The sequence below is a fragment of the Amycolatopsis sp. NPDC051371 genome, from assembly GCF_040682155.1.
In the GTDB taxonomy this organism is placed as follows: Bacteria; Actinomycetota; Actinomycetes; order Mycobacteriales; family Pseudonocardiaceae; genus Amycolatopsis.
Window position 1 is genome coordinate 10,030 of record NZ_JBFBAG010000054.1, and the last position, 49,953, is coordinate 59,982.

At 71.9% G+C, this 49,953-nt stretch carries 48 protein-coding genes and 1 pseudogene; 28 read left to right on the forward strand and 21 right to left on the reverse strand.

Annotated elements, in window-relative coordinates:
* The 6 genes and pseudogenes from AB0M59_RS44085 to AB0M59_RS44110 form a co-directional block, all read right to left on the reverse strand.
* Nucleotides 1-686: pseudogene (locus AB0M59_RS44085) on the reverse strand (hypothetical protein); the annotation flags it as partial.
* Between the two features lie 115 nt (nt 687-801).
* A complete protein-coding gene (locus AB0M59_RS44090; RefSeq protein ID WP_364627698.1) occupies nt 802-1,683 on the reverse strand; it encodes a 3-methyladenine DNA glycosylase in 882 nt (293 codons plus the stop codon).
* Nucleotides 1,680-2,723, reverse strand: coding sequence for a hemolysin family protein (locus tag AB0M59_RS44095; protein WP_364627699.1), 1,044 nt, complete (start codon nt 2,721-2,723; stop codon nt 1,680-1,682). The genes AB0M59_RS44090 and AB0M59_RS44095 overlap by 4 nt, the downstream gene beginning before the upstream one ends.
* Complete coding sequence (locus AB0M59_RS44100; protein ID WP_364627701.1) at nt 2,720-4,057, reverse strand: hemolysin family protein; 1,338 nt, start codon at nt 4,055-4,057, stop codon at nt 2,720-2,722. Before AB0M59_RS44100 ends, AB0M59_RS44095 begins: the two co-directional genes overlap by 4 nt.
* 215 nt (nt 4,058-4,272) lie before the next feature.
* On the reverse strand, nt 4,273-4,839 hold the full coding sequence (locus tag AB0M59_RS44105; protein WP_364627702.1) for a TIGR03086 family metal-binding protein: 567 nt from the start codon (nt 4,837-4,839) through the stop codon (nt 4,273-4,275).
* Between the two features lie 23 nt (nt 4,840-4,862).
* The gene (locus AB0M59_RS44110) at nt 4,863-5,444 is read right to left on the reverse strand and encodes a helix-turn-helix domain-containing protein (RefSeq protein ID WP_364627703.1); all 582 of its coding nucleotides are present in this window, start codon (nt 5,442-5,444) and stop codon (nt 4,863-4,865) included.
* Nucleotides 5,445-5,630: 186 nt separating this feature from the next.
* Here AB0M59_RS44110 and AB0M59_RS44115 point away from each other — a divergent pair, with 186 nt between their 5' ends.
* The 5 genes from AB0M59_RS44115 to pip all read left to right on the forward strand — a co-directional run bounded on the left by AB0M59_RS44115 (nt 5,631) and on the right by pip (nt 9,814).
* Nucleotides 5,631-6,023, forward strand: coding sequence for a hypothetical protein (locus AB0M59_RS44115; protein WP_364627704.1), 393 nt, complete (start codon nt 5,631-5,633; stop codon nt 6,021-6,023).
* 11 nt (nt 6,024-6,034) lie between these two features.
* Nucleotides 6,035-6,676: a DUF3558 domain-containing protein gene (locus AB0M59_RS44120; RefSeq protein ID WP_364627706.1), complete on the forward strand. Its 642-nt coding sequence runs from the start codon at nt 6,035-6,037 to the stop codon at nt 6,674-6,676.
* Nucleotides 6,677-6,679: 3 nt separating this feature from the next.
* Nucleotides 6,680-8,035 carry a hypothetical protein gene (locus AB0M59_RS44125; RefSeq protein ID WP_364627708.1) on the forward strand — a complete coding sequence of 452 codons (1,356 nt, stop codon included), beginning with the start codon at nt 6,680-6,682 and terminating at the stop codon, nt 8,033-8,035.
* 4 nt (nt 8,036-8,039) lie between these two features.
* Nucleotides 8,040-8,789: an ESX secretion-associated protein EspG gene (locus AB0M59_RS44130; RefSeq protein ID WP_364627710.1), complete on the forward strand. Its 750-nt coding sequence runs from the start codon at nt 8,040-8,042 to the stop codon at nt 8,787-8,789.
* Nucleotides 8,790-8,866: 77 nt separating this feature from the next.
* Nucleotides 8,867-9,814, forward strand: a complete 948-nt coding sequence (gene pip / locus AB0M59_RS44135; RefSeq protein ID WP_364627711.1) for a prolyl aminopeptidase — start codon at nt 8,867-8,869, stop codon at nt 9,812-9,814.
* 65 nt (nt 9,815-9,879) lie between these two features.
* On the opposite strand, the gene AB0M59_RS44140 is transcribed toward pip, so the two are convergent.
* Nucleotides 9,880-11,079: a Glu/Leu/Phe/Val dehydrogenase dimerization domain-containing protein gene (locus tag AB0M59_RS44140; RefSeq protein ID WP_364627712.1), complete on the reverse strand. Its 1,200-nt coding sequence runs from the start codon at nt 11,077-11,079 to the stop codon at nt 9,880-9,882.
* A gap of 122 nt (nt 11,080-11,201) precedes the next feature.
* On the opposite strand from AB0M59_RS44140, the gene AB0M59_RS44145 reads away from it, so the two are divergent.
* The 7 genes from AB0M59_RS44145 to AB0M59_RS44175 all read left to right on the forward strand — a co-directional run bounded on the left by AB0M59_RS44145 (nt 11,202) and on the right by AB0M59_RS44175 (nt 18,827).
* On the forward strand, nt 11,202-12,128 hold the full coding sequence (locus tag AB0M59_RS44145; RefSeq protein ID WP_364627714.1) for a LysR substrate-binding domain-containing protein: 927 nt from the start codon (nt 11,202-11,204) through the stop codon (nt 12,126-12,128).
* Between the two features lie 138 nt (nt 12,129-12,266).
* Nucleotides 12,267-13,526, forward strand: a complete 1,260-nt coding sequence (locus tag AB0M59_RS44150; protein ID WP_364627778.1) for a glutamate-cysteine ligase family protein — start codon at nt 12,267-12,269, stop codon at nt 13,524-13,526.
* Nucleotides 13,523-14,860 (forward strand): ergothioneine biosynthesis protein EgtB, encoded by a 1,338-nt coding sequence (gene egtB / locus AB0M59_RS44155; RefSeq protein WP_364627715.1) that lies wholly within the window; start codon nt 13,523-13,525, stop codon nt 14,858-14,860. The genes AB0M59_RS44150 and egtB overlap by 4 nt, the downstream gene beginning before the upstream one ends.
* Nucleotides 14,861-14,864: 4 nt before the next feature.
* The gene (gene egtC, locus AB0M59_RS44160) at nt 14,865-15,620 is read left to right on the forward strand and encodes an ergothioneine biosynthesis protein EgtC (protein ID WP_364627717.1); all 756 of its coding nucleotides are present in this window, start codon (nt 14,865-14,867) and stop codon (nt 15,618-15,620) included.
* A complete protein-coding gene (gene egtD / locus AB0M59_RS44165; RefSeq protein ID WP_364627719.1) occupies nt 15,617-16,594 on the forward strand; it encodes an L-histidine N(alpha)-methyltransferase in 978 nt (325 codons plus the stop codon). Before egtC ends, egtD begins: the two co-directional genes overlap by 4 nt.
* Before the next feature lie 46 nt (nt 16,595-16,640).
* On the forward strand, nt 16,641-17,063 hold the full coding sequence (locus tag AB0M59_RS44170) for a nitroreductase family deazaflavin-dependent oxidoreductase (RefSeq protein ID WP_364627780.1): 423 nt from the start codon (nt 16,641-16,643) through the stop codon (nt 17,061-17,063).
* A 159-nt stretch (nt 17,064-17,222) separates the two neighbouring features.
* Nucleotides 17,223-18,827 (forward strand): alpha/beta hydrolase, encoded by a 1,605-nt coding sequence (locus AB0M59_RS44175; protein ID WP_364627781.1) that lies wholly within the window; start codon nt 17,223-17,225, stop codon nt 18,825-18,827.
* Between the two features lie 43 nt (nt 18,828-18,870).
* On the opposite strand, the gene AB0M59_RS44180 is transcribed toward AB0M59_RS44175, so the two are convergent.
* On the reverse strand, nt 18,871-19,449 hold the full coding sequence (locus AB0M59_RS44180; protein ID WP_364627721.1) for a TetR/AcrR family transcriptional regulator: 579 nt from the start codon (nt 19,447-19,449) through the stop codon (nt 18,871-18,873).
* An 89-nt stretch (nt 19,450-19,538) separates the two neighbouring features.
* On the opposite strand from AB0M59_RS44180, the gene AB0M59_RS44185 reads away from it, so the two are divergent.
* The 3 genes from AB0M59_RS44185 (at nt 19,539) to AB0M59_RS44195 (ending at nt 21,941) form a co-directional block, all read left to right on the forward strand.
* Nucleotides 19,539-20,393, forward strand: coding sequence for an alpha/beta hydrolase (locus AB0M59_RS44185; RefSeq protein ID WP_364627722.1), 855 nt, complete (start codon nt 19,539-19,541; stop codon nt 20,391-20,393).
* A gap of 203 nt (nt 20,394-20,596) precedes the next feature.
* Nucleotides 20,597-21,301 (forward strand): MgtC/SapB family protein, encoded by a 705-nt coding sequence (locus AB0M59_RS44190; protein ID WP_364627724.1) that lies wholly within the window; start codon nt 20,597-20,599, stop codon nt 21,299-21,301.
* A gap of 91 nt (nt 21,302-21,392) precedes the next feature.
* Complete coding sequence (locus AB0M59_RS44195; protein ID WP_364627725.1) at nt 21,393-21,941, forward strand: hypothetical protein; 549 nt, start codon at nt 21,393-21,395, stop codon at nt 21,939-21,941.
* Between the two features lie 60 nt (nt 21,942-22,001).
* Here the strand turns inward: AB0M59_RS44195 and acnA are convergent, their stop codons facing one another.
* Nucleotides 22,002-24,815 (reverse strand): aconitate hydratase AcnA, encoded by a 2,814-nt coding sequence (acnA, locus tag AB0M59_RS44200; RefSeq protein WP_364627726.1) that lies wholly within the window; start codon nt 24,813-24,815, stop codon nt 22,002-22,004.
* A gap of 383 nt (nt 24,816-25,198) precedes the next feature.
* Here acnA and AB0M59_RS44205 point away from each other — a divergent pair, with 383 nt between their 5' ends.
* Together AB0M59_RS44205 and AB0M59_RS44210 are read left to right on the forward strand one after the other, a co-directional pair.
* A complete protein-coding gene (locus AB0M59_RS44205) occupies nt 25,199-26,509 on the forward strand; it encodes an NlpC/P60 family protein (RefSeq protein WP_364627783.1) in 1,311 nt (436 codons plus the stop codon).
* A gap of 43 nt (nt 26,510-26,552) precedes the next feature.
* Nucleotides 26,553-27,263: a methyltransferase domain-containing protein gene (locus tag AB0M59_RS44210; RefSeq protein ID WP_364627728.1), complete on the forward strand. Its 711-nt coding sequence runs from the start codon at nt 26,553-26,555 to the stop codon at nt 27,261-27,263.
* Nucleotides 27,264-27,265: 2 nt separating this feature from the next.
* Here the strand turns inward: AB0M59_RS44210 and AB0M59_RS44215 are convergent, their stop codons facing one another.
* A complete protein-coding gene (locus AB0M59_RS44215) occupies nt 27,266-27,664 on the reverse strand; it encodes a DUF1801 domain-containing protein (RefSeq protein ID WP_364627729.1) in 399 nt (132 codons plus the stop codon).
* 27 nt (nt 27,665-27,691) lie between these two features.
* On the opposite strand from AB0M59_RS44215, the gene AB0M59_RS44220 reads away from it, so the two are divergent.
* The 4 genes from AB0M59_RS44220 to AB0M59_RS44235 all read left to right on the forward strand — a co-directional run bounded on the left by AB0M59_RS44220 (nt 27,692) and on the right by AB0M59_RS44235 (nt 31,397).
* A complete protein-coding gene (locus tag AB0M59_RS44220) occupies nt 27,692-28,237 on the forward strand; it encodes a molybdenum cofactor guanylyltransferase (RefSeq protein ID WP_364627731.1) in 546 nt (181 codons plus the stop codon).
* 158 nt (nt 28,238-28,395) lie between these two features.
* Nucleotides 28,396-29,469 (forward strand): AAA family ATPase, encoded by a 1,074-nt coding sequence (locus tag AB0M59_RS44225; RefSeq protein WP_364627732.1) that lies wholly within the window; start codon nt 28,396-28,398, stop codon nt 29,467-29,469.
* Between the two features lie 6 nt (nt 29,470-29,475).
* Nucleotides 29,476-30,420 (forward strand): DUF58 domain-containing protein, encoded by a 945-nt coding sequence (locus tag AB0M59_RS44230; protein WP_364627734.1) that lies wholly within the window; start codon nt 29,476-29,478, stop codon nt 30,418-30,420.
* Nucleotides 30,417-31,397 carry a VWA domain-containing protein gene (locus AB0M59_RS44235; protein ID WP_364627736.1) on the forward strand — a complete coding sequence of 327 codons (981 nt, stop codon included), beginning with the start codon at nt 30,417-30,419 and terminating at the stop codon, nt 31,395-31,397. The genes AB0M59_RS44230 and AB0M59_RS44235 overlap by 4 nt, the downstream gene beginning before the upstream one ends.
* Before the next feature lies 1 nt (nt 31,398).
* Here AB0M59_RS44235 and AB0M59_RS44240 read toward each other — a convergent pair whose 3' ends face one another.
* Genes AB0M59_RS44240 through AB0M59_RS44270 form a run of 7 tightly spaced genes read right to left on the reverse strand, consistent with a single transcriptional unit; the run spans nt 31,399 to nt 37,188 of the window.
* Nucleotides 31,399-31,908 carry a hypothetical protein gene (locus AB0M59_RS44240; RefSeq protein ID WP_364627738.1) on the reverse strand — a complete coding sequence of 170 codons (510 nt, stop codon included), beginning with the start codon at nt 31,906-31,908 and terminating at the stop codon, nt 31,399-31,401.
* Nucleotides 31,909-31,931: 23 nt separating this feature from the next.
* On the reverse strand, nt 31,932-32,393 hold the full coding sequence (locus AB0M59_RS44245; RefSeq protein ID WP_364627740.1) for a tRNA (cytidine(34)-2'-O)-methyltransferase: 462 nt from the start codon (nt 32,391-32,393) through the stop codon (nt 31,932-31,934).
* Nucleotides 32,394-32,396: 3 nt separating this feature from the next.
* Entirely contained in the window at nt 32,397-32,819 is a 423-nt protein-coding gene (locus tag AB0M59_RS44250; protein WP_364627741.1) for a thioesterase family protein, read from the reverse strand.
* 16 nt (nt 32,820-32,835) lie between these two features.
* On the reverse strand, nt 32,836-33,780 hold the full coding sequence (locus AB0M59_RS44255) for a TAXI family TRAP transporter solute-binding subunit (protein WP_364627743.1): 945 nt from the start codon (nt 33,778-33,780) through the stop codon (nt 32,836-32,838).
* Nucleotides 33,777-35,168: a HAMP domain-containing sensor histidine kinase gene (locus tag AB0M59_RS44260; protein ID WP_364627745.1), complete on the reverse strand. Its 1,392-nt coding sequence runs from the start codon at nt 35,166-35,168 to the stop codon at nt 33,777-33,779. Before AB0M59_RS44260 ends, AB0M59_RS44255 begins: the two co-directional genes overlap by 4 nt.
* 3 nt (nt 35,169-35,171) lie before the next feature.
* Complete coding sequence (locus AB0M59_RS44265; RefSeq protein WP_364627746.1) at nt 35,172-35,840, reverse strand: response regulator transcription factor; 669 nt, start codon at nt 35,838-35,840, stop codon at nt 35,172-35,174.
* Nucleotides 35,841-35,847: 7 nt separating this feature from the next.
* Nucleotides 35,848-37,188: an MFS transporter gene (locus AB0M59_RS44270; RefSeq protein ID WP_364627748.1), complete on the reverse strand. Its 1,341-nt coding sequence runs from the start codon at nt 37,186-37,188 to the stop codon at nt 35,848-35,850.
* 184 nt (nt 37,189-37,372) lie between these two features.
* Between AB0M59_RS44270 and AB0M59_RS44275 the strand changes: the two genes are divergently transcribed.
* Both AB0M59_RS44275 and fabI read left to right on the forward strand, forming a co-directional pair.
* Complete coding sequence (locus tag AB0M59_RS44275; RefSeq protein ID WP_364627749.1) at nt 37,373-38,077, forward strand: beta-ketoacyl-ACP reductase; 705 nt, start codon at nt 37,373-37,375, stop codon at nt 38,075-38,077.
* A gap of 34 nt (nt 38,078-38,111) precedes the next feature.
* The gene (gene fabI, locus AB0M59_RS44280) at nt 38,112-38,879 is read left to right on the forward strand and encodes an enoyl-ACP reductase FabI (RefSeq protein WP_364627751.1); all 768 of its coding nucleotides are present in this window, start codon (nt 38,112-38,114) and stop codon (nt 38,877-38,879) included.
* A 3-nt stretch (nt 38,880-38,882) separates the two neighbouring features.
* Here the strand turns inward: fabI and AB0M59_RS44285 are convergent, their stop codons facing one another.
* Both AB0M59_RS44285 and AB0M59_RS44290 read right to left on the reverse strand, forming a co-directional pair.
* On the reverse strand, nt 38,883-40,043 hold the full coding sequence (locus AB0M59_RS44285; protein WP_364627752.1) for a Cmx/CmrA family chloramphenicol efflux MFS transporter: 1,161 nt from the start codon (nt 40,041-40,043) through the stop codon (nt 38,883-38,885).
* 68 nt (nt 40,044-40,111) lie between these two features.
* The gene (locus AB0M59_RS44290) at nt 40,112-40,693 is read right to left on the reverse strand and encodes a TetR/AcrR family transcriptional regulator (protein ID WP_364627753.1); all 582 of its coding nucleotides are present in this window, start codon (nt 40,691-40,693) and stop codon (nt 40,112-40,114) included.
* 87 nt (nt 40,694-40,780) lie between these two features.
* Between AB0M59_RS44290 and AB0M59_RS44295 the strand changes: the two genes are divergently transcribed.
* Nucleotides 40,781-41,824, forward strand: coding sequence for a ferrochelatase (locus AB0M59_RS44295; RefSeq protein WP_364627785.1), 1,044 nt, complete (start codon nt 40,781-40,783; stop codon nt 41,822-41,824).
* Between the two features lie 96 nt (nt 41,825-41,920).
* On the opposite strand, the gene AB0M59_RS44300 is transcribed toward AB0M59_RS44295, so the two are convergent.
* Nucleotides 41,921-42,718 (reverse strand): hypothetical protein, encoded by a 798-nt coding sequence (locus AB0M59_RS44300; protein ID WP_364627754.1) that lies wholly within the window; start codon nt 42,716-42,718, stop codon nt 41,921-41,923.
* A gap of 100 nt (nt 42,719-42,818) precedes the next feature.
* Between AB0M59_RS44300 and AB0M59_RS44305 the strand changes: the two genes are divergently transcribed.
* Nucleotides 42,819-44,216, forward strand: coding sequence for an ATP-binding protein (locus tag AB0M59_RS44305; protein WP_364627755.1), 1,398 nt, complete (start codon nt 42,819-42,821; stop codon nt 44,214-44,216).
* Nucleotides 44,213-46,177 carry a VWA domain-containing protein gene (locus tag AB0M59_RS44310; protein WP_364627756.1) on the forward strand — a complete coding sequence of 655 codons (1,965 nt, stop codon included), beginning with the start codon at nt 44,213-44,215 and terminating at the stop codon, nt 46,175-46,177. The genes AB0M59_RS44305 and AB0M59_RS44310 overlap by 4 nt, the downstream gene beginning before the upstream one ends.
* A 156-nt stretch (nt 46,178-46,333) precedes the next feature.
* On the opposite strand, the gene AB0M59_RS44315 is transcribed toward AB0M59_RS44310, so the two are convergent.
* Nucleotides 46,334-47,647 carry a hypothetical protein gene (locus tag AB0M59_RS44315; protein WP_364627757.1) on the reverse strand — a complete coding sequence of 438 codons (1,314 nt, stop codon included), beginning with the start codon at nt 47,645-47,647 and terminating at the stop codon, nt 46,334-46,336.
* A 129-nt stretch (nt 47,648-47,776) separates the two neighbouring features.
* Between AB0M59_RS44315 and AB0M59_RS44320 the strand changes: the two genes are divergently transcribed.
* Together AB0M59_RS44320 and mshC are read left to right on the forward strand one after the other, a co-directional pair.
* Entirely contained in the window at nt 47,777-48,535 is a 759-nt protein-coding gene (locus AB0M59_RS44320; protein WP_364627758.1) for a MerR family transcriptional regulator, read from the forward strand.
* Nucleotides 48,536-48,606: 71 nt separating this feature from the next.
* Nucleotides 48,607-49,845 (forward strand): cysteine--1-D-myo-inosityl 2-amino-2-deoxy-alpha-D-glucopyranoside ligase, encoded by a 1,239-nt coding sequence (gene mshC / locus AB0M59_RS44325; RefSeq protein ID WP_364627759.1) that lies wholly within the window; start codon nt 48,607-48,609, stop codon nt 49,843-49,845.
* Nucleotides 49,846-49,953 lie beyond the last annotated feature (108 nt).

The window sequence follows — 49,953 nt, forward strand, 5'->3', positions numbered from 1 at the left end:
TAAGAACCGGAGGTCTCGCTGCGACGGCCGGCGGGTGCTTCGCCGCGGCCGGCGACGGGGTAGGTGCCGGAAGTCTCACCGCGGCGGGCGGCGGGTGACGATTCTCCGCGGCCGGCGGCCGGGTAGGAACCGGAAGCCTCGCCGCGGGGGGCGGGGTGCGAGCCGGTCGGCTCACCGCGGCCGGCGACGGGGTGGGCGCCGGAAGTCTCACCGCGTGCCGCGACCGGGTAAGAACCGGAGGTCTCGCTGCGACGGCCGGCGGGTGCTTCGCCGCGGCCGGCGACGGGGTAGGTGCCGGAAGTCTCACCGCGGCGGGCGGCGGGCGACGATTCTCCGCGCCCGGCGGCCGGGTAGGAACCGGAAACCTCACCGCGGGCGGCGGGGTGCGAGCCGGTCGGCTCACCGCGGCCGGCGACCGGGTGGGAGCCGGAGGCTTCGCCCCCGGAGACGAAGTAGCCCGACGATTCACCGCGAGGGGCGCCGCGGCCGGCGATCCCGAAGGCGTCCGAGATGGAGCTGCGCTTCGGGGTCTTCGAGCCTTTGCCGGCGACCGGGTACGCGCCAGAAGCCTCACCCCGGCCTGCGGCACGAGGGGCGTCGCCCGGCTGCGGGCGGCGTCCGCCCGGCGTCCCGGCACGGTCCTGAGGGTGCGGCACGGGCTCGTCGTCCCGGGTGTGTCGCCCCATCGTCGTCCTTTCGGCGTCTGCGCATGTCAAGCACGCGCTGCGATGCAATGAAACCGTTATCACCCTAACAGGTGAGTATCGGTGAGAGAATAATCCGACTCACAGTGGCGCGTACTCAGGGTGCTGCGCCGACCAGGCTATGGCAGTGCGCGATCAGGCGAGCACGCACCGGCGCCGCCCGCCGGGCGAAATCACCCTGGGCCCGGGCGTATTCGGCTCTTCCCTCGGCCGTCTCGATCCGCACCGGCGGATAGCCGAGCGCGGCCAGGTCGTACGGGCTGGCCCGCATGTCCAGCGTCCGGATCTCGACGGCCAGCTCGAACCCGTCCGCCACGAGCTCCGCGGGCACGAACGGATCGAGCTTGTAAGCCCATTTGAACAGATCCATGTTCGCGTGCAGGCACCCCGGCTGCTCGAATGCGACCTGCGTCTCCCGGGCCGGCGTCAGCTCGTTGCGCGGCCGGGCGTCGGCGGTGAAGAACCGGAACGCGTCGAAGTGCCCGCACCGGATGTCCAGGGAATCGACGACCTCGTCCGTGCCCGCCGAGCCGAGCCGGAGCGGGACCTGGTTGTGCCGCACCGAGTCGGCGGGCTCGCGGTAGACCATCGCCCACTCGTGCAGCCCGAAGCAGCTCAGCCGCGGTGCGCGGGACGCCGTCGCGGTCAGCAGGCCGAGGACGAACTCGGCCGTCCGCGTCTTGCCCTCGGTGAAGCCCGCCGGGTCGAGGACCACGCCGTCGGCGGTCTCGACGTACCCCTTGCGGTCCAGGAAGCGCCGCGCCGCGGGCCCGGCGAGCGCGACGCCGGGCCCGGGCTGCCACCGCTCGAGGTGCGAGGGCCGGTACGAGTAATAGGTGAACAGGAAGTCCAGCACCGGGTGCTTCTCGCCCCGCGAGCGCCGCTCCTGGTGCGGGACCGTCCACCGCCGCATCCGCTCGACGTGCGCCGCCTCCCGGGCCAGCCAGTCCGGTTCGGCGAGCACGTCGACGGCGGTCACGCGCCCACGTGGGTTCCGTCGCGCACCGTGCCCACGTACTCCTCGACGAGGTCTTCGAGCGCGACGACGCCGACGGCGGCGCCCGCCGTGTCGAGCGCCCGCGCCAGGTGGCTGCCCTCCTTGCGCATGGCCGACAGCGCGACGTCGAGGCGGGCGTCGGCGCGCAACTCGGTGAGCGGGCGGGTCTTGGCGTCGGGCACGATCGTCGCCGGGTCGTGCCCGGCCAGGTCGAGGACGTCCTTGACGTGGATGTAGCCGGTCAGCCGCCCGTCGTCGGTGCACACCGGGAAGCGCGAGAACCCGGTGGAGGACACCGCCCGCTCGACGTCGCCGACGGTCGGCCCGCACGGCAGGGTCGTCAGCTCCGCGGTCGGCACCAGCACGTCGGCCACCGTCTTCTGCACCGACGACAGTGTCTGGGTGAGCCGCCGGTGCTCGGACTGGTCGATCAGGCCTTCCCGCCGCGACTCGCTGAGCAGCTCGGCCAGCTCGTCGGAGGTGTAAGCCGTCTCGAGCTCGTCCTTCGGCTCCACCTTGAACGCGCGCAGCAGCGAGTTGGCGACGAAGTTCAGCAGCCAGATGAACGGGTTGGCGATCTTCACCCACCCGACGTGCACCGGAACCAGCCACAGCGCGAGCCGCTCGGGCTCGGCGATCGCGAGGTTCTTCGGCACCATCTCGCCGATGAGGACGTGCAGCACGGTGATGAACGCCAGCGCGATGGCGAACGAGACCGCGTGCAGCAGCGTCTCGGGCAGGCCCAGCAGGTCGAAGAACGCCGACAGCCGGTGCGCGATCGCGGGTTCGCCGAGGCGGCCGAGCAGCAGCGAGCAGATGGTGATGCCCAGCTGCGCGCCGGCGAGCATCAGCGACACGTGCTTGCTCGCGTTGATCACGATCTTCGCGCGCGTCTTGCCCTGCTCCAGCAGCGCTTCGAGCCTGTCGCGCCGCGAGGAGATCAGGGTGAACTCCGCGCCGACGAAGAAGGCGTTGGTCAGCAGCAGGACCACGACGAGGGCGATGTTCAGCCAGTCGCTCACGAGACCACCTCGGCTTCCGCCACCGTCGGGACCGGGGCCACTTCGACCTCGGCGATCCGGAGCTTGTCCATCGTGGTGACGGTGAGCCGCCAGTCGTCGACCTCCGCGGCGTCGCCCTCGGCGGGGATCTTGCCCAGCCGCTCGAGGATCAGCCCGGCGATGGTCTCGTAGTCGCCGTCGGGCATCCGGAAGCCGGTGACGTCGGTGACCTCGTCGGCGCGCAGCTGCCCGGAGACCAGCCAGCTGTCGGTGCCGACCTGCTGCGACGCGGGGCCCTCGTGGTCGTCGTGCTCGTCGCGGACGTCGCCGATGATCTCCTCGACGACGTCCTCCAGGGTCACGAGCCCGGCCGTGCCGCCGTACTCGTCGACGACGATCGCCAGCTGGAAGCGGGAGTCGCGCAGCCGGTTGAGCAGGTCGTCGCCGGGCAGGGACTCGGGCACGGTCGGCACCGGCCGCATGACCGAGCCGATCGGCACGGCGGCGCGGTCGGCGGCGGGCACCGCGAAGGCCTGCTTGACGTGCACAGCGCCGCGCACGTCGTCGAGGTCCTCGGCGTGCACCGGGAACCGCGAGAACCCGGTGCGGCGCGAGATGTCGATGAGGTCCTCGATGGTGTCGTCGATCGCGAGCGATTCGAGCTGCACGCGCGGGGTCATGAGCTCTTCCGCGGTGCGCTCGCCGAAGCGCAGCGAGCGGTCCAGGAGCTCGGCGGTCGACGTGTCGAGCGTCCCGCTCTCGGCGCTGGAGCGCACGATCGAGCCCAGCTCCTGCGGCGAGCGCGCGGACCGCAGCTCCTCCTGGGGCTCCACGCCGAACTTGCGCACGAGGAAGTTCGCGCTGTTGTTCATGATCGTGATGAGCCAGCGGAACAGCGAGGAGAACCGCGAGTGGTAGCCGGTGACGGCGCGCGCGGTCGGCAGCGGCCGGGCGATGGCGAGGTTCTTCGGCACCATTTCGCCGAGGATCATCGACAGCGAGGTGGCGATGATCAGGGCGAGCACGATCGACGCCCCCGCGGCGAACGCTTCGGGAAGTCCGACGCCGGTCAGCAGCGGCCGGACGAGCTCGCCGATGAGCGGCTCGGCCAGGTACCCGGTGATCAGCGTGGTGAGCGTGATCGCGACCTGGGCGCCGGAGAGCTGGAAGGACAGGGTCCGGTGTGCCTTTTGGACGGTCAGTGACCGGCGGTCGCCGACTTGGCGCACGTTGGCCTCGACGGTGCTGCGCTCGAGCGCGGTCAGCGAGAACTCGGCGGCGACGGCGAGTCCGGTGCCCACGGTCAGCAGCACGAAGACGAGGACGCCGAGCACGGCGAAGAGGACTTGGATCATTCCGCACCCGCCCGGTCGGCGGGGGATGAACCTATCGGACAGCCGGGTCGGTCACCCGGCTCGGTACTGTCACCAGGTGACTGCGCTGCGCGCACGAAACGGTCACTCCTACCAGCAAATCGGCGTGTACTGCGATTATGCGGACAATCTTAACGTGTCCCCGCGCCGGCTCGCGGGGATATCCGTGTGTCGGCGCGCTCACCTCGGCGGGTGAATCACCGCGGTCGGCGTCCGAGCAGGGCCACGAGCCGCGCGACCGGGCCCGCGCCGCGGGGGACCGGGACTGGCGGGTCGAAGATGCCGAGCCCCTGCCACTCGTCCAGCCAGGGCCGGACGACGTCGAGGAGCCGCTCGGCGAGTTCCTCCGTCACCGGGCAGGGGAGACCCAGCGCCGTCGCGAGGTCCCACGCGTGCACGGCGGCGTCGATCGTCATCTGCCAGCCGTACTCGCGGGCGGGGAGCAGCCCGGTCGACACGTGCACCGCGCGTTCCAGCACACCGTCGTCGAGGAAGGCTTCGCGGGCGGCTTCGGCGGCCCTGTCCCAGGCGGACACCGGGTCGCCGCCGAGGACGTCGCCGTCGTAGCGGTCGCCCACGTCGTCCAAAGTGGCGCCGGCCAGGAGGGAAGGCGCCCAGAGCTGCTCGGCGACGAGGTGGTTCACGAGGTCGCGGACCGTCCACTCGGTGCACGGTGTCCGGTGGCCCCAGTCGGTGTCGCCGGCCGCGTGCACCGCGTCGCCGAAGGCCCGCAACGCGTGGCCGTGCGCCTCGAGGAGATCCACGCGGGCCATTTGACCACGACGGATCAGGCGGTGCCCGGCCGGTGCCGCCGCACGGTCTCCTCGACGAGGTCGAGCACCGGCCCGAGGCCGGCGGCCGGCAGGCCCATGGCCAGGTGCGAGACCAGGCCTTCGAGGACGAGCTCCAGGAACGCGGTGAGGACGTCGACGTCGACGTCGTCGCGCAGGATCCCGGCCTCCCGCTGACGCAGCAAGCGCAGGCGGGTGGCGGTGGTCAGCTGCTCGGAGCGCTCGGCCCAGCGGCCGCGGAACTCCGGATCGGTGCGCAGCCGCCGGGAGACCTCGAGGCGGGTGCCGAGCCAGTCGGCCGGGTGGTCGCCGCCGGCGAGGAGGTCGCGCATCACCTGGACCAGGCCCTGCTCGGCGACGACGTCGGCCATCCGGATGGCGTCGTCCTCGGCGAGGGCGAGGAAGAGCGACTCCTTGTCGCGGAAGTGGTGGAAGATCGCGCCCCGGGACAGACCGGTGGCTTCCTCCAGGCGCCGGACTGTGGCACCTTCGTACCCGTAGCGTGCGAAGCACACACGCGAGCCGTCGAGGATCTGGCGCCGTCGTGCGTCGAGGTGATCCTGGCTTACGCGTGGCATCCTGAAATCCTGGCATCGCGGACCGGGACTTCGCAATCCGTACGTACGTACTGTGACCCGGAGTGTCCGGGAACCGGACGGCTCGCCCCTTCGTCGGAACGTTGCGGCGATTCGCTGACACGGCGTGAGACAGTTGGCTAATCTTTGCACCATCACAGTGGGTGAACTGAGGGGAAGGTGCGCGGCGTGATCATCGGTGAGGCCGGGCAGGCGGCACAAGCGCTGTGGGGCGATGTCCTCGACACTCCGGGCCGCGTCTACGGCGGGGGCAAGGGCGGCCAGTTCAAGATGGACCCGGCGGAGCTCAACGCGGTGATCGGCCAGTGGGAGGACGTCCTGGACAAGATCACCGACGACGGCACCAAGATCCAGCACCTCCTCATGGTCAGCGGGGCGGCGCCCGGCAAGGACCCGGTGAGCGGGAGCTACGCCTCGACCAGTTCCGACTCGATCGTCGCGTTGCTCAACCAGAACACGTCCATGCGGCAGTACGCGCAGGACTACATCAAGAAGCTCAAGGAAGCGCAGTCGAAGACCGTGGTCACCGACCAGGACCTGTCCGACACCTTCAAGGCATAGGCGAGCCGAACTTGTTCCGAAGCAAACTGGGTGTCCTGGCTGCTGTCGCGGCGGTTTCCGCGGGACTCGCGACCGCGTGCACCACGACGACCGGCGGCACGGCCTCCCCGTCGACGGCGGAATCCTCGGCGACCGACGCGCCGTCCGCGGATCCCGGCGTGCCGAAGGTCGCCACGCCCCTGGACGCGAGCAAGTACGCCGGCGACACCTGCGCGATCGTCCCGCAGGACATCCTCGCGTCGCTGCGCTTCACCGACCCGGGTCGGTTCGAGGCGCAGAACAACGACTCGGTCTTCACCCAGGCGGGGCCGTCCTGCAGCTGGACGCGGCACGGTGAAGGCATCGGCCTGTCCGTGACGATCGGGACGGGAAACCGCGACCGGGGGACAGGCGGCCTGGCCGGGCTCTACAACGGCTACCAGAACAAGACTTACATCCGGTTCCTCGAGCGCGCTCCGGACGTCGAGGGCTATCCGGCCGTCCACTGGGGCATCGTGGACGAACGGCCGAGGGGTAACTGCGGCATGGACGTCGGCATCGCCGACGACCTCACGTTCGACGTGTACGCCCAGGGGTACCAGGGCCAGGACGACTCCTGCGGGGCGGCCACCCAGGTGGCGGCGAGCATCATCAAAACACTCAAGGGGGCTTGACGAGTGGACGGCAAGCAGATCTTCGACAACTTCAGACAGGGCGACACCCGAGGGCTCCAGCAGATGGCGGAAACCGTCCAGGAGCTGTCCGACGCCTACATGGAGCACGGGGCGAGCATCAAAGCACTCCAGGCCCGCATGGTGGAGTCGTGGAGCGGTGACGCGGCGGACGCGGCGAACGCGGGCGCCGGCCCCATGGAAATGGCCTTCCGGGAAAGTTCGAAGCCGTTGGACGCGACCACGGACTCCGTGAAGACCCAGGCCGCCGTTTTCGACGACTCGAGCTACAGCGTCGTCGAGGTGCCGCCGAAGCCGGACAAGCCCAGCGCTTGGAGCGTCGGGTTGAAGGCCGCGATCCCGATCGCCGGGCCCTTCATGGCGAAGGACGACATCGACAACTACCAAGAGGGCATGGCGAAGTACAACGCGGCGAACGACACCAATGTCCGCGTGATGGACCAGTACAGCAACGCCACCGACAGCACGAGGTCGGCGCTCCCCACCGACTACGGCGTCCTCGAGTCCGACGGCTCCACCATCTCCGTCGAGACGGGAGGAGGTCCCGGGCGGATCGAGCACGTCATCAGGTTGCACGAGGGATGGGTGGACCCGCCGCCGCCGGGTCCTGACGACCACACCTCGACCACCAGCGTCGACACCACGCACACCGGTGGCTCCGACAAGCCGGGCAGCACCGACGACACGGGCCGCCCGACCGACACGACCCGGCCGACCGACACCGGTCGTCCGACGGACACCGGACGGCCGACCGACACCACGCGGCCGACGGACACGACGCGTCCGACCGACACCACCCGGCCGACCAGCACGACGTGGCCGACGACGACGCAGCTGCCGACCGACCAGCGGACCACGGACCGGCCCGGCAAGACGCCGCCCGGCACCGGCGGGGTCGACTTCTACCCGACCAACACCGGTGGGGGTGGCGGCCAGAACTACTCGAACACCTTCGGCAGCGATCCCAACTCGAGCACCGGGGGCCGCGGTCCGACGAGCGGGAACGCCGGCAGCCGGCTGCTCGACGCCAACGGCCGCCCGATCGGCGGGTCCGGCAGCGGCACCGGCGGCAGCGGATCCGGTGCCGCGGGGGAGCGCGGGCTCGGCAGCGGACGCGGATCCGGCATGGGCGGCCTCGGCAACGCGGCGGCCGCGGAGGCCGCCGCCGGACGGTCGGCCGGCGGGCGCTCCGGGCAGGCGGGACCGATGGGCCCCGGCGGCCGCCGGGGCGAGGGTGAGGAAGATGATGAGCACCAGCGGCCGGACTACCTGATCGAGGCGGACCCGGACGCGATCTTCGGTACCGACCAGCGGACCAGCCCGCCGGTCATCGGCGAGTAGGCGGGTGGACGTGGCAACAGGCCGGGTTGATGTTCCGGTCGAGGCGCTGGCCGCGCTGGCCGAGCGCGAGCAGGTCGGTCAGCTGCACCTCACCCTGCGCCCGGAGCCGCTGTGGCTCTCGCCGGTGGAGCGCGATGAGGCCGACAAGCGGGTCGACGCCGCACTGGCGGAGGCCGGGCTGGTCGACCCGCGCGGCCGGGCGACTGTCGACTTCCTCGACTGGCTCCCGCTGCTGGTGAACCCGGCGCGGGAGTTCTACGGCTGGGTCGGGGTCGACGGCCGGACCTACGGCGTGCTCGCCGCCGCGAAGGGCCTCCAGGCGATCCTCGCGGTCTCCGACGGGACGCAGGTCGGCGTCCAGGAGATCGACCGGAACCGGCTCGCCGAGTCGCTCGTCGAGCAGCTGCCGCCGCTGGGCGCGGGCGGCGGGCACCCGCGCACGGTCCGGGTGGCGGAGCTGACCGAGGCGGCCCGCCGCGGTCAGGACGCCTACCCGCTGGACCCGGCGGTCGCCGACGTCGTCAGCCTCGTGCAGCGCCCGGTTTCGGGCAGCGGGGAGCTCTACGTCGGCAGACGGGACGACGTCGGGCGTCACACCTGCTTACGGCAGCCGCTGCACTACGCCGACACGGACTGGGGCCGCTACCTCAGCTACACCTCCGGCGAGGGCGACGACGCCGTCATCCACATCGGCCCGGGGGGTCCGCGCGAGCTGGCCGGCACGCTCATGGAGCTGGCCGGCGCCCTCGTCTGAGCGGAAAAGGCCGCGCGCCGGAGTCGTCGGCAGCGCTAATGTGACAGCGCTGTTGTATCCGGTGGAAGGACGCGCTGATGACTGGGCTCTACCCCGAGATCGAACCTTGCGAACACGGCCTGCTCGACGTCGGCGACGGGCACGAGATCTACTGGGAGACCTGCGGAAATCCGGACGGCAAGCCCGCGCTGGTCGTGCACGGCGGGCCCGGCTCCGGCTGCTCGGCGAACCTTCGCCGGTACTTCGACCCGGCGAAGTACCGGGTCGTGCTCGTCGACCAGCGCGGCTGCGGCCGCAGCACCCCGCACGCCGGGGCGCCGGTCGCCGACCTCTCCGCCAACACCACCGACCACCTCGTCGCCGACTTCGAGCTGCTGCGCACCCGGCTCGGCATCGAGAAGTGGCTGCTGTTCGGCGGGTCCTGGGGCTCGGTGCTCAGCCTGACCTACGCCCTGCGCCACCCCGGCCGGGTCAGCGAAATGGTCCTGATGGGCCTGGCGACCGACCGCCACATCGAGATCGAGATGCTGATCCGCGGCCTCGGCGCGTACTTCCCGGAGGGCTTCGCCAAGTTCCGCGAAGGCGTGCCGGAGAGCGACCGCGACGGCGACCTCTCGGCCGCCTACAACCGGCTGCTGCTGGACCCGGACCCGGCGGTCCACCGGAAGGCGGCGGCGGACTGGTGCGCCTGGGAGGACGCGATGCTGCCCGGCGTCCCGCCGCACGACGTCTTCGAGGATCCGGAGTACCAGCTCTGCTTCGCCCGGCTGGTCACGCACTACTTCAGCAACCGCGCGTTCCTCGAGGACGGCATGATCCTGCGGGAGGCGGGCAAGCTCGCCGGGATCCCGGCCGTGCTCGCGCAGGGCGTGCTGGACACGAGCAACATCGTCGGCACGCCGTGGCTGCTGCACCACGCCTGGCCGGGCAGCGAACTGGTGATGCTGGACGACGTCGGGCACACCACCCAGAACGCGTCGATGCAGGACGTCCTGGTCGGCGCCACCGACCGCTTCGCCCGCTGAAACGCCTCTGGAGGCCACCATCAGGGCATCCAGTGCCCTGATGGTGGCCTCCAGAGGCCGTTGTCCTACGGGATGAGCAGCGCCGGCTCACCCTCCGGCGCGAGGGCCGCCTCGGCGCGCTGGGCCCGGGTGGTCTCGGCCAGCCGCAGCCCGGTGATGCGCAGCGGCAGCCGGTCCATGTTCCACTCGGCCAGCAGGAGGGCGATCTTGGCCTGCATCTCCGTGCGCAGCCGCAGGAACGAGTCGGCCGGGTCCGCGCCGACCTCGCCCAGCAGCAGCCACCACGCCCACGCCGCCGCACCCGCGTTGGCGACGAAGTCCGGCACCACCGCGACACCCCGTGCCGAGAGCGCGGCTTCCGCTTCCGGCGTCGTCGCCGCGTTGGCGGCCTCGACGACCACTGCCGCCTTGACCAGGTTCTCGTTGTCCGGCCGCAGCGCGTACGAGATCGCGGCCGGCACGAAGATGTCCGCGTCGATGCCGACGACCGTCTCCCGGGGCAGCGAGCGCACCCCGTCGGGAAGTCGGGACCGGTCGATCTCGCCGAAGCGGTCGCGCAGCTCCAGCAGCGCCGGGACGTCGAGCCCGACCGGGTCGTAGAGCGTGCCCGCGGCGTCGGCCACCGCGACCACCTTCATCCCCGCCTCGTGCAGGTACCAGGCCGCGCCGCCGCCCATGGTGCCGATGCCCTGGATCGCCACGGTCGTCTCGCGCACGTCCCAGTCCCACGCCGCCGCGACGCCGAGGCACGCCTGCGCCACGCCGTAGCCGCCGACGACGTCGCCGAGCAGTAGCCCGCCGGGCACCGGCGCGTTGAGGCCCGCTTGCACCCGGCGCAGGGTGCGCGCCGGATCGGCCGAACGGGCGATCGCCGCGTGGTACGACTGCTCGAGCCCGAGTTCGGCGAAGACCTCGTCGATCAGGTGCTGGGGCACGCCGAGGTCCTCGGCGGTCACCCAGTGCGCGTCCAGCCACGGCCGCAGGAACGCGCAGAACCGCTTCAGCACGCCGAACGCCCGCGGGTCCTTCGGGTCGAAGTCGATGCCGCCCTTCGCCCCGCCGACCGGCAGGTTGAAGGTCGCGGTCTTGTTGGCCATGCCCCGGGCGAGGTCCTCGACCTCGCTCATCGTGCAGCCCGCCCGCATCCGGGTGCCGCCGGTGGCGACGCCGGAGACCAGGCTGTGCACGACCAGGTAGCCGTTCGCGCCGGTGATGGGATCGGTCCACGTCAGTCGCATCAGCGGCTCGGCATTGCGCGGGGTCATCAGGGCCACTCACCTCCAGGGAAAGTCCGGGGCGGTCCGGCGACCGCCTCTCCCGAGCGTGCGCTCCCGGTGGCCCGCCCGTCCATTTAACGAACCTGCACGATCTCGTTTAGGTTTGGTTCATGGAGCTTTCGTTGCACCGCTTGCGGATGCTTCGCGAGCTGCACCGCCGGGGCACGGTGACAGCGGCCGCCGCGTCGCTGCACTACACCGCTTCAGCGGTATCGCAGCAGCTCGCGCAGCTCGAGCGCGACGTCGGCGCGAAGCTGTTCGAACGGCTCGGCCGGCGCGTCCAGCTGACCGAGCTGGGCAACCTGCTGACCGAGCACGCGGAGGAGATCCTCGGTTCGGTGGAGCGCGCGACACTCGCCCTGGAGGAAGCCCAGGAGGCCCGGACGGTCCGGCTGACCGCCGGCGTGTGGGCGTCGGTCGCTTCCGGGTTGCTTCCGACGGCGCTGACCGCGCTGGCCGGCGAGCACCCCGGCATCCAGGTGCGCACGCGCGAGCTGGCGCCGGAGGACACCGCCGAAGCCGTCCGCGACGGCACGCTCGACCTGTCGTTCGTGATCGACTACTCCGACGCGCCGACGCCCTGGGACGGCGGGCTGGAACGTGCCGTCGTGGCCGTCGAGCGGCTGCACGCCGCGGTGCCGCGGGGCGCGGTCCCGGCGGGGACGGCCTCCCTGGACCAGCTCGCCGAGCACCCGTGGATCCTGGCCAGCGCGAAGTCGCACTTCGGCCGGGCGATGCGCACCGCCTGCCGGCGGCACGGCTTCTCCCCGAAGATCAACCACGAGGTCGAGGAGCAGTCCACGGCGATGGCGATGGTGGGGGCGGGGCTCGGCGTCACCCTCGTTTCGGACCTGGGCCTGCGGCTGCTGCGGCCGCCCGGGATCGACGTCGTCGCCCTCACCACGCCGCTGCTGCGGACGGTGTCGATCGCCTACCGGCCGACCGCGTTCCGGCGGCCGGCGTTGCACTTGGTGATCGAAGCCGTGCGGGCCTCGGCGGCCGAGCTGGGCCCGGGCACCGAGTCCGCTTTGCCCTGATCCGGGACTTCTTACGGAGTGGTGAACCCGTCTTGCATCGCAAGATCGGGCCTGATTTTGTCGTACCCCGCGTGTAGCGTCCGAAGTCAAGAAGTTCCACCACACGGAACAAGGACGGACATGACAGAAGCGGCTGAAGTGTCTACGGTGCACCATTTTCCCGAGAAGTCGGGTAGTGCGTCGAACCGTACCGCGCGGGTCCTGGCGGACCGCGCGGCCGGGGAGGCGTATGTGGCATCGGTGTGCTTCAAGCACGGGCCACCTCGCCTGACCGGCGTCGAGCTGGAATTCATCGTGCACCACGCCGACGACCCGGCAAGACCCCTCGATCCCGACCTCCTCGCCACGGCGCTGGGTCCGCACACCCCGCGGACGCTCCGCCCCGACAGCCCCGCTGCGCCGCTCCCGGCAGGTTCCCCGGTGAGCCTCGAGCCCGGGTGCCAGGTCGAAATCTCCGCTCTTCCCCAGGCCACGCTGCACGAACTCGACGCAGTCGTCTCGGCCGACCTCCACCACCTGCGTGACCGCCTCGCCCGGCACGGCCTCGTGCTGGGCGAAACGGGCATCGACGCCCACCGGCCGCCGCGCCGGATCCTGCAGACGCCGCGTTACGCGGCGATGGAACGCCGGTTCGCGCAGATCGGCCAAGGTGGCATCACCATGATGGCCGGCACCGCGGGCCTGCAGGTCAGCGTCGACACCGGCGAGCCGGAGCAGTACGCGGCCCGGTGGGCGGCGGCCCACGCGATGGGCCCGCCGTTGCTGGCGCTGTTCGCCAACTCCCGCGTCCACGCCGGACAGGACACCGGGCACGCCTCCGCCCGCTGGCTCGCGGTGCACGACACGGAGGCGGTCCGCACCAGGACGGCCGGCGTCGGCGACGACCCGGCAGCGGAGTGGGCCGAGCGTCTGATGGACACCCCCTTGATGGTGCTGCGCCGCGGCGACCGGCCGTGGGACGCGCCGGAGGGGCTGACCTTCGCCGACTGGATCGCGGGCCGGGGCGCGGCCGCGCTGCTGCCGAAGCCGACGTCGGAAGACCTCGACTACCACCTCACCACGATGTTCACCCCGGTCCGTCCACAGGGGTACCTGGAGATCCGGTACCTCGACGCGCAACCGCCGGACGAGTGGCTGGCGCCGGTGGCCCTGGTCGCCGCGCTGCTCGCTCGTCCGTCCACTGTGGACAAGGTGCGCGCGGTGTGCGCACCGGTCGCGGACCGGTGGACCACGGCGGCGCGGTGCGGCCTGGCCGACCCGGAGCTCGCGGCCGTCGCGGCCGCGCTGGCCGACGTCGGCTGCGCCGAGCTGGGCGAAACGGGGCTGGACGCGGCCCGCATCACCGAGATCAGCGAGAGCGTGCAGGGGCGCGCGGACCGATCGGGGAGCGAAGCATGAGCACGGAAGCACTGGGCGATCTGAGCGCGCAGGACCTGCGCGCCCGGGCGGCCGAAGCACTGACCCGGGCGCGGGCGCGCAGCGTGGCGCTGACCGACGCCGTGGACGACGAAGACCTGGTCCGCCAGCACTCCAAGCTGATGTCGCCGCTGGTCTGGGACCTGGCGCACATCGGCGTCCAGGAAGAGCTGTGGCTGGTCCGCGACGTCGGCGGCCGCGAGCCGCTGCGCCCGGACATCGACGACATCTACGACGCCTTCCAGCACGCCCGGGCCGACCGGCCGGAGCTGCCGCTGCTCGGCCCGGCCGAGGCGCGCGCGTACGTCAAGCAGGTCCGCGAAAAGGCCTTCGACGTGCTGGAACGCGTCCCGCTGCAGGGCAGCAGGCTGACCGAGCAGGCGTTCGCGTTCGGCATGATCACCCAGCACGAGCAGCAGCACGACGAGACCATGCTGGCCACCCACCAGCTGCGCAAGGGCGACCCGGTGCTCCACGCGCCGGAGCCGCCACCCGCCCGCTCGGGCACGCTGCCCGCCGAAGTCCTGGTCCCGGGCGGGGTGTTCACCATGGGCACGTCGGCCGAGCCGTGGGCGCTCGACAACGAACGTCCGGCGCACGCGCCGGCCGTCGAAGCGTTCTGGATGGACACCGTGCCGGTGACCTGCGGTTCGTACGCCGAATTCCTCGACAGCGGCGGCTACGAAAACGAGCAGTGGTGGAGCCCGGCCGGCTGGGCCTACCTGCGCGAGAGCGGCGTCACCGCGCCGCGGTTCTGGAAGCGGGAGCAGGACGGCTGGTGGCGGACCCGGTTCGGCATCTACGAGCGGATCACCGCCGGCGAACCCGTCGTGCACGTCTCGTACTACGAGGCCGAGGCGTACGCGGCCTGGGCCGGGCGACGGCTGCCGACCGAGGCGGAGTGGGAGAAGGCCGCCCGGTTCGACCCGGCGACCGGCCGCTCGCGGCGGTTCCCGTGGGGCGACGACGAGCCCTCGGCCGAGCACGCCAACCTCGGTCAGCGGCACCTGCGTCCCGCCCCGGCGGGGGCGTACCCGGCCGGCGCGTCGCCGACCGGCGTGCACCAGCTGATCGGTGACGTCTGGGAGTGGACCAGCACGGACTTCCACGGCTACCCGGGCTTCGCGCCGTTCCCGTACCGGGAGTACTCGGAGGTGTTCTTCGGGCCGGAGTACAAGGTGCTGCGCGGCGGCTCGTTCGGCACCGACTCAGCGGCGATCCGGGGCACGTTCCGCAACTGGGACTACCCGATCCGGCGGCAGATCTTCGCCGGCTTCCGCACGGCCCGCGACGCCACACCCGGCGAGGTGGGCTAGGCGCATGTGCCGCCACATCGGATACCTCGGCGAGCCGGTGTCGCCCGCCGAGGCGGTCTTTCGCGCGCCGCATTCACTGCTGGTGCAGTCCTACGCGCCGGCGGACATGCGCGGCGGCGGCTCGGTGAACGCCGACGGGTTCGGGCTGGGGTGGTACCCCGGCCCGGGCTCGGCACCGCTGCGCCACCGGCGGTCCACTCCACTGTGGACGGACGAGACGCTGCCGCCGCTGGCGGCTTCGGTGACCTCGGGCGCGTTCGTCGCCGCGGTCCGCAACGGCACCACCGGCATGCCGGTGACCGAGGCGGCCGCGGCGCCGTTCACCGCGGGGCGCTGGCTGTTCAGCCACAACGGCGTCGTCCGCGGCTGGCCGGATTCCTTGGCCGAACTGGCAAAGACCCTGCCCGTCACCGAACTGCTCACCTTGGAGGCGCCGACCGACTCGGCGGTGCTGTGGGCCCTGCTGCGGGCCCGGCTGTCGGCGGGGGAAGACCCGCTGACGGCGGTGGCCGGGCTGACCGCTGTCGTCGAGGCGGCCGCGCCCGGCTCCCGGCTCAACTTCCTGCTCACCGACGGCTCGACCCTCATCGGCACCGCCTGGACGCACGCACTGTCCCTGCTGGAAACCCCGGCGGGCGTGCTGCTCGCGTCCGAGCCCCTCGACGGCGATCCTCGCTGGAAACCCGTCCCCGACCACCACGCCGTGCGCGCCACCGCGGCCGGCGTCGACCTGCTTCCCCTGACCCAGGAGCGTTCATGACCGAGATCGATCTCGACCACCACCGTTCCGGCGACGCCGTCACCGCGGAACTGCGCGCGGACGTCGTCGCCGGGCTCACTGCCGAGCGGAAGTGGCTGCCGCCCAAGTGGTTCTACGACGCCGAAGGCAGCGAGCTGTTCGAGAAGATCACCCAGCTGCCGGAGTACTACCCGACCCGCAGCGAGCGCGAGGTGCTGGCCGCGCACGCCGTCGACGTCGCGGAGCTGACCGGCGCGCACACGCTCGTCGAGCTCGGATCCGGGTCGAGCGAGAAGACCCGGCTGCTGCTCGACGCGCTCACCGGGCACGGGACGCTGGAAGCGTTCGTGCCGCTCGACGTGTCCGAGTCCGCGCTCGCCGAGGCCGCCGAGGCGATCTCGAAGGACTACCCGGGACTGACCGTCCGCGGGGTCGTCGGCGACTTCACCCAGCACCTCGACCTGCTGCCCGGCGGTCAGCCGCGGGTGGTGGCCTTCCTCGGCGGCACGATCGGCAACTTCCTGCCCGCCGAGCGCGCGGCCTTCCTGCGGTCGGTGCGGGAGGTGCTCGACGAGGGGGAGTGGCTGCTGCTCGGCACCGACCTGGTCAAGGATTCCGGCATCCTCGAACGCGCCTACGACGACGCCGCCGGCGTCACCGGCGAATTCAACAAGAACGTGCTCCGGGTGATCAACACCCGCCTCGGCGCGAACTTCGACGTCGACGAGTTCGAGCACGTGTCGCACTGGGACGCGGAGAACGAGTGGATCGAGATGCGGCTGCGGGCCCGGCGCGCGCTGACGGTGTCGATTCCGGGCGCGGACCTCACGGTGGCGTTCGCCGAGGGTGAGCACATCCGCACGGAGATCTCGGCCAAGTTCCGGCCCGCCGGCGTCGAGGCGGAGCTGGCCGCGGCCGGGTTCGCGCTCGAGCGCTGGTGGACCGACTCGCAGCAGCGGTTCGGGGTGAGCCTGGCAAGATCTGTGCGTGGCTAATCCTCTCCGGGCGCTCGCCCGGGCCGTCGGCACCAAGCCGTGGCTGATGCGCACGGCCGGGTTCGTCGTGTGGGCGGACAAGAAACTGCACCGGGTGTTCGGCGGCCGGGTGAGCCTCGTGGCGCTCGCCGGGCTGCCGTCCCTCCGCCTCACGACGACCGGCCGCAAGAGCGGGCTGTCCCGCAGCACGAACCTGCTCTACTTCCCGCACGGCGACGACCTGGTGCTGACGGCGTCCAACTGGGGCCGCCCGAACGACCCGGCGTGGGCGTTGAACCTCCGCGCGAACCCGAAGTGCCAGGTGGCGCGCGCCGGGAAGCCGGCGGAGGTCGTGGCGCGGGAGCTGCACGGGGACGAGTACGCGGCGATGTGGGCCGAGCTGCTGGAGTTCTGGCCGGGGTACGCGATGGAGCAGAAAGAGGCGGGGCGCCCGTTGCCCGTTTTCGTCCTCAGTCGACCGGATCGGTAGGTTCCCACCATCCTTTCGGCCGGTGCCGGTATTCACCGATTTGTGCCAGTGTCTCCCGGGTAACGCGCCGTGATGTCTTGATCGCGCGGCGCTGTGCACATTCAAGGGATGTGCGTGACCTAGGGAGGAGATGTCTTGCCGAGATCCACACAGGGCCGGGTGCGGTCGTTCGCACTGGTGGGGGCGCTCGTGGCCGGCGTGGGACTGGCCGGGACGGCCGGTGTCGCCGCGGCGGCCGAAGACACCGTCGCCAAGCCCGCTGTCGTCGGCGCGACCGCCGCCGTCGACTGGGGCACCTGCTCGAGCGACACCCTCGCCGGCGTGCCGGCGGACCAGGTGAAGTTCTACAGCTGCGCGCGCTACCGCGTGCCGATCGACCACGACAACGCCGCGCTGGGCACCATCGACATCGCCTTGCTGAAGCGCGCCGCCCGCACGCCGGACGCGCGCGTCGGCTCGCTGTTCCTCAACCCCGGTGGCCCCGGCGGCTCGGGCCTGCGGATGCCGATCAGCGGCCAGTACTACTTCCAGCCGCAGGTGCTCGACCGCTTCGACCTCGTCGGGTTCGACCCGCGCGGCGTCGGCCAGAGCAACCCGCTGCGCTGCTTCACGACCCAGGAAGACGCCGACGAGGTCTTCGGCGCCCAGATCCCGGTGCCGCTGGGCCGCGCCGAGATCTCCGGCACCCTCGCCAGCTACCGCGACTACGGCAAGTTCTGCAAGAACAACGCCGGCTCGCTGCTGAACCACATGTCCACCAAGGACGTCGTGCGCGACCTCGACACGCTGCGCGCGGCGGTCGGCGACCGGAAGCTGACCTTCGTCGGCTTCTCCTACGGGACGCTCATCGGCTCGACCTACACGTCGATGTTCCCGAAGCAGTCCCGCGCGATCGTCATCGACGGCAACGTCGACCCGGCGCTGCGCACCAGCGACGGCGTGCAGTACGACCGGGAACGCGCGCAGGGCTTCGAGATCTCGCTCGACGGGTTCCTCAAGCGCTGCGACCAGGCCGGCGCGAAGTGCGCCTTCAGCGACGGCACCCCGCGGGCGAAGTTCGACGAACTGCGCGAGTACCTGCGCAAGCAGCCGATCACCATCCCCGGTGGCGGCACGGTGGACATCAACTCGTTCACCGGCGGGGTCTCGAGCGTCCTGTACTCGCCGTCGGCGTTCCCCGGCCTGGCCGAGGACCTGCAGGCGCTCTACGACGTCCTCCACCCGGCGGGCGCGCAGGCGCAGACGCTGCAAGCCAAGCAGCTCAAGGTGCTCACCGGCGGCAAGCAGGGCCTGGCCGACCAGAACCCGGACAGCCCCTACACCAGCGACGACTCGTACTTCGCCGTCAACTGCTCCGACAAGCCGTTCAAGATCAAGCAGGAGCAGGTGCCGGACATCGCCGCGAAGTGGGAGCGTGAATCGCGCACCTTCGGCCGGTACCAGGCGTTCGCCGACACGGCGGGCTGCCCGGTGTGGCCGGCGAAGAAGCCGGACGTCTACCGCGGTCCGTGGCGGGCCAAGACCGACGTCCCGGTCGTCGTGGTCAGCAACTACTACGACCCGGCGACGCAGTACAAGTTCGGCCAGCGGATGGCGGCCGAGCTCGGCAACTCCCGGCTGCTGTCGGTCGACGCGTTCGGTCACTGCATCCTCGGCGACGCCCTGGGCGTCGACAAGGCCGTGGCGGACTACCTGACCGACCTGAAGGTGCCGGCGAACGGCCAGGTGTTCCAGCCGAACGTCCAGCCGTTCGAAACCGCGTAGCGCAAGGAGAACGGGCCGGGTGACGCTGTCGCCCGGCCCGTTCTCACGCCCGCAGCAACCGGTCGAGAAGGTCCGCGGCGGCCGCCTCGGCCTCCACCGCGGCGCTCACCCGATCGTCCGCGCGGGCGACCAGCATCGCGATCTCGTTCAGCCCGGCCAGGAGTACGTGCGCGAAGTAGTCGACGCGGACCGGGTCGAGCCGGCCCGCGAGCCGCAGGGCGACCTTGAGCTTGCCGAGCGTGCGGGCTTCGTCGCCTTCGCGCCAGCGCTGCCAGCCGAGCACGGCCGGCGCGTCGATCAGCATCACCTGCCGCACCACGGGGTCCGCGGCGCTCCGGATCCACGTAAGGCAGGCGGCACGCAGCGCCTCTGCCGGATCAGTCATGCCCTCGACGGCCTTCGCACCGTCGGCTTCGACCCGGTCGTAGACGGTGTCCAGGACCGCGGCGAACAGCGCGTCCTTGCCGGGGAAGTGGTGGTAGAGCGCGCCCCGGCTCACCTCGGCGGCCCGCAGGACGGACTCGATCGAGGTGCCGTCGTAGCCGTGTTCGGTGAACAGGCCGGTGGCGACCGCGACGAGGTGCTCGCGGGTCGCCTGGCCGCGGTCGATCTTCTTGTTCATGCGGTCGGCAGCCTCCGTCGTTGACAAACCGACTGTCGGTCTGTTCATACTAGACCGTCAGTCGGTTTACTTCTGGAGGGACCTTACCGATGGATCTGCGAACCTGGGAGGACCAGCGCGGGCGCGTGTCGACGGCGTCGGGCGACGTGAGTTACGTCGACGTCGGCGAGGGGCCGGTCGCGCTCTTCGTGCACGGCGCGGGGACGAACAACCTGTTGTGGCGCAAGGCGATCACCGAGCTGGCGGGGGAGCGCCGGTGCATCGCGCCCGACCTGCCGGGCCACGGCGCCTCGCCGGTGACACCCGATCAGGACCTGAGCCTGAACGGCCTGGCGCGGCTGCTCGGAGACTTCTGCGAGTCGCTGGAGCTCGGCGACCTCGACGTCGTCGCCAACGACACCGGCGGCGCGGTCGCGCAGGTCTTCGCCGTGCACCACGCCGACCGCCTGCGCACGCTCACCCTGACCAACTGCGACACGCAGGGCAACCTGCCGCCCGAGGCGTTCCGCCCGGTCGTCGAGCTGGCCGAACGCGGACAGCTCGCCCCCCTTTCCGTCCAGCTCGCCGCAGACCTCGAGCGGGCCCGCACCAGCGCCCTCGGCGGCGGCTACGAATGTCCGGACCTGGTACCGGACGAGGTCCTGGAAGCCTTCGTGCGCCCGGTGTTCGGGACCCTCGAGGCGGCCCGGCAGTTCGAGCGCCTGCTGACGTCGGTCCGCGGTGAGGAGCTGGACGCGATCGAGCCGCTGCTCAAGGAGTTCCGGGTCCCGGCGCTGCTGGTGTGGGGTACCGGCGACCCGAACTTCGGCGTCGAGTGGGCGTACCGGTTCCGGGACGCCGTCCCGGGCGTCACCGAGGTCGTCGAGGTGCCCGGCGGGAAGCTCTTCTTCCCCGACGAGCGGCCCGAAGACCTCGTCCCGCACCTGCGCCGGCACTGGTCGTAGCGATCATCACAGCGTGGGGTGCGTACCTCGCGCTACAGTGGTCCGGTTGATCAACCACGAGCAACGGAAGCGAGGTGAGCGGCACATGCCAGCGGACAGTCAGCGGACGACCGGGCGTGCGCTCACCGGAGGCTTCCGGCTGGGCTGATCTCGTCCGGTCTCCTCCTGTCCGGCAGTGCGCGCACGCCGGAAACGAGTCGGACATGACCATCTTCGAAATGCTGCTGCGTGTCGGCACCGGCGTCGGCCTGGGCGCCGTCATCGGGTTCGAGCGCCAGTTCCGCGCCCGGATGGCCGGGCTGCGCACCAACGCACTGGTCGCGGTCGGCGCGACGCTGTTCGTGCTGCTGTCCGCCCACGGGTTCGGCGGCCTGAGCTCGAGCGGCGACGCCGACCCGACCCGGGTGGCCGCGCAGATCGTCTCGGGCATCGGGTTCCTCGGCGCCGGCGTCATCCTGCGCGACGGCCTCAACGTCCGCGGCCTCAACACGGCGGCGACGCTGTGGTGCTCGGCCGCGGTCGGGTCACTGGCCGGGGCCGGGCTGTACGTGGTCGCGGCGGCCGGGACCGCCGTCGTGGTCGGGGTGAACGTGGTGCTGCGGCCACTCGGCCGGGTCGTCGACCGCCGCCCGGAAGCGGGTGACGAGACGCCGACGAGGTACGCGTTCCAGGCGGTGACCCGCGACGCGACCGAGGCGCACGTGCGGGCGTTGCTCGTGCAGTCGTTGAACCGCACGGACTTCCGGTTGCTGTCGGTGCTGAGCACGGACCGGGAGGACCGCACGGTCGAGGTGCGCGCCGAGCTGGTCGGCGACCAGCGCGACGACGCCCAGATGGAGGCGGCGGTGTCACGGCTTTCGCTGGAGCCGTCCGTGTCCAGCGTGCGCTGGGAAGCCGTGCCCGCGTAGACGCACACGAGCACGTCCGATGACGCGCCCCAACGGACCTCGCCCGCAGCGCGCCCAGGCGGTGTGCTGGACGTCCGAGAAAGGGGAGAGCATGACGAGAATCGGACGGACACTGGCGGCACTGGGCGGCGCGCTGACCCTGCTGCTCGCCGGAACGGGAATCGCCGAGGCGCGCTTCGGCCAGCTCGCGGACGGGTTCGAGGCGAACCCGGGCGCGTTGTGGCACATCGAGACGCTCGGCAGCGGGCAAGGCGGCTTCGACTACGACAACGGCACGCAGCGCAGCGGCCGCGGCAACGGCTGGCTGCACTCGGGTTACAGCTCGAGCGCGGCGGCCGCGATGGGCACCTGGGCGTACATGGGCAACGGCGGGATCAGTCACTGCAACGCAGAAATCCAGGTCAACCCGCTGAACAACCGGAGCCAGGAGATCTCGATCGAGGTCCGCAACTCGGCGAACGGCTTCGTCGCCACGGGCGAGCGTTACCTCGCTTATCCCGGCTACCAAACGATCTCGCTGGCTTTCGACCTGTCGGGGTACCAGTCGATCTACGTGCGCTACCTGCTCATGGACAGCGGTCGCGGGTTCGACGGTGAGTGGGTGCGGCTCGACGACTTCGTGCTGACCTGCTGGCCGTGATCGCGAAAACCGAAAGGGCCGTCCGGAGCGAACTCCGGACGGCCCTTCGGGGAACTTCCCTTACGCCTGCGTCATCTTCCGCAGCACGTACTGCAGGATGCCGCCGTTGCGGTAGTAGTCCGCCTCACCCGGGGTGTCGATGCGGACGTCCGCCTCGAACTCCACCTTGGTGCCGTCGGCCTTGGTGGCGGTGACGTGCACGGTGCGCGGGGTCTCGCCGTCGTTCAGCTTGGTGATGCCCGAGATGTCGAACGTCTCGGTGCCGTCCAGCTTCAGCGAGGCGGCCGACTCGCCGGCCGGGAACTGCAGCGGGATGACGCCCATGCCGATCAGGTTCGACCGGTGGATGCGCTCGAACGACTCGGTGATCACCGCGCGCACGCCCAGCAGCGACGTGCCCTTGGCCGCCCAGTCGCGCGACGAACCGGAGCCGTACTCCTTGCCGCCCAGCACGACCAGTGGAATGTTCTGCTCCGCGTAGTTCTGCGCCGCGTCGTAGATGAACGCCTGCGGGGCGTCGTCCTGGGTGAAGTCGCGGGTGTAGCCGCCCTGCACGTCGTCCAGGAGCTGGTTGCGCAGCCGGATGTTCGCGAACGTGCCGCGGATCATCACCTCGTGGTTGCCGCGCCGCGAGCCGTAGGAGTTGAAGTCCTTCTTCTCCACGCCGTGCTCGGTGAGGTACTGCGCGGCCGGGGTGCCCGGCTTGATCGCGCCGGCGGGGGAGATGTGGTCGGTGGTGACCGAGTCGCCCAGCTTCGCCAGCACGCGCGCGCCGGAGATGTCGGTGACCGCGGCCGGCTCCGGCGTCATGCCCTCGAAGTACGGGGGCTTCCGCACGTAGGTGGACTCGGCGTCCCACTCGAAGGTCTTGCCCTCCGGGGTCGGCAGCGCCTTCCAGCGCTCACCACCGTCGAAGACGTCGGCGTAGTCCTTGGTGAACATCTCCTGCGTGATCGCGTAGTCGATGGTCTCCTGGATCTCCTGCGCCGTCGGCCAGATGTCCTTCAGGAAGACGTCGGTGCCGTGGCTGTCCTGGCCCAGCGGCTGGTTCGCGAAGTCGAAGTCCATCGTGCCGGCCAGCGCGTAGGCGATGACCAGCGGCGGCGACGCGAGGTAGTTCATCTTCACGTCGGGGTTGATCCGGCCTTCGAAGTTCCGGTTGCCCGAGAGCACCGAGACCGCGGTGAGGTCGTTCTCCTGGATCGCCGCGGAGATCTCGTCCGAGAGCGGGCCCGAGTTGCCGATGCACGTGGTGCAGCCGTAGCCGACCAGGTGGTAGCCCAGCTTCTCCAGGTACGGCCACAGGTTGGCCTTGGTGTAGTAGTCGGTGACGACCTGCGAGCCCGGCGCCATCGACGTCTTGACCCACGGCTTGACCGCGAGGCCCTTGTCGACGGCGTTGCGCGCGAGCAGCGCGGCACCGAGCATGACCGACGGGTTCGAGGTGTTGGTGCAGGAGGTGATCGAGGCGATCACCACGGCGCCGTGGTCGAGGACGAACTCACCGCGGTCCGACGTCGAGACCTTGACCGGCTTGCTCGGGCGCCCGTTCGCGCCGTTCGCGGCGGACACGATCACCGGCGCGGCGTCGTCCTCGGCGAACGACAGCGACGGCGCGTCGCTGGCCGGGAAGGACTCCTCCGAGGCCTCGTCCATCTTGGTGTGCGGGGTGGTGTCTTCGCCGTCCACGTAGTCGTGCACCGACTTGCGGAACGACGACTTCGCGTCCGTCAGTTCGATGCGGTCCTGCGGGCGCTTCGGGCCGGCGATCGACGGGACGACCGTCGAGAGGTCCAGCTCGAGGTACTCGGAATAGACCGCCTCGTGCGACGAGTCGTGCCAGAGGCCCTGCTCCTTGGCGTAGGCCTCGACCAGCGCGACCTGCTCCTCGGAGCGGCCGGTCAGCTTCAGGTAGCGGACGGTCTCCTCGTCGATCGGGAAGATCGCCGCGGTGGAGCCGAACTCCGGGCTCATGTTGCCGATGGTGGCGCGGTTGGCCAGCGGCACCGCGGACACGCTCTCGCCGTAGAACTCGACGAACTTGCCGACCACGCCGTGGCGGCGCAGCATCTCGGTGATCGTGAGGACGACGTCGGTGGCGGTGACGCCGGCCGGGATCTCGCCGGTCAGCTTGAAGCCGACGACCCGCGGGATGAGCATCGACACCGGCTGGCCCAGCATGGCGGCCTCGGCCTCGATGCCGCCGACGCCCCAGCCCAGCACGCCCAGGCCGTTGACCATGGTGGTGTGGGAGTCGGTGCCGACGCAGGAGTCGGGGTAGGCCTGCCCGTTGCGGCTCATGACCGTGCGCGCGAGGTGCTCGATGTTGACCTGGTGCACGATGCCGGTGCCCGGCGGGACGACCTTGAACTCGTCGAAGGCGCCCTGGCCCCAGCGCAGGAACTGGTAGCGCTCGCGGTTGCGCTCGTACTCGATCTCGACGTTGCGCTCGAAGGCGTCGGGGCGGCCGAAGACGTCGATGATCACCGAGTGGTCGATGACCAGCTCGGCCGGCGCGAGCGGGTTGACCTTGTCCGGGTCGCCGCCGAGGTCGGTGACGGCCTCGCGCATGGTGGCGAGGTCGACGACGCAGGGGACACCGGTGAAGTCCTGCATGATCACGCGGGCGGGCGTGAACTGGATCTCGATCGACGGGTCGGCCTTCGGGTCCCACGAGCTCAGCGCGCGGATGTGGTCGGCGGTGATGTTCGCGCCGTCCTCGGTGCGCAGCAGGTTCTCGAGCAGGATCTTGAGGCTGTACGGCAGGCGCTCGGCGCCCTCGACCTTGTTCAGGCGGAACACCTCGTACGAGGCGTCGCCGACCTTCAGCGTGTCTTTGGCGCCGAAGCTGTCCTTGCTGGCAGGTGCGGTCACGTCTAACTCCAGTGGCATGGACTTCCGCGCCGGTGCGGCGGTCGAGTCCCGGGTCAGTTCGGTCAGTTCGGGTGTCGTGCTCAGGGTCGTGCAGAGTCCGCACGGGGGCGGACGCGAGTCTTGCGCACCCCCACCGTAGGACCGGATTCGGGATGGCACACCTCGCGGTGCTTCAAACAGTACGCGCGTCCTGTTTGGGGAACAAGACGACACGCGGTGTGGGCTGCGCCATCCGCGCCGGGGGTCCCTCAATAAGGGGAATTGGTGCCTACGGTGTGTAAGTTTCCGATGATGCTTGTGATAGTGGTGTGACTGCAGTGACGCGCGATGTGCGCAGGTGAGCGGAGGTGGCGGTCGTGCCGGAACGGCGCAGGGGCTGGAAGGTGCCGGGCGCGCGCCGTGGACTGACCGTGAGCACGCTCGCACTGGTGATCTTGTTCGGGGCCGGCGGCACGGGCCTCGCGGCGCCCCCGCCGCCGCCCAACCCGAGCGACTCGGAGCTGAACAACAGCAAGAACGAGGCCAACGCGAAGGCCGGTGAGGTCGGCCGGCTGACCAACCAGCTGGCCCAGGCCGAGCAGAAGCTGTCGCAGCTGCAGGACGACGTCGAGCTCAAGCAGGAAGAGGCCAACAAGGCCCTGGTCGACCTGCAGTCCGCGCAGGACGCCGCCGCCCAGGCCGAGAACGACGCGAAGGCCGCCCGGACCGAGGCGGACGCGGCCGCCGCGGCCATCGAGAAGGCGCGCAACGACCTCAAGTCGTTCGCCGCCGCGAGCTTCCAGCAGGGCAGCACGGTCGGCTCGCTCTCGGCGTACCTGAGCGCCGACAGCCCCAAGGACATGCTGGCCCGCGCGCAGCTGCTCGACGCCGTCGGCGGCGACCGGCTCAACGCCCTCGACCGGCTCCAGCAGGCGCAGACCGACAAGTCGAACAAGGACTCCGCGGCCCGCAAGGCCGCCGAGATCGCCCAGCAGAAGCAGGACGCCGCCCGCCAGGCGAAGACCAGCGCGGACTCCGCGCAGTCCTCGGCCATCCAGGCCCAGGACAGCCAGGCGTCGCAGAACACCCAGCTCGAGAAGAGCAAGTCCGACGTCGAGCAGCAGCTCTACACCGCCCAGTCCAAGGTCAGCGGCCTGCAGGGTCAGCGGCAGCGCTACCAGGACTGGCTCGCCCAGAAGCAGCGAGAGGACGACGAGCGCGCCCGCCAGGCCGCGCTCGGCTCGTCCGGCGGGGGCGGCCGCCCGGCGAGCAAGCCGGCGGCGGGCCCGGCCGGCTCGTCGATCGAGGCCGTCATCGCCCGGGCGCTGTCGAAGATCGGCCTGCCCTACGCCTGGGGCGGTGGCAACGCGAGCGGCCCGACCCGCGGCATCCGCGACGGCGGCGTCGCCGACCGCTACGGCGACTACAACAAGATCGGCTTCGACTGTTCCGGCCTGATGATCTACGCCTTCGCCGGGGTCCGCGGCCTGCCGCACTACAGCGGCTACCAGTACACGGCCGGCCGGCGCGTGCCGCTCTCGCAGATGCGCCGCGGCGACATGCTGTTCTGGGGCGGCGCCGGCGGCATCCACCACGTCGCGCTCTACCTCGGCGGCGGGCAGATGGTCGAGGCGCCGCAGTCCGGCCTGCGGGTCCGGGTCGCGCCGGTGCGCTACGGCGGGATCATGCCGTACGCGACCCGCCTCGTCGGCTGAAAACCACTCGACGCCGTCGCCGTCCAGCCCACAAGATCACCCGGTGGACGACGAACTGAACGCGCTGCGGCGCACCGGGATGCGCTGGAACACGCCCCTGTCCGAGCCCCACGCGGAGCTGCTGCTCGACCGGATGGCCCTGGGGGAGGGACACCTCGTCGACCTCGGGTGCGGCTGGGGCGAGCTGCTGCTGCGGGCGGCCGCCCGGGCGCCCGGCCTGCGCGTGACCGGCGTCGACACCGACGTGACCGGCCTCGAGCGTGGGCGGGCCGCGGCCGCCGAGCGGGGCCTCACGGTGAACTTCACCGAGGCGGACGCCGCGACCTGGGACGTCCCCGTCGAGCGGGCCTTCTGCATCGGCGCCGCCCACATCTTCGGCTCGACCAAGGCGGCGCTCGAGGGGCTGGCCCGGGTGGTGCCGTCCGGCAGGCTGCTCTACGGCGACGGCTTCTGGGCGGCCCCGCCGAACCCGGCGGCCCTGGAGATCTTCGGCCCCGACACGCTGACCCTGCCGGAGCTGCTCGACGCCGCGGTCGACGCCGGCTGGCGGGTGCTGCACCTCAGCACGGCCGACCAGCTCGAATGGGACGACTTCGAGTCGACGTCCAAGGCGGCCTGGCAGGAGTGGCTGCTGGTGCACCCGGCCGACCCGCGGGCCCCGCGGGTGCGCGCTTGGCTCGACGAGCGGCAGCGGCAGTACGTCCGCGACTACCGCGGCGTGCTGGGCCTGGCCTACCTCGTGCTAGGGCGCTGACGTCAGGCTTGCTCACGCTTGAGCTTGCGCCAGCCGCCGGCGCGGTTGTTCGCGATGATCTGCCGGAACATCGCCGTGAGCGCGGGTGCGTTGATCGGCTCGCCTTCGCGGAAGGCCACGGTCCGGGCGGTCTTGTTGCCGTGCCCGGCGGTGATGATGCCCTCGGGGTCCGGGACGATGCCGCCGTCGTAGACGAAGACGTTGACGTGGTCCTTCGCCGCCAGCAGGGCGCAGATGTTGCCGTCCAGCACGAAGTACGGCTGGCGGGTGCGTTTGATGGTCTCGACGACGTCGGGGTCCGCGGCGTGGACCAGCTCGCGGACCTCGCGGCAGATCGCCTGCTGCCACCCGGGCAGGGCGTCGATGTAGGCGTCGACGCGCGGTTCGACGGTGTAGGACACGCGTCCAGTATGGGTTAGATTCCCCGGATGCGGTACGCGGGGATCGTGGTGGCCGGGGGATCGGCCCGCAGACTGTCCGGTGTGGACAAGCCGGCCCTGTCGGTGGGCGGGAAACCCTTGCTCGCCCGCGCGATCCACGCCCTCGAAGGTGCCGAGCGGGTGATCGCCGTCGGTCCGCGGCGGCCCGGCTTCGACGTCGTGTGGACCCGGGAGCCGGTGCCGGGCACCGGGCCGGTGGCGGCGCTGGCCGCGGGGCTCGCGTTCGTCCCGGACGACGTCGAGGCCGTCGCGGTGCTGGCCGCCGACCTCCCGGGCGTCCGCCGGTCCACAGTGGACCGCCTGGTCGCGGCGATCGGCGACGGCGACGGCGCCGTGCTCGTGGACGCCACCGGGTCCCGGCAGTGGCTGCTCGGCGCCTGGCGGGTCGCCGCGCTGAAAGCGGCGCTGCCGGAGCAGCTGGAGAACGCGGCGCTGCGCCGCGTCCTGGGCGGCTTGGCCGTCACCGAGCTCCCGGCGGAACGGGGCGAAGCGGACGACATCGACACCCCCGAGGACCTCGAGCGCCACCGCTGATCGCCTGCTTCACAGATGTCACACCGGGGAAGGTGTTGGCTACCGACGGGGCAACACGCGCGTCCGCGTGCCGGGCGGACGAACGTCCGGGGGACGCAGTACGGTCGCACCGCGTGATCACCGTCGCGGGGCGGCGCACGAACTTTCGAGGAGGCAGAGTGACCGAGCCCGGCTACGCCGAGGGCGGGAACGGCCAGCAGGCCGGGACGCCGGCCCGGGACGCCCAGTTGCTGGAGCGGACCGTGTTCGAGGTCAAGCGGATCATCGTCGGCCAGGACCGCCTGGTCGAGCGGATGCTGGTCGGCCTCCTGGCCAAGGGCCACCTGCTGCTCGAAGGCGTCCCCGGCGTGGCGAAGACCCTCGCGGTGGAGACGTTCGCCCGGGTCGTCGGCGGCTCGTTCTCCCGCGTCCAGTTCACCCCCGACCTGGTGCCCGCGGACATCCTCGGCACCCGGATCTACCGCCAGGGCGCCGAGCGCTTCGACGTCGAGCTCGGCCCCGTCGTGGCGAACTTCGTGCTCGCCGACGAGATCAACCGCGCGCCGGCGAAGGTGCAGTCGGCGATGCTCGAGGTGATGGCCGAGCGGCACGTGTCGATCGGCGGGCAGACGTTCCCGATGCCCGACCCGTTCCTCGTCCTGGCCACCCAGAACCCGATCGAGAACGAGGGCGTGTACCCGCTGCCCGAGGCGCAGCGCGACCGGTTCCTGTTCAAGATCCTCGTCGAGTACCCCACCGCCGAGGAGGAGCGCGAGATCATCTACCGGATGGGCGTCACCCCGCCCACCCCGCACGAGGTGCTCAGCCCGGGCGAGCTGGTCCGGCTGCAGGGCGTCGCCGCGCAGGTGTTCGTGCACCACGCGCTCGTCGACTACGTCGTGCGGCTCGTGCTGACCACCCGGACGCCGAACGAGCACGGCCTCGCCGACGTCGCCGGCTGGGTGTCCTACGGCGCCTCGCCGCGCGCGAGCCTCGGCATCATCGCCGCCGCGCGGGCGCTGGCCCTGGTCCGCGGCCGCGACTACGTGCTGCCGCAGGACGTCGTCGACGTCGTGCCGGACGTGCTGCGCCACCGGCTCGTGCTGTCCTACGACGCGCTCGCCGACGGCGTGCCCATCGACCACATCATCACCCGCGTGCTGCAGACCGTGCCGTTGCCGCAGGTCTCGGCCCGGCCGCAGGGCGGGGCCGGCCAGGGCGGCCCGGTCCCGGCGGGCGCGCCGGTCAGGTAACCGGCGATGGCGAAGAACGAGAAGGGCACCCGTCCTTCGTGGGCGCCGCCGGTACTGCGCGGCGAACGGCTGGAGGCCGGGCTCCGGACCCTGGAGCTCGACGTCCGCCGCCGGCTTGACGGGCTGCTGCAGGGCAACCACCTCGGCCTGGTGCCGGGGCCGGGGTCCGAGCCCGGCGAGGCGCGCCCGTACCAGCCCGGCGACGACGTCCGCCGGATGGACTGGGCCGTCACCGCCCGCACCACGACCCCGCACATCCGCGAGACCGTGGCCGACCGCGAGCTGGAGACGTGGGTCGTCGCCGACCTCTCGGCGAGCCTCGACTTCGGGACAGCCCTGTGCGAGAAGCGTGACCTGGTGGTCTGCGCGGTCGCGGCGGTCGCCCACCTGACCGGGGGCGGCGGCAACCGGATCGGCGCGCTGATCTCCACGGGCGCCGAGATGACCCGCATCCCGGCCCGCGGCGGCCTGGCGCACGCCCGCGGGCTGGTGCGGAAGCTGGCCGAGACACCCCGGGCCGCCGAGGGCACGCGCGGTGACTTCGCCGACGCGCTCGAGGCGCTGCGCCGGCCGCCGCGCCGCCGCGGCCTGGCCGTGGTGATCTCCGACTTCCTGGGCGACACGTCCTGGGAGCGGCCGCTGCGGGCGCTGGGCGGGCGGCACGAACTGATCGCGATCGAAGTCCTCGACCCGCGCGACGTCGACCTGCCCGAGGTGGGCACCGTCGTGCTGGCCGACCCGGAGACAGGGAAACAGCGCGAAGTGCATGCGTCGGCCTTGCTGCGCAAGGAGTTCGGGGCCGCGGCCCACGCCCACCGCCAGACGGTGGCGGCCGGCCTGCGGCGCGCGGGTGCGGCGCACCTGACGCTGCGCACCGACGCCGACTGGATCGCCGACATGGTGCGGTTCGTCGTCGCCCGCAAGCGTCGCTGGTCAGGGGGTGTCGCGTGAGCTTGACCGGCTTCACCGCGCCTTGGTGGTTCCTGCTGCTCATCGCCGTCGCGGCGGTCGCCGTCGGATACGTCGTGGTGCAGCGCGCGCGGCGCAAGCGGACGATGCGGTTCGCGAACCTGGCCCTGCTCGACAAGATCGCGCCGAAGAGCCAGGGCTGGGTGCGGCACCTGCCGGCGGTGCTGATCGTGCTGTCGCTGCTGCTGCTCACGGTGGGGCTGGCCGGGCCGACCGCCGAGCAGAAGGTGCCGCGCAACCGGGCGACCGTGATACTGGTGATCGACGTGTCGCTGTCGATGGAGGCCACCGACGTCGCGCCGACGCGGCTGAAGGCGGCGCAGGACGCGGCGACGCAGTTCGCGCGGAACATGACCCCGGGGATCAACCTGGGCCTGATCTCGTTCGCGGGCACGGCGACCGTGCTGGTCAACCCGACCACCGACCGCAACGGCGTGATCAAGGCGATCGAGAACCTGAAGCTGGCCCAGTCGACGGCGACCGGTGAAGGCATCTTCGCGGCGCTGCAGTCGGTGGAGAGCTTCTCCAGCGTCGTGGGCGGCGCCGACGGACCACCGCCGGCCCGGGTCGTGCTGATGTCCGACGGCAAGCAGACCGTGCCGGAAGACCTGTACGCGGCGCGCGGTGGCTACACGGCGGCGCAGGCGGCGAAGCAGGCCGGAGTGCCGATCTCGTCGATCTCGTTCGGCACGACGCACGGCTCGGTCGACATCGACGGCAAGGCCCAGCCGGTCAGCGTGGACGACGAGTCCCTGCGCGAGATCGCCCGCCTGTCCGGCGGTGACTTCTACAAGGCGGCCAGCGCCGAGGAACTGAAGAAGGTCTACGCCGACCTCGGCGAGCAGATCGGCTACGAGCTGAAGGACGCCGACGCGAGCAAGCCGTGGGTGGTCGTGGGGACGCTGATCCTCATGATGGGCGCGGCGGCCAGCCTGTTCTTCGGCCAGAGACTTCCGTGACTCAGGCTCGGCGGACGCCGTACAGGCTTCCGCCGAGCAGGGTCACGCCGGAGAGCACGCCGCTGACGAACGGCACCCACTCCGCGGCGCTGCCGAGCAGGGCGAGGCCGGCCACGCCCAGCACGGTCAGGACCACCCCGACCACGAGGATCGACCGCGTCTTCCACGCGGAAGCCAGCGCGACGAAGTGAAGCCCGACGATCGTGGCGATCCAGGCGACGTTCGCCTGCACCGGCGCGTCGAGGAGACTCAGCACGAAGAACCCGGCGACGAGCAGCACCACTTCGCCGAGGACGATCACCCGGTAGCTCGGCCCGAACATCGGCCGGTCCTCGAGCGTCGGCCGCCCGCCGGCGCAGACACCGAGGACCACCACCGCGGCGAGCGCGGCCACGGCGAGGGCGCGCAGCACCCAGCCGATCGCCGTGGGGAGCGGAGCCCCGGAGTTGACGAGGACGAACACGGTGCCGAACGCGGCGCCGATGAGCGCCCCCAGGAACTGCTGTCGCATCCGGCGAACCTACCGGACGGTGATCACGCGCCCGCGAAGCCGTTCTGCCGCCAGGCTTCGTAGACCGTGATCGCCGCGGTGTTGGCCAAGTTGAGCGACCGGCTGGTCGGCAGCATCGGCAGCCGGACGCGGTCGGTCACCTCCGGTGCGTCCTGCACCGCTGCGGGCAGCCCCACCGACTCCTGCCCGAACATCAAGACGTCCCCGGGCGCATACGAAACATCCGTGTACAGCCGCGTCGCCGACGCGCTGAACGCGTAGACCTTCGCCGGCAGCAACACTTCCCAGGCCGCGGCCAGCGACGCGTGCACCCGGACCCGCGCCAGGTCGTGGTAGTCGAGCCCGGCCCGGCGCAGCTGCTTGTCTTCCAGGGTGAACCCCAGCGGCTCGACCAGGTGCAGCTCGCACCCCGTGTTCGCCGCGAGGCGGATCGCGTTGCCCGTGTTCGGCGGGATTTGGGGCTGGTGAAAGAGAATCCGGAACACGGCTCAGCCCTCGAGCAGGGCCGCGTAGACCTTGCGGACCGTGTCCGGCGGCGCCTCCGGACGCAGCGTCTCCGGGTCGATGAACACGTACCGGACGTTCGCCGCCGCCACGAGGGTTTCGCCGCGGCGGATCTCGAAGTCGAAGATCAGCGACGTCGTCCCGAGGTGGTTCAGGTACTGCGAGACGACCAGTTCCTCGTCGTACCGGGCCGGCGAGCGGAACTTCAGGGTGGCTTCCGCCACCACGACGTCGGTGCGGTGGGCCAGGAACTCGTCGTGCGAACCGAACAGCGCCTTCTCCGCCTCGAAGGCGCACATGTCCACATAGGCCAGGTAGTGGGCGTTGAAGACGATGCCCTGGCCGTCGCACTCGTGGTAGCGCACGCGCAGCGGCATCTCGACGATCGGGTGGCGGGGTTCGGTCACCGGCCCAATCTAGCGCTCAGCCGTGCAGCGCCCGGTACTCGGCCGCCGCGCCCGGCTGCAGCGGCACCGGCTGCGTCCCGATCAGCGTCCGCACGTCGAGGAACTGCGTGCCGACGGCCTCGGCGGGCACGAGGTCGGTCGCCCGTTCCACGAGCAGCCGGACGACCGCCGAGGCGACGTCGTCGGGCAGGGCGGGGGAGCAGACCAGCAGGTTCGCCACGCCGATCGTGCCCAGCGCGCCGACCCCGCGGTACGCGCCGTCGGGCACCTGGACTTGGTCGTAGACCGGCCCGTACGCGGCGCGCAACTCGGGCACCACCGCATCCAGGGGCAGCAGGGCGATCGGCGTCGTGCGGGTGAGGTCGGCGAGCTTCGGCGTCGGCACCCCGCCGGACCACAGCATGGCGTCGATCCGCCGGCCGGCCAGCGCCTGGACGGCGTCGTCGAAGAGCAGGTGCCTGGCGTCGACGGCGACTCCGGCCTTCGTGAACAGCCGCTCGCCGAGCTGGGCCGCGCCGGATCCGCCCGCGCCGAGCGACACCGGACGGCCGGCCAGGTCGGCGAGGCGGCGCACCGGGCCGTCCGCCCGCACCACGAGCTGCAGGTAGTTCTCGTAGACGCGGCCGAGCGCGAGCAGCGGCACGTCCTCCGTGAACGGCGCGTTCCCGCCGAGCGCCGTCTGGGCGACGTCGGCGAGCACCAGCCCGAGGTCGGCCTGCCCGCGCCGCACCAGCTCGACGTTGGCGACGCTCGCCTCGGTCGGCACGGCGGTGGCGTGCAGCCGCGGCTCGGCGCGGCTCAGCTGGGTCGCCAGCAGCTCGGCGAAGGCGAGGTAGAAGCCGCCGCGTTCGCCCGCCGCGATGGTGACCGTCCGGTCGGGACCGCCGTATCCGGACGTCGAGCAGCCCGCCAGGGCCAGTCCGAGGCCGCCGAGCAGGGCGCTGCGCCGCGTGAGGCTCATGGCGCCTCCGCGAGTGGCAGCGTGACGCGGGCTTCGAGGCCGCGCGGGAAGGCCTGGCGCAGCTCCAGAACGCCGCCGCGGGTGCGGACCTGCTGGTGCGCGATGGCCAGGCCGAGCCCCGTGCCGCGCGGCGCGCCTTCGCCGCCCGCGCGCCAGAACCGCTCGGTCGCCCGCGCGCGGTCCTCGGTGGACAGTCCGGGTCCGTCGTCGCGGACGACGAGCGTCGCCGTTTCCGGGCCGCTTTCCCAGTCCGTGGTGATCTTCGCGCCGCGACCGGCGTAGTGGACGGCGTTGTCCAGCAGCACGTCGAGGATCTGCGCGAGCTCGCCCTCGGGGCAGCGCACGGTGACGGGCTCGTCGTGCCCGGGCGGCGGGACGAGTGTCGAGCCGGCGTCCTCGGCGACCAGGCGCCAGGCGTCGACGCGTTCGGCGAGCACGGCGGCCAGGTCGCAGGCCTCGTCCGCGCCCCCGGCAGCGACTCGGGTCGCCGTGCTCTCGGCCAGCGCGAGGGCCAGCAGGCCGTCGAGGAGCTTCTCCAGGCGTTCGACCTCGGCGACGGTCGCTCGGTAGGTGGCGTTGTCACCCGCCACCTGCGCGGCCAGGGAGTCGACGCGCAGCCGCAGCGCGGCAAGGGGGTTGCGCAGCTGGTGGGAGGCGTCGGCGACCAGCCGGTGCTGCTGGTCGGCCGCTTCGAGCACGGCCTCGGACATCCGGTTGACCTCGCCGGCCAGGACCCGCAGCTCCCGCGGCCCGGTGCGTTCGGGGACGTGCGCGCGGTGCCCGGCGGCGACGGCGAGGACGCCGGTCTCCAGCTCGTGCAGCGGCCGCACCATCCAGCGGGCCAGCACCACGGCGAGCAGCACGAACACCACCGCGACCAGCAGCGCCCCGGCGCCGATGGTGCCCCAGCGGGTGGCGACGTCCGCGGCCGCCGCCGTCACCGACGCCCGCAGCACGACCACGCCGGACACGCGGGTGCCGGTGCCGACCGGCCGCGCGAAGTACGCCGGTTCGCCCGACCACGGGCCGAGCCGGCCGACCTGCGGTGCCGGCTCGTTGCGCATGGTCGCCTCGACCAGCGCGTGCACCGCCGGGTCCGCCGCCGTCAGGCCGCCGGCCTGCACCAGCGGCGCGCGCCGGGCGTCGACGATGACGACGCCTTCGCCGTACAGCTCGGCGTAGCGGGCCGCGTCGGCCACGAGCGCGGCCGGGTCGCGGGTGTCGACGGCCTGCTGGGCCAGCACGACGAACCGGTCGACGTCGGCGGTGCGGGAGATGACCAGCTGCTGGGTGCGCTGCTCGGCGGTGGACGCGAGCAGCGGCAGCGCGAACGCGGCGACCACGGCGAGCGCGAGGGCGACCAGGACCACCAGCAGCCGGGTGCGCACGGGTCAGTCCCGGCCGAGCCGGTAGCCGAAGCCGCGGATGGTGGCGAGCAGGCCCGGCCGGTCCAGCTTCGCGCGCAGCCCGGTCAGGTGGACGTCGAGCGAGCGCGACACCGCTAGGTAGGCGTCGCCCCAGACCTCGTCCATCAGCTGCTGGCGGCTGACCGCGGTGCCGGGACGCGCGGCGAGCACGGCCAGGATCTCGAACTCCTTGGTCGTCAGCCCGATGTCGTGCCCGGCGACGAGGACCCGGCGGGCGCCGAGGTCGATCTCGACGTCCTCGACGCGCACGACGTCACCCGCCGGGGTGTCGCGGGCCACCGCGCGGCGCACGACGGCGTCCATCCGGGCGAGCAGCTCGGCCAGCCGGACCGGCTTGGTGAGGTAGTCGTCCGCGCCGAGGCGCAGGCCTCGCACGATGGAGCGTTCGTCGCCGCGGGCGGTCAGCACGATCACCGGCACCGGTGAGACTGCTCGGATCTTCCGTAGTACGTCCAGACCGTCGAGATCGGGCAGCCCCAGGTCCAGCAGGACCAGGTCGGCGTTGCGGTGGCGGTGCAGGGCGTCGGCCCCGCGCCCGACGCTGGTGACGGGATGACCGCGCGCGTGCAGCGACTCGGCGAGCGCGCCGGCGACCCCGGCGTCGTCTTCGACGAGGAGCACGCGCACGGCCATCCCCTTCTCAGCGTTCGCCCGCGCCCACCGGCTCGGGACGCTCCTCCAGCTCGGAGCTCTTCGAGGTTTCCCGCATTGTGCCGTAGACGATCAGGGAAACCAGGACGCAGCCCGCGACGTACCAGAAGAACACCGACTCGTGCCCGGCGCTCTTCAGCGCCTGCGCGATGAGCTCCGCGGTGCCGCCGAAGATCGCGACGGTCAACGCGTAGGGCAGGCCGACGCCGATCGCGCGGATCTTCGTCGGGAACAGCTCGGCCTTCACGATCGCGTTGATCGACGTGTAGCCGGCTACGACGAAGAGCCCGGCGAGGACGAGGAAGAACGCGCCGACCGGGTTCCGGGTCGAGCCCATGATCGTCATGATCGGCACGGTGAGCAGCGTGCCCGCGATGCCGAAGAACAGCAGCAGCGGGCGGCGGCCGATCCGGTCGGACAGCTTCCCCGCGAGCGGCTGCAGGATCGCCGCGAGCAGGATCGCCGAGAACAGGATGATCGTGACCGTGCGCCGCGGGATGTGGGCGGTGTTCTCGAGGAACTTCTGGCTGTAGGTGGCGAAGGTGTAGAAGGCCACCGTGCCGCCCAGGGTCAGGCCGACGACGAGCGCGATCTCCTTGGGGTACTTGGCCAGCGCGCGCAGCGTGCCGCGGTCGCCCGCCGCCGCGTCGCCCTTTTCCTTGGTGAAGCTCGCGGACTCGTCCATGCCGCGGCGCAGCCACATCACGCTGAGCGCGGCCACCGTGCCGACGCCGAACGCGATCCGCCAGCCCCAGGACGTCAGCTGCTGCTCGGTGAGCAGGCCCTGCAGGATCAGCTGGAGGCCCAACGCGAGCAGCTGGCCGCCGTAGAGCGTCACGTACTGGAAGCTCGAGTAGAAGCCGCGCTTGCCGGGAGTGGCCACTTCGGACAGGTACGTCGCCGAGGTGGAGTACTCCCCGCCGACGGACAGGCCCTGGATCAGCCGGGCGACCAGCAGCAGGATCGGCGCCGCGAGGCCGATCGTGTGATAGCTCGGCGTGACGGCGATGAGCAGCGAGCCACCCGCCATCAGCGTGACCGAAAGCACCAGCGCGCTGCGGCGGCCGAAGCGGTCGGCGAACCGGCCGAGCATCCAGCCGCCGAGCGGGCGCATGAGGAACCCGACCGCGAACACCGCGGCGGTGCCGAGGAAGGCGGCCGTCGTGTCGGTCGTCGGGAAGAAAGACTTGGCGAAATACGTGGTGAACGCCGCGTAGGCGTACCAGTCGTACCACTCGACCAGATTGCCGATGGAGCCGCGCAGCACGTTGCCGATCACGCGTTTCTCGCTCACGGCACCCGTGGTGGCACCGCTGATCCGGGTTGTCATCGTCGACCTCCTGTGTTGCGACTCACGGTGACCAACCAGCGGGTAACCAGCAAGGTCGGGAGGCAGTTCCTAACCCGTGCTTAGGACGGTCGCGGACACTCCGGGCGCGGGTGCGCGACGCGGCGGCGCTGCCGATAACCTCGTGCCCGACATCAGCGCACGGTCGACGAAGAGGGAGAACACTGTGGGACGGTCGGTTCTGGTCACCGGGGGCAACCGGGGCATCGGTCTGGCGATCGCCCGGGACCTGGCGGAGCAGGGACACCGGGTCGCCGTCACGCACCGTGGTTCGGGCGCGCCGGAGGGCCTCTTCGGGGTCCAGGCGGACGTCACCGACACCGAACAGGTCGACGCGGCGTTCAAGCTGGTCGAGGAGCACCAGGGCGCGGTCGAGGTGCTGGTGTCCAACGCCGGGCTGACCGACGACACGCTGCTCATGCGGATGAGCGACGCGCAGTTCGAGCGCGTCATCAACGCGAACCTCACCGGCGCCTACCGGGTCGCGAAGCGGGCCTCCCGCGGCATGCTGCGCGGCAAGTGGGGCCGGTTCGTCTTCATCTCCTCGGTCGTCGGGCTCTCCGGCTCGGCCGGCCAGGCGAACTACGCGGCGTCGAAGGCCGGACTCGTCGGCTTCGCGCGCTCGCTCGCGCGTGAGCTCGGCTCCCGCAACATCACCTCGAACGTCGTCGCCCCCGGCTTCGTGCACACCGACATGACCGACGAGCTGTCCGAGGACCGCAAGAAGCAGATCCTCGCGCAGGTGCCCTCGGGCCGGTACGCCGAGCCGTCGGAGATCGCCGCCGCCGTGCGCTACCTGGCCTCCGACGACGCCGGCTACGTCAACGGCGCGGTGCTGCCGGTCGACGGCGGCCTCGGCCTCGGCCACTGACTTCCCTTACACCCGAACCAAGCTTGGAGGACCCGTGCCCGGACTGCTCGAAGGCAAGCGCCTGCTGATCACCGGCATCATCACCGACGCGTCGCTCGCCTTCCACGCGGCCAAGATCGCGCAGCAGGAGGGCGCGACCGTGGTGCTGACCGGCTTCGGCCGCATGTCGCTGGTCAAGACCATCGCGAAGCGGCTGCCCGAGCCGGCGCCGGTGATCGAGCTGGACGTGACCAACCAGGAGCACCTGGACTCGCTGGCCGACCGCGTCCGCGAGCACGTCGACGGCCTCGACGGCGTGCTGCACTCGATCGGGTTCGCCCCGCAGACCTGCCTCGGCGCGCCGTTCCTCGACGCGCCGGCCGAAGACGTCAAGACCGCGGTCGAGGTCTCGGCGTACTCGTTCATGTCGCTGGCGAAGGCGTCCCTGCCGCTGATGGGCCGGGGCGGGTCGATCGTCGGGATGGACTTCGACGCCCGCGTCGCGTGGCCGGTCTACAACTGGATGGGTGTCGCGAAGGCCGCGCTGGAGTCGGTCAACCGGTACCTGGCGAAGGAACTGGGCCCGCAGGGCATCCGCGTCAACCTGGTCAGCGCCGGCCCGATGAAGACGATGGCCGCGAAGTCCATCCCGGGCTTCTCCGACCTCGAAGACGGCTGGGGCGACCGCGCGCCGCTCGGCTGGGACAGCTCGGACCCGGACCCGACGGCGAAGAGCGTCTGCGCGCTGCTGTCGGACTGGCTGCCGGCCACGACCGGCTCGATGATCATGGTCGACGGCGGGGTCCACGCCCTCGGCATCTGAGGTTCACGCGAGCACCGGTTCGCGGTCGTCGGTCCGCTGGACGACGACCGCGACCGTGAGCGCGACCAGCGTGGCGGCGCCGAGCACGAGGCCCGTCCACGCCACGCTCGGGAAGCCCAGGCCGGCGCCGATCGCGACGCCGCCGAGCCACGGCCCGATCGTGTTGCCGACGTTGAACGCCGCCGTCGTGCTGGCGCCGACGAGCGTCGGCGCGTTTCCGGCCACCGCGTACGTCCGGACGTTGAGGGCCGGGTTGGCGCCGAACCCGGCGGCCCCGAAGACGAGCACGGCCGCCACGGCGACTGCCGCGTCGGTGGTGAGGGCCAGGACGAGCAGCGACGCCAAGGCAAGCCCGACGCAGCCGTAGAGCGTGGCGAAGGGCCGGCGATCGGCCAGCCGCCCGCCGGCCGTGATGCCGATGAGCGCGCCGACGCCGAACAGGGCGAGGACACCCGGGACCCACTCGGGGGGCAGGCCGTCGGTCTCGGTCAACAACGGCGCGAGGTAGCTGAACGCGGCGAAGATCATGGCCTGGCACAGGGCGATGACGCCGAGCGCGAGCCAGAGCCGGCCGCGCCGGTACAGCCGCAGTTCGGTGCGGACACTCATCCCGCCGCCGGTCGTCTCCGGCACCAGCGCGGCCACCCCGGCCGCGGCCAGCAGCGTCACCGCCGCGACCGCCCAGAAGGCCGTCCGCCAGCCGGCGTGCTGGCCGATGAACGTTCCCGCGGGGACGCCGGCGATGTTGGCCACGGTCAGCCCCCCGACCAGCACCGCCATCGCGCGGCCGCGGCGCTCGACGGGCACCAGCGCGATCGTCGTCGCCACGGCGACGGCCCAGAAGCCCGCACAGGCGAGTGCGGCCACCACCCGCGTCGCGAACAGCAGTGCGTACCCGGTGGAGAGCGCGCCGACGACGTGCGCTCCGAGGAAGACCGCGAGCAGGACGAGGAGCGTCCGGCGGCGGGGGAGCCGCAGGGTGCCGATCGCCAGCAGCGGCGCGCCCACGACCATGCCGATCGCGAAGGCGGAGATCAGCAGTCCGGCGTCGGGGATGCTGACACCGAGGTCGGTCGCCATCCCGGGGAGCAGGCCGGTGATCATGAACTCGGACGTGCCCAGCGCGAACACGCTGAGCCCGAGGACGAAGACGGCCAGGGGCACGGGTCCTCCTTGGTTGTGGATCGATCAGTACAAAACGCAGGCAGAGGTTGTCGTTCTGCAGGCGTTCACTATCGGGTGATCGCGGACAAGGCGAGGTCCGCGACGGCGTGCATGGCTTCGGGGCTCGCGCCGCGGCGGGACATCACCCTGAGTCCGGAAATGGTGCTGAGCAGGAACTCGGCGACGTCGGCCGGGGCTCGGCCGTCCCGCAGGCTGCCGTCGAGAACGCCCTCCCGGGCGCATCCGGTGAGCAGGGCCAGCTGCTTCTCGGTGTCGTTCCGCAGGGCGGCGCCGACCTCGTCGTCGGGGGTGCCGAGCTCGGCGAGGGTGTTGACGACGAGGCAGCCGCGGCGGCCGTGCTCCAGTTCGTCGTCGATCAGGCCGTCGAACATGGCCGCGAGGCGGTCGGCGGCGGTGCCCGGTCCCTCGAGGACGGCTTTCCGGCCGGCGAGCCCCTGGTCACTGTAGTGCGTCAGAGTTCGCCGGAAGAGGGCTTTCTTGCTGGTGAAGGTGTTGTAGACGCTGCTGCGCCCGAGTCCGGTGGCTTCGCAGAGATCCTGCGTCGACGTCGCCTCGTAGCCGCGGGTCCAGAACGCGTGCATCGCGCTCTCGACGGCGGCGGTCTCGTCGAACTCCCGGGGCCTGGCCATGGGATGAGCCTACCAGGGTTTTGTACTGGTCGATTCATAACGGGCCCGAGTCGGCGTGCGGGCCGCCACATCGGCAAGATGGCGGGGGTGGGATACGACGCGTTGCTGTGGCTTTCGTTCGGTGGTCCGGAAGGGCCTGACGACGTCATGCCGTTCCTCGAGAACGTCACCAAAGGCCGGGGCGTGCCGCGGGAGCGGCTCCTGGAGGTCGCCGAGCACTACCAGCACTTCGGCGGCGTCTCGCCGATCAACAAGCTGAACCGCGACGCGATGGCCGCCGTCGAGAAGCAGCTCTCGGCGGCCGGCGTCGACCTGCCGGTGCACTTCGGCAACCGCAACTGGCACCCGATGGTCGAGGACACGCTGGCGTCGCTGACCGCGTCCGGTGCCCGGCGAGTCCTGGTGTTCCCGACAAGCGCGTACGGCGGCTACTCGGCGTGCCGCCAGTACGACGAGGACATCGAGCGCGCCCGTGCGGCGGTCGGCTCCGAGGCGCCCGAACTGGTGAAGATCCGGCAGTTCTTCGACCATCCGCTGTTCGTCTCGGCGGTGGCGGACGGCGTGCGCGCGGCGCACGCGTCCCTGGGCGACGCGCCCGGCATCCGCACGGTGTTCACGGCGCACTCGGTCCCGGACAGCGCGGATCTGGCTTCCGGCCCGCCGCTCGAGGGTGGCCGGCGGTACTCCCGCCAGATCGCGGAGGCGGCCCGCCTGGTCGCGGCCGAAGCGGGCATCACGGAGTACGACGTCGTCTGGCAGTCGCGCTCGGGGCCGCCGCAGGTGCCGTGGCTGGAGCCGGACATCGTCGACCACATCGACGCGCTGCACGATTCGGGGGTCACCGGGGTCGTCGTCTCGCCGATCGGGTTCGTGTCGGATCACCTCGAGGTGATCTGGGACTTGGACAACGAAGCGGCCGAGCGCGCGGCCGAACACGGAATGGCGTTCGCCCGCGCGGCGACGGCGGGTTCGGACCCGCGGTTCGCGGAGCTGGTGGTCGAGCTGATCCGCGAGCACACGCACGGGGTGGAGCCGAGGAAGCTGAGCCCGTTCCCAGCGGCGGGCTGCACGGTGAACGGCGCGCCGTGCGCGGTCGCGTGTTGCGAGCCGGCCAAGCGCCCGGCCCGGTAACCAGCGCCCCAAGGTGGCCTTCGGTGCGTTGGACGCACCCAAGGGGCCCTTCGGTGCGTTGAGCGCACCGAAGGCCACATTGGGGCGCTCGGAATCTCAGCCTTCGCGGGCCGTCTGCTCCGCGAACACCCGCACCGCCTCGTTGACAGCGGCACACCGAGCCGTCCGCACCGCGTCCGACAATGGCCGCAAAGCCTGAGCCCGCAACGACGAAGCCGATGCCGACAACGCCCCACCTGGGTCGTCCGACGACGCGATCGCGAGGATCGCCGCGATCTCCTCAGCCCGTTGCAGCACCCGCAACGCCCGCCCGGGCGTTCCCGCCGGCCAATCCACGTCCGGCCGCGACCGCAGGTGCGCCGACAGCTCGGCCCGCACCCCCGGCCGGTCCGAGGCCACGTCCAGAGCCTGCAGCGCTCCCGCGCTGTTGCGGATCGCGTCCGTCAGCCCGTGCTCGGCTTCGGCCAGCCCGACGTACTCGGGCGTGGCCGGGGAGGACAGCGAGAAGACCGTCCAGCGCACCAGGCCCTCGGCGATCGGCTGCGGCACCAGCCCGGAGCCGAGCTCCGGGAGGACCACCGCATCGCCCGCGCGCAGCGCCGCCTCCGCGAACGGCCCTCCGCCGCCGAGGCCGCGGACGTCGCCCGGGACCGGGAGGACCAGCTGCATGCTTTTCGCTCCTTGCGAACGCAAGGCCATCAGCAGCTGGACCGGGGTGGCCGCGCGGTTGAACGCCAGCGGCAGCGCGAACGCCTCCGCCGCGGCCGCGTCGGCCGCCACGACGTCGTGGGCTTCACCCCATGCGAGCAGGGCGTCGAGGACATCGTCGGACGCCGCGGCTCCGTTCAGCCACGCGGACGACCAGACGGCGAAAGTCGCACTGGGACGGCACACGACGCCCTATTTTACCGGCCCGTCCCCGACTCCGGCAGCGCGCCCACGCTGGAGTCGCTCCACATCGACGCACCGCCGATCGCGCAGTAGCGTCGAACGGGTGAACGCAGTTCCAGACGCTCTTCCCCGCACCGCCGGGGCCCTGCGCGCGGCCGGGTACGAGCCGCGGCCCATCGCGCAAGAGATCCACGACAACCTGCTCAACGCCCTGAAAACCGGCGAAGACGCGTGGCCCGGCATCGTCGGGTTCTCCCGCACCGTGCTGCCGCAGCTCGAACGCGCGCTGCTGGCCGGGCACGACGTCGTCCTGCTCGGTGAACGCGGCCAGGGCAAGACCCGCCTGTTGCGCACCCTCGCCGGCCTGCTCGACGAGTGGACGCCCGTCATCGAGGGCTCCGAGCTGGGCGAACACCCGCTCCAGCCGATCACGCCCGCGTCGATCCGGCGCGCCGCCGAGCTCGGTGACGAGCTGCCCGTCACCTGGCGTCACCGCTCCGAGCGCTACACCGAGAAACTCGCCACGCCGGACACTTCGGTCGGTGACCTGATCGGCGACGTCGACCCGGTGAAGGTCGCCGAAGGCCGCAGCCTGGGCGACCCCGAAACCATCCACTTCGGCCTGGTCCCGCGCGCCCACCGCGGGATCGTCGCCATCAACGAGCTGCCCGACCTCGCCGAGCGCATCCAGGTCGCCCTGCTCAACGTGATGGAGGAGCGCGACATCCAGGTGCGCGGCTACACGCTGCGGCTGCCCCTGGACGTCCTGCTCGTCGCCACCGCGAACCCCGAGGACTACACCAACCGCGGCCGGATCATCACCCCGCTCAAGGACCGCTTCGGCGCCGAGATCCGCACGCACTACCCGCTCGACGTCGAGTCCGAAGTCGCCGTCGTCCGGCAGGAGGCCCACCTGGTCGCCGAGGTCGGCGAGCCGCTGCTGGAGGTCATCGCCCGGTTCGTCCGGAACCTCCGGGAGTCACCGGTCATCGACCAGCGCTCCGGCGTCTCGGCGCGGTTCGCCGTCGCCGCGGCGGAGACCGTCGCGGCCGCGGCTCTGCGGCGTTCGGCGCTGACCGGGGAGGAGCCCGCCGTGGCCCGCCCGGTCGACCTCGACGCCGTCCCTTCGGTGCTGCGCGGCAAGATCGAGTTCGAGCCCGGCGAAGAAGGCCGCGAGATCGAGCACCTCGTGCACCTGCTGCGCCGCGCGATCGCCGAAACCGCGCGCGAACGGTTCGCCGGCCTGGACCTGCGGCCGCTGGCCGACGCCGTCGCCGACGGGCACCTGGTCGCCACCGGCGAGCGCGTGCCGGGCAAGGACGTCCTCGAAGCCCTGCCGGAGCTCCCGGTGCTGCACGAGGTCGCCCGGCGCGCCGGCGTCGAAGCCGACGAACCCGCCGGCCGGATCGCGGCCGCCGTCGAACTGGCCCTCGAATCGCTGTTCCTGGCTCGGCGGCTCGCCAAGGACTCCGACGACGCGACGACCGTCTACGGCCGATGACCGCGGTCCCGCTTCCCGACGGCTACTCCTACGGCCCGTGGCACGACGGGCCGGACCCGCTCGCGCCGCCGGCCGACCTGCGTGACGCGCTCGACGAGATCGGCCGCGAGGTCATGGCCGGGTCGTCGCCGCGGTCCGCGCTGGAGGAACTGCTCCGGCGCGGCACCGAGCGCACGTCCGGCTTGGACGAGCTGACCCGGCGCCTCTGGCAGCGCCGGTCGCAGATCCAGCGCCGCAACAACCTCGACGGCACTCTGCAGGAGGTCCAGCGCCTCCTGCAGGAAGCCCTCGACGCCGAACGCCGGGAGCTCTTCCCGGACCCGGACGACGAAGCGCGCTTCCGGGAGGCCCAGCTGGACGCGCTGCCGTCCGGCACGGCCGCGGCCGTCAACGAGCTGGCGAACTACGACTGGCGGGCCGAGCAGGGGCGGGAGAACTACCAGCAGATCCGCGACCTGCTCGGCCAGGAATTGATGGAGTCGCGCTTCCAGGGCATGAAGCAGGCGCTGCAGAACGCAGGGCCCGAGGACGTCGAGCGGATCAACGAGATGCTCTCCGACCTCAACGACCTGCTCGCCGCGCACGCCCAGGGCGCCGAGGACATCCAGGAGCGCTTCGAGGACTTCATGGGGAAGCACGGCGAGTTCTTCCCCGAAAGCCCCCGGAACGTCGAGGAGCTGATCGACGCGCTCGCCGAGCGGTCGGCGGCTGCGCAGCGGATGCTCAACTCGATGTCGGCCGAGCAGCGGGCGGAGCTGGCCGAGCTGACCCAGCAGGCGTTCGGCGACCCGCGGCTGGCGCAGCAACTGGCCAATTTGGACGCTCAGCTACAGGCGGCCCGGCCGGGCGAAGACTGGACCGGCTCGGAGCGCTTCCGCGGCAAGAACCCGCTGGGCATGGGCGAAGGCGCCCAGGCGATGGCCGACCTCGCCGAGCTGGACGCGCTGGCCGAGCAGCTCGGCCAGTCCTACCCCGGCGCGCGCCTGGAGGACATCGACCTGGAGTCCCTTGAGCGCCAGCTCGGCAAGGACGCCGGCGTCGACGCGCGGCGACTGTCCGAACTGGAGCGCGAGCTGCGCCGCCAGGGCCTGTTCGAACGGGCCGCCGACGGGACGCTCCGGTTGTCGCCCAAGGCGTTGCGGCGCCTGGGCGAGACGGCGCTGTCCGACATCGTGAACGCGTTGCGCGGCAAGGCCGGCGACCGCGAGACCGAGTCGGCGGGCGCCGCGGGCGAGCCGACGGGTGCGTCGCGGCCGTGGCGGTTCGGGGACATGCAGCCCTGGGACGTGCCGCGGACCATCCGCAACGCCGTCCTGCGATCGGTGTCGGTGGGGGAGAGCGCGGTCCGGCTGGACGTCGAGGACGTCGAAGTGGTCGAGACCGAGCACCGCTCCCGCGCGGCGGTGGCGCTGCTGGTCGACACGTCGTGGTCGATGGTGCAGGAGGGCCGCTGGCTGCCGATGAAGCGCACCGCGCTCGCGCTGCACCAGCTGATCAGCACGCGCTTCCGCAACGACGCGCTGCAGCTGATCACCTTCGGGCGCCACGCGATGTCCGTGGAGCTGCCGGAGCTGATCGGGCTGGAAGGCGCGTGGGAGCAGGGCACCAACGCCCACCACGCGCTGCTGCTCGCCGGGCAGCACCTGCGACGCCACCCGGACGCCCAGCCGGTCGTCCTGATGGTCACCGACGGCGAGCCGACCGCACACCTGGAACCGGACGGCGAAGCGGTCTTCGACTACCCGCCGCAGCCGCGGACCCTCCACAAGACACTGTCCGAAGTGGACCGACTGGCCAAGCTGGGCGCGTCGGTGACGGTGTTCCGCCTCGGCGACGACCCGCGGCTGACGGCGTTCGTCGACGTCATCGCCCGCCGCTCGGGCGGCCGGGTGGTCGCGCCGGATCTCGACGGCCTGGGCGCCGCCGTGGTCGGGGACTACCTGCGCACCCGGCGGCGCTGACCCCGGCTCAGGCCGCCCGGTCCAGCGACCGGGCGGCCAGGGCGGTGTCGGGGTGGCCAGGGCCCCGCGGTCGGCGAGCATTTCCCGCCGAGGGTTTTCGCTTGGCGAACGGGCCCGGTTCGGGGACTACCTGCGCCCGGCGGCGCTGACCCCGGCTCAGGCGGCCCGGTCCAGTGATCGGGCGGCCAAGGCGGTGTCGGCGTGCCCGGCGGGGAGGTAGGCCTCGTGGTCGGCGAGCACCTCCAGGCCGAGGGTTTTCGCCTGGGCGAACGCGCCCGCTTCCGCCAGCAGCTCGACCGAGCGCCGCCGCAGTCGCAGGATCCGGTCCAGCCGCGGGGCCGCCTCGGCCGAGGGCAGCGCGCGGAAGTGCCGCCACAGCGCGGCCGCGTGGCCGGCGAGGTCCCCGTTGTCCACCGAGACGACGTCGAACGCCCGGTCCAGCGCCGTCGCCAGCCGCTCCTCGGCGTGCAGCCGGCCCAGCACCGCGCGCTGCGTCAGCCGGTGCATCATCACGACCTCGCCACCGACGTCGGACTCCGCGAGGGCAGCCTCCGTGAGACCGCCGAGAGCCGCGTCCACCGCCACCGGGTCCGGTCCCGCTCGATGCAGGAGTGCGCGCCGCACGCCCCACGGCGCGAGGACGGCGAGAAGCTCGGCGAGCGCCAGCGCCCGGCTGTCGCGCGCCCCCACCGCGCGCAGGGCGGCGAGCGTGGTGTCTTCGACGCAGGGTGGGTGGTCCTCGCCCGGCTCACGCTCCAACGGCGGCGCGTGCGGCAACTCGTCGAGGTAGGTGGCGAAGGGCTGCCGGCGGATCACACCGCCTGCCTGGGCCAGTGCGAGCGGCAGGCAGCCCAGCTCCCGGGCGACGTCGGCCGCGGCGGTGCCGGCCTCCCGCCCCGCCCGCGCCTGGAGGAACCGGGCGGCTTCGGCCTCGTCGAATCCGCTCACCGGGATCGTGCCGCCGAGGACCTCGAAGTCCGGCACGGTCGTCGTGACCAGCACCCGGGCGCGGGCGGGCAGCCATTGGTTGAGCGCGTCCGGGTCGGTCGCGCCGTCGAAGACCACGAGGGCGTCGTCGAAGCCGTCGAGCCGGGCCAGGCCTTCGCGGGCGGCCGCTTCGACATCGCCCGGCCCGGTTCGCCGGGCCAGTGCGGCGTAAGCCCGGGTGGTGTTCGCGGGATCCTGCGCGGCCACCCAGACGACCGGTCCGCGGCCGGCGCGGACGTAGGCGGCGGCGAGGTGGGTCTTGCCCACCCCGCCGCCCCCGAGCAGGACGCAGAACCGGCCGGAGGCGAACTTCTCGTCGATCTTGGCCAGGAGCGCGGTGCGGGACACGGCCGAAAGCGGCGCACGGGGGACCGCGCCGAGCATCGGCCGGGGTCGCCGCGCGCGGCGACGCGTAAGAAACACGAACGCCGTGACCAGCGCGATCACGGCGACCGCGATGCCCACCACGACCTCGGCGCTCATCGAGTCAGGCTAACGGCGCTCGCCCCGGCGCGGCGGCTACGGAAGGGTGACGCTTGACCCTCACGCGGCGTGAGGCACCACCGTGATCACCGCAAGGGCCACACCGGCCGGAGAGGAGAAGGGGAACCGATGGGGCATCCCGTGGGCAAGGTCGCGGCCCTGGCCGGGATCACCGTCCGGACGCTGCACCACTACGACGAGATCGGCCTGCTCAGCCCGAGCGGGCGGACGAGCTCGGGGTACCGCAGCTACGACGACGACGATCTCGACCGGCTGCAGCGCATCTTGTTCTACCGGGAGCTCGGGTTTCCCCTCGAGACGATCGCGACCCTCGTCGACGACCCCGGCACCGACGCCGGCGCGCACCTGAAGAGGCAGCGGGAGCTGCTGGTCGCGCGCATGGGCGAGCTGGGGCGGATGGTCGCGGCCGTCGATCGCGCGATGGAGGCGAGAGCGATGGGCAACGCATTGACGCCCGAGGAGAAGTTCGAAGTGTTCGGCGGGTTCCGCGAGCCGGACGGCTACGCGGAAGAAGCCGCGCGGCGGTGGGGCGGCACGCCCGAGTGGCAGGGCGCGACCCCACCGTCCAAGGAGGACCTGGCGGCCGGGGAGGCGGCCCGCCAGGACTGGGTGCGCCGCCTGACCGCATTGCGGGACGCGGGTGGCGCGCCGGACGGCGTCGAGGCGGCGGACCTCGCCGAGGAGCACCGGGCGATGCTCGCCCGGGTGATGGGCGAGTGCTCGTACGAGACGCAGCAGCGGATCGGTGAGCTGTACGTCACCGAGCCGGCGCAGCTGGCGTTCCTGGTCCGGGAGGACGAGCAGCGACCGGGCGTCGGGGCGTTCGTCCGCGACGCCATCGTGGCGAACGTCGCACGCCGGCAGTAGCCGCTGCTCCACGTGGGGGAGGAGTCCCACCGGGCGGGAGGGTGGCGGAGGCAGCGCTTACAGTCGAGGGTATGCAGACTTGGTCATCGGTCGACGTGCCCCGCATCCCCGGCACCCCCCGCCCGCTGCGGCTCCACGACACCGCCACCGGGCAGATCCGCCCGACCGCACCCGGCGCCACCGCCCGGATGTACGTCTGCGGCATCACGCCCTACGACGCGACGCATCTGGGGCACGCCGCGACGTACCTGGCCTTCGACCTGGTGAACCGCGTGTGGCGGGACAACGGGCACGACGTCCACTACGTGCAGAACGTGACGGACATCGACGAGCCGCTGCTCGAGCGCGCCCAGCGCGACCAGGACGACTGGGTCGTGCTGGGCATGCGCGAGACGGCGCTGTTCCGCGAGGACATGGTTGCCCTGCGTGTACTGCCGCCGAAGCAGTTCGTCGGTGCGGTGGAGAGCATCCCCGAGATCGTCGAGGTCATCGCGAAGCTGCTCGCGGGCGGCGCCGCCTACCGGGCGGACGACCCGGAGTTCCCGGACGTCTACTTCGACCACACGGCGACCGGCAAGTTCGGCTACGAGTCGAACTACGACGAGCCGACCATGACCAAGTTCTTCGCCGAGCGCGGCGGTGACCCCGACCGCGCCGGCAAGCGTCACCCGCTGGACGCGCTGCTGTGGCGCGTGGCCCGCGAGGGCGAGCCGTCGTGGGAGTCCGAGCTGGGCGCGGGCCGCCCGGGCTGGCACATCGAGTGCAGCGCGATCGCCGTCAACCGCCTCGGCCTCGGGTTCGACCTCCAGGGCGGCGGCTCGGACCTGATCTTCCCGCACCACGAGTACAGCGCGGCGCACGCCGAGGCCGTCGCGAAGGACGGGCCGTTCGCCCGCCACTACGTGCACGCCGGGATGATCGGCCTCGACGGCGAGAAGATGTCGAAGTCGCGCGGGAACCTGGTGTTCGTCTCCCGGCTGCGGGCCGACCAGGTCGACCCGGGCGCGATCCGGCTGGCGCTGTTCGCCGGTCACTACCGCGCCGAGCGCGCGTGGACGGCCGATCTGCTGACCCAGGCGGAGGCCCGGCTGGCCCGCTGGCGGGAAGCCGTCTCGCTCGCCACCGGTCCGTCCGCGGAGGACACCATCGCCCGGCTGCGCGACCACCTGTCGGACGACCTCGACACGCCGAAGGCCCTGGCGGCGATCGACGCGTGGACGAGCGAGGCCCTGCGCCGCGACGGCACGGACCCGGCGGCGCCCGGCCTCATCCGCAGCGCCGTCGACGCCCTCCTCGGCATCACCCTCTGACCTACAGAGGTGGGGGGGGGGGGGGTGTAGGGCGGCCCGGGGAATCGTGCGATAACACCAGCCCCTCGGCGGGCGCCCCGGGGCGGTCGTGGGCGGGCCCGAATCGGC

Coding starts and splice junctions, on each gene's coding strand:
- AB0M59_RS44290 (WP_364627753.1), bottom strand. CDS start 40,693: ATGGCCAGGCCCCGGGAGTTCGACGAGACCGCCGCCGTCGAGAGCGCG.
- AB0M59_RS44145 (WP_364627714.1), top strand. CDS start 11,202: ATGGAGCTTTCGTTGCACCGCTTGCGGATGCTTCGCGAGCTGCACCGC.
- AB0M59_RS44270 (WP_364627748.1), bottom strand. CDS start 37,188: ATGACAACCCGGATCAGCGGTGCCACCACGGGTGCCGTGAGCGAGAAA.
- AB0M59_RS44265 (WP_364627746.1), bottom strand. CDS start 35,840: ATGGCCGTGCGCGTGCTCCTCGTCGAAGACGACGCCGGGGTCGCCGGC.
- AB0M59_RS44195 (WP_364627725.1), top strand. CDS start 21,393: ATGACGAGAATCGGACGGACACTGGCGGCACTGGGCGGCGCGCTGACC.
- AB0M59_RS44315 (WP_364627757.1), bottom strand. CDS start 47,647: ATGAGCGCCGAGGTCGTGGTGGGCATCGCGGTCGCCGTGATCGCGCTG.
- AB0M59_RS44230 (WP_364627734.1), top strand. CDS start 29,476: ATGGCGAAGAACGAGAAGGGCACCCGTCCTTCGTGGGCGCCGCCGGTA.
- AB0M59_RS44240 (WP_364627738.1), bottom strand. CDS start 31,908: ATGCGACAGCAGTTCCTGGGGGCGCTCATCGGCGCCGCGTTCGGCACC.
- AB0M59_RS44140 (WP_364627712.1), bottom strand. CDS start 11,079: ATGACCCCGCGCAATGCCGAGCCGCTGATGCGACTGACGTGGACCGAT.
- egtB (WP_364627715.1), top strand. CDS start 13,523: ATGAGCACGGAAGCACTGGGCGATCTGAGCGCGCAGGACCTGCGCGCC.
- AB0M59_RS44220 (WP_364627731.1), top strand. CDS start 27,692: ATGCGGTACGCGGGGATCGTGGTGGCCGGGGGATCGGCCCGCAGACTG.
- egtD (WP_364627719.1), top strand. CDS start 15,617: ATGACCGAGATCGATCTCGACCACCACCGTTCCGGCGACGCCGTCACC.
- AB0M59_RS44110 (WP_364627703.1), bottom strand. CDS start 5,444: ATGCCACGCGTAAGCCAGGATCACCTCGACGCACGACGGCGCCAGATC.
- mshC (WP_364627759.1), top strand. CDS start 48,607: ATGCAGACTTGGTCATCGGTCGACGTGCCCCGCATCCCCGGCACCCCC.
- AB0M59_RS44100 (WP_364627701.1), bottom strand. CDS start 4,057: ATGATCCAAGTCCTCTTCGCCGTGCTCGGCGTCCTCGTCTTCGTGCTG.
- AB0M59_RS44180 (WP_364627721.1), bottom strand. CDS start 19,449: ATGAACAAGAAGATCGACCGCGGCCAGGCGACCCGCGAGCACCTCGTC.
- AB0M59_RS44310 (WP_364627756.1), top strand. CDS start 44,213: ATGACCGCGGTCCCGCTTCCCGACGGCTACTCCTACGGCCCGTGGCAC.
- AB0M59_RS44190 (WP_364627724.1), top strand. CDS start 20,597: ATGACCATCTTCGAAATGCTGCTGCGTGTCGGCACCGGCGTCGGCCTG.
- egtC (WP_364627717.1), top strand. CDS start 14,865: ATGTGCCGCCACATCGGATACCTCGGCGAGCCGGTGTCGCCCGCCGAG.
- AB0M59_RS44255 (WP_364627743.1), bottom strand. CDS start 33,780: ATGAGCCTCACGCGGCGCAGCGCCCTGCTCGGCGGCCTCGGACTGGCC.
- pip (WP_364627711.1), top strand. CDS start 8,867: ATGACTGGGCTCTACCCCGAGATCGAACCTTGCGAACACGGCCTGCTC.
- AB0M59_RS44185 (WP_364627722.1), top strand. CDS start 19,539: ATGGATCTGCGAACCTGGGAGGACCAGCGCGGGCGCGTGTCGACGGCG.
- AB0M59_RS44170 (WP_364627780.1), top strand. CDS start 16,641: ATGCGCACGGCCGGGTTCGTCGTGTGGGCGGACAAGAAACTGCACCGG.
- AB0M59_RS44320 (WP_364627758.1), top strand. CDS start 47,777: ATGGGGCATCCCGTGGGCAAGGTCGCGGCCCTGGCCGGGATCACCGTC.